A 57671-nucleotide genomic window follows, 5' to 3' on the forward strand; every position below is an offset into this window, starting at 1 on the left:
GCGGTGGCGGGGCCTGCTCGGGGCGTCCGGGGTGTCTCAACGACCCGGGTCCGCCGGGCATTCCACCGGCCGGTCGGGCCACCATTCCACCGGGCTGGTCGGGCCAGGCCGGTCGGACCACCCGGGGCGTGGGGGGAACGCCTTCGGCGGGTCGGTCGGGCCGCCGGGGGGCGCGGGGAACGCCTCGGCGGGTCGGTCGGGCCGCCGGGGGGCGCGGGGAACGCCTCGGCGGGCCGGTCGGGCCACCGAGGGGCGCGGGGGGAGCGCCGTGGGTATGCCATGTTCAACGACCCGGGCCGGCCCCCGATTCCGCCGTCCGGGTGGCGTCGGCCACGGGACACTGCCGGCCCCGGAGCGACATCTGCGCATGAACCGGACACCGCGAAACGGACACCAGGCGCATTTGTCGCCTGGTCCGCGACCTGCGCGGCTACGGAGACTCCGAGCTGCGACGACACCGTTCGCCGTCGGTCGACCCGTGAGCATGGTGCGGCGAGCGACCTTCCGGCGGTGAGCTGACATGGAAAGCCAGTGGCTCGGCGCCGATCCGGGACGGACGGGACATCTGCTGATTCATCTACGACATCAGCTCGGAAAAGACGCAGGCGGTGCCACGGTCATGCGGCGGCACCCGGCGGCGAGATGCCCCACACCGAAAAGGACAAATCCCCTATGACACCAGCTCGAGCACTCTGGTGATCAGGACGCCATGGACGTTACCCGGCCGTTGTAGGGTCCATGGCGTCCTGATCACCGTTGCGTGGGCCGTGCGGCGTTCGGCGGTGGCGTCAGTGGCAAGGCGGACCGGGAGGAAGCCACCCGGGCCGCCCGCCGGTGCGTGCCCCGGTGGGAGTCGGGCGGACGGGCGCGGTGACATGCTCGTGCCAGTGGGGGGCCGTGCCCCGGTGGGAGTCGGGCGGACGGGACGCGGAGGCACGTTCGCGCCAATGGGGTCCTTGCCTGCGGGAGTCAGGCGGACGGGGCGGGTGCGGGGGCCTCCTCGGGGCCGGGCTGGCTGGGGATCGTCGCCTGGGATCCGGCGGGAGCCGGCCGTCCCGTTGGCCAGGGGATCTCCGGCGAGCGGTGGAAGGCGATGCCGGCGGTGGCCCAGCGCGGGCCGTGCCCGGCCAGCCGGTCGCGGAACCCGGCCCAGTCGTGCGTCGCGCGGGGTGACCAGCCCAGCTCCGCGATCGCGGGCAGGCGCGGGAAGAGCATGAACTCGACCTCGACCAGAGAGGTGATCGACTCGGTCCAGAGCGGCGCCTCCACCCCGAGCACCGCGTCGGCTGGCACGCCGGCCACGTGGGCGCCGGGGTCCCAGTCGTACGCGCGCCGCACGTCGATCATGCCGGCCCAGTCGTGCCCGACGGGGGTTTCCGGCGTGTACTTCATGTCGAGGTAGGCGTGGTCGGCGGGGGAGAGGACGAGGCGCGCTCCCCGCTGGACGGCGTCCGCCGTGACCGGGTCCTCGCCCTTGGTGCCCCACCACTGGAGCACCCGCCCCTCGGCGTGGGCGGCGGGAGCGATCTGGTGCCAGCCCACCACCGTCCTGCCGGTGCCGGCGACGATTCGCTGGGCCCGTTCGACGAAGGCCGCGTACGCGTCGGGGCGTACCTTGAACGCCTCGTCGCCCCCGATGTGCAGCCACGGCCCGGGGGTGAGTGCCGCGATCTCGCCCAGCACGTCGGCGACGAACTCGTACGTCCGCTCGCTGGTCGGGTCGACGTAGCTGAAGCCGACCTCGGTGCCGGTGTACGGCGGCGGCGCGACGCGGTCCGGGGCCAGTTCGCCGTACGCGGTCAGCGCCGCGTGGGTGTGCCCCGGCAGGTCGATCTCCGGCACCACGGTGAGGTGTCGCTCGGCGGCGTAGGCCACGATCCGTCGGTAGTCGTCGCGGGTGTAGTGCCCGCCCGGCCCGGCGCCCACCTCGTTCGCCCCGCCGACCTCGGCCAGCCGGGGCCAGGAGTCGACGGCGATCCGCCAGCCCTGGTCGTCGGTGAGGTGCAGGTGCAGGTGGTTGAGCTTGTACCGGGCCAGGTGGTCGATCACCCGCAGCACGTCCGGTACGCCGAAGAAGTGCCGGGCCACGTCGAGCATCGCTCCCCGGTAGGAGAACCGGGGCCGGTCGGTGATCGACCCGCCGGGCAGCGTCCAGCGCTCGGCGACCGGCGTCGGGCTCTCGATGGCCGCGGGCAGGAGTTGCCGCACCGTCTGCGCGCCGAAGAAGAGCCCGGCCGGGGTGGTGGCCTCGATCCGTACGCCGTCGGCCGTCACGTCCAGCCGGTAGCCCTCGGGCCCGAGGTCGTCGGAGTCGACCAGTGCCAGGGTGATGCCGCCGGCCGGCTCCTGCGGGGCGGCGTCGGTCACCGGCAGCGCGTAGCCGGTGGCCGGTCGGAGCAGGGCGGCGAGCTGCCCGGCGACGGTGCGGGCGGCGTCGTCGGCGGTCACCCGGATCACGGCGTCGGGGGCGAGCACGAAGTCGGCGCCCGGGACCGGCGTGACCCGCTCCGGGGCGGGCACGACGTCGCCCAGCCGGATCCGGGTCGGCGGGGACGACGGATCGTCGGCAGGCCGGGGTGGCGAAGCGGGCAACCCGGCGGCGGTACGGGTTGCCGGGGACGACAGGTCGTCGGCGGTCGGGGTCGCCGGGGCGAGCAGGTCGTCGGCGACCCGGGTGGCCGCCCGGGCCAGTTCGGCGGCGGCCGGTTCGTGGCCGGGCAGGTCGGGGTGCCCGGCAACCTGCTCGTCCGTCCCGGCGCGGGACGGGTCGAGCGGCTCCGGGGCGGCGGTGGGGACGGATGACACGGCGTCGGCTCCGAGGGGTGTATTTGCGACGGTTATGGCAAAGGTGAGGTTCACCGAAAAGCGTGTGGTCAAGAGTACGAGGTGGGGCCGGAAATGCGTGATCGTGCGTGTGGAAGCGTTCCCAGAAACCGGTACGAACACGGATAGTCGTGATGGCTGTGCCTATTGTCACCGAATGGTCCCAGGCCACGCTATGTTCGCTTAGCCTTCGCCCACCGACCGGCTTGGCATCGGGATTGCCGGTGGTCCACCCCGGGGTACTGGGAGCAACTGAACCTTCGTTAAGTGTCGGACCGGCGCGCGTGGGAGGCTCTGGTGGCAGCGCAAGAGACGGTGGAACACAAGTACGTCTACGACTTCGCCGAGGGCAACAAGGACCTCAAGGACCTGCTCGGCGGCAAGGGGGCCAACCTGGCCGAGATGACCAATCTCGGCCTGCCGGTCCCACCGGGCTTCACGATCACCACGGAGGCCTGCAAGGCGTACCTCGCCACCGGTGAGGAGCCCGACGGCTTGGCCGACCAGATCGCCGCGCACCTCGCTTCGCTGGAGCGGGCGAGGGGCAAGCGCCTCGGTGACCCGGAGGACCCACTACTGGTCTCCGTCCGCTCGGGCGCCAAGTTCTCCATGCCCGGCATGATGGAGACCGTCCTCAACGTCGGCCTCAACGACCGCAGCGTCGTCGGGCTGAGCGCGCAGGCGCGCGCCGGAGGCAACCAGGCCGGCGCGGACCGGTTCGCCTGGGACTCCTACCGCCGCCTGATCCAGATGTTCGGCAAGACGGTGTGCGAGGTGCCGGGCGAGGAGTTCGAGCACGCGCTCGACGACGCCAAGCAGGCCAAGGGCACCCGCAACGACCTCGACCTCGACGCCGACGACCTGCGGGGGCTGGTCGACGCGTACAAGAAGATCTTCTTCAAGCACACCGGCCGGGAGTTCCCGCAGGAGCCGCGCGAGCAGCTCGACCTGGCCATCCGCGCGGTCTTTGAGTCGTGGAACGCCGAGCGCGCGGTGCTCTACCGCCGCCAGGAGCGGATCCCGGCCGACCTCGGCACCGCGGTCAACGTGGTGGCGATGGTCTTCGGCAACCTCGGCCCGGACTCCGGCACCGGCGTCGCGTTCACCCGCGACCCCGCCAGCGGCGCCCAGGGCATCTACGGCGACTACCTGGCCAACGCGCAGGGCGAGGACGTGGTCGCGGGCATCCGCAACACCGTGCCGTTGCAGGATCTGGAGCGCCTGGACAAGAAGTCGTACGACGAACTGCTCGGCATCATGGCCCGGCTGGAGGGCCACTACAAGGACCTCTGCGACATCGAGTTCACCATCGAGCGCGGCAAGCTCTGGATGCTCCAGACCCGGGTCGGCAAGCGCACCGCCGCCGCGGCGTTCGTCATCGCCGGGCAGCTCGTCGACGAGGGCCTGATCGACCTCGACGAGGCGCTGCACCGGGTCAACGGCGCGCAGCTGGCCCAGCTGATGTTCCCGAGGTTCCGGCTCGACCACGAGTTCCAGCCGGTGGCGAAGGGCATCGGGGCGTCGCCGGGCGCGGCGTCGGGCAAGGTGGTCTTCACCTCCGCCCGCGCCGTCGAGCTGGCCGCCGAGGGGGAGTCGGTGATCCTGGTCCGCCGGGAGACCAACCCCGACGACCTCAACGGCATGATCGCCGCCCAGGGCATCCTCACGTCGCGCGGCGGCAAGACCAGCCACGCCGCCGTGGTGGCGCGGGGGATGGGCAAGACCTGCGTGTCCGGCGCCGACGAGATCGACGTCAACGTCCCGCAGCGCAGGTTCGTGGTCGACGGGCAGACCGTCAACGAGGGCGACATCGTCTCCATCGACGGCACCACCGGCAAGGTCTACCTCGGCGAGGTGCCCGTCATGCCGTCGGAGGTGGTGCAGTACTTCGAGGGCAGCCTCGACCCCGAACACGTCGACGACGCGCTGGTCCGGGCCGTACACCGGATCATGTCGCACGCCGACGCCCGGCGGCGGCTGGCCGTGCGCACGAACGCCGACACCGGCGCGGACGCCGCCCGGGCCCGGCGCTTCGGCGCGGAGGGCATCGGCCTCTGCCGCACCGAGCACATGTTCCTCGGTGACCGGCGTGAGCTGGTCGAGCGGCTGATCCTGGCCCGCGACAACGCCGAGCGGGAGGCCGCGCTGGCCGCGCTGCTGCCGTTGCAGCGCGCCGACTTCGAGGAGATCTTCCGCGAGATGGACGGGATGCCCGTCACCGTCCGGCTGATCGACCCGCCGCTGCACGAGTTCCTGCCCCCGCTGGAGCAGCTCGCGGTCAACGTGGCGGTCGCCCAGGAACGCGGCGAGGACGTCGCCCAGGAGGAGGCGCTGCTCGCCGCCGTCCGGCGGATGCACGAGGAGAACCCGATGCTGGGCCTGCGCGGGGTCCGCCTCGGCCTGGTCATTCCCGGCCTGTTCGCCATGCAGGTCCGGGCGATCGCGGAGGCCGCAGTCGTCGTCACCCGCAGCGGCGCGGTGGCCAGGCCGGAGATCATGGTCCCGCTGGTCGGCGCGGTGCAGGAGTTGGAGACGGTCCGCGCCGAGGCCGAGAAGATCATCGCCGAGGTGGTCGGGGACAGCGGCGTCGAGGTGCTGATCGGCACGATGATCGAGGTGCCGCGGGCGGCGCTGACCGCCGGCCAGATCGCCGAGGCGGCACAGTTCTTCTCCTTCGGCACCAACGACCTGACCCAGATGGGCTGGGGTTTCTCCCGCGACGACGTCGAGGGCGCGTTCTTCTGGCGTTATCTGGAGCTGGGCATCTTCGGCATCTCGCCGTTCGAGTCGATCGACCGCGACGGCGTGGGCCGGCTGGTGCGGATCGCCGCGGAGGAGGGCCGGGCGGCCCGACCGGAGCTGAAGCTCGGTGTCTGCGGCGAGCACGGGGGCGACCCGGAGTCCGTGCACTTCTTCCACGAGGTCGGCCTGGACTACGTGTCCTGCTCGCCCTTCCGGGTGCCCGTCGCCCGGCTGGAGGCTGGCCGCGCGGCGGTGGAGACGGACGGCTCCGACAGCCGCTGACGCCGGAGGTGACGACAGGCTGGCGGCGGACCCGGGGGAGCAGGTCCGCCGCCGCTGCCGTGCGGGCGGCCAGTGCCGGCACGACCGCACCGTGGGTCGGGAGTCGGGTCGCGCCAGCCGGCGCGAACGACTCCGAGGACTGCTCAGATCGACGGGCGGCGCCAGGTGTGGGGGGTGACGCGCCGGGGGAGCCTGCCGCCCGAGGTGCGGGCCATGAGCGCGGCGTGCGCCTCGGGCACCGGCGTCGCGCCGATCCGGCGGCGGGTGTCCAGCACCGAGCCGGTGCGGCGGGCCACCACCCGCGCGTCGGCGTGCAGCTCCTCCAGGTCGGCGCTGGCGTCGGCGACCAGGGTCAGCAGGGCGTTGCGCCCGGCGGGGTAGGTGACGACGGCGCCGGTGGAGGTGCGGACCACCGATTCCCGGAACTCGCCGTGCCGCACCGTGTCGGCCACCCGGTGGCCGAGGCCGAAGCTGGCCGCCGCGAGCGCCGCCAGGTGGGTGGCGTCCGTCGCCGGCAGGTCACTGGAGATCAGCAGGCCGTCGGTGCCGGCCAGCACCATGCCCGCCACCTCGGGGCGACGCCGGCGTAGCCCCTGCAATTCCGTTCCCATCATCGTGTCCGCGTTCACGGGTGTCTCTCCCACCGTCGGGCCCTCAGTCTGGTCACGTTCCGCGCAGGGAACGCTACCTCCGGCCATGTCGAACCGCGATCCCGTAACCGTCGGCAATCGGTCGACAACTCTCGACTGTTCGGAGGTTGCGTAGCCGTCAGGCAAGCGCCTGCGGCGCGCCGTCCGCGGCGCGCGGGCGTAACCTGATCGGCATGAGCAGCGCCTGGGAGAGCCTGACCGTCGACGCCCGGGACCCCGCCCGGCTCGCCCGCTGGTGGGCCGAGGCACTGGGCTACCAGGTGGTGAACGAGCAACCGACCGAGGTGGAGATCCGACGGTCCGCCGACCGCCTGCCGGGCATCGTCTTCGTGCCGGTCGCCGACGACAAGACGGCCAAGAACCGGCTGCACATCGACCTGCGCCCCGACGACCAGGAGGCCGAGGTCGAGCGGCTGGTCGACATGGGGGCCCGGCACGTCGACGTCGGGCAGGGCGACCTCGGGTGGATCGTGCTGGCCGATCCGGAGGGCAACGAGTTCTGCGTGCTGCGGCGGCGTGAGGATTGAGCGTCCGCCCCGGGACGGATGATCCGGACGTCGCCCGCCGGGTCGGCGAACCGCCGAAGGACACCGGGTACGGGCGGTCGGCGTACGAGCGGGACCGCGCCCGGGTGCTGCACTCGGCGGCGTTCCGGCGGCTCGCCGCGAAGACGCAGGTGCACACGGCCGGCACCGACGACTTCCTGCGTACCCGGCTGACCCACTCGCTGGAGGTCGCGCAGATCGCCCGCGAGATGGGGGCCCGGCTGGGCTGCGACCCCGACGTGGTGGACACGGCCGGGCTCGCCCACGACCTCGGGCACCCGCCGTTCGGGCACAACGGCGAGGACGCGCTGGACGACCTCGCGGCCGGGTGCGGCGGCTTCGAGGGCAACGCGCAGACGCTGCGGGTGCTGACCCGGCTGGAGGCCAAGGTGGTCGCCCCGGACGGCACGTCCGCCGGCCTCAACCTGACCCGTGCCTCGCTCGACGCGGTCAGCAAGTACCCGTGGCCCCGCCGTCCGGGGCAGCGCAAGTTCGGGGTGTACGACGACGACCTCCCACTCTTCGCCTGGCTGCGCGCCGGCGGCCCGGGCGACGACCGGCGCTGCCTGGAGGCGCAGGTGATGGACTGGGCCGACGACGTCGCGTACTCGGTGCACGACGTCGAGGACGGCATCCACGGCGGGTACGTGACCCTGCGCCCGCTGTTGCGCGATCCGCAGGAGCGGGCCGCGCTCTGCGCCGACGTCGCCGCCACCTACTCCGGGGAGTCCCCGGCCGACCTCGGCGACGTGCTGCTGGAACTCCTCGACGACCCGGTGCTCGCACCGCTGGCCGGGTACGACGGCAGCCACCGCGCGCAGGCCGCGCTGAAGGCGACCACCAGCGTGCTGACCGGTCGCTTCGTCTCGACCGTGGTGGCCGCCACGCAGGAGCGGTACGGCCCGGGCCCGCACCGCCGGTACGCCGCCGACCTGGTGGTGCCCCGACGGATCCGGGCGCGGTGCGCGCTGCTCAAGGGCATCGCCCTGCGGTACGTGATGCGTCGCCCCGGTGCGGAGGACCGCTACCGGCGACAGCGGGAGGTCCTGGCCGATCTGGTGCACGCCCTGGCCGACCGGGCGCCGGGCGGGCTGGACCCGGTCTTCGCCCCGGTCTGGTCGGCCGCGCCGGACGACGCGGCCCGGCTCCGGGTGGTGATCGACCAGGTCGCCTCGCTGACCGACCCGGCCGCCGTGGCCTGGCACGCGCGGGTGGTTCGCGGCGCCGGGCGCGGGTGAGGACCGGTGGACGGGCGGGGTCTGGGCGACCGCGCCAACTTAGGCTAACCTAACCGGCATGACGGAGCGCCCCAAGAAGGTCACGACCGCCCGGGTACTGCGCACCAGCCGGCCCACCCCCCATCTGGTCCGGCTGGTGATCGGGGGTGAGGAGCTGGCCGGTCTGCCGGTGGGCGAGTACACCGATCACTACATCAAGATCGTCTTCCCGGTGCCGGGCGTGGCGTACCCGACCCCGATGGACCTCAACGCGATCCGTCGTGACCTGCCCCGGGAGCAGTGGCCGCGGCAGCGCGCGTACACGGTGCGGGCCTGGGACGCGAGGGCCGGTGAGCTGACCGTCGACATCGTGCACCACGGCGACGAGGGGCTGGGCGGGCCGTGGGCGGCAGCGCTGCGCCCCGGCGACCCGGTGCGCTTCGTCGGCCCCGGCGGGGCGTACGCCCCCAGCCCGGACGCCGACTGGCACCTCCTGGTCGGCGACGAGAGCGCGCTGCCGGCGATCGCCGCCGCCCTGGAGCGGCTGCCCGCCGGAGCCCCGGCCACCGTGTTCGTCGAGGTCGCCGACCAGGCCGAGGAGCAGCAGCTGGCCAGCCCGGGCGCGCTGCGCCTGACCTGGCTGCACCGGGGCGACCGCCCCGTCGGGGAGGCGCTGGTCGAGGCCGTCCGCGCCCTCGACTTCCCGGCCGGTGGGGTGCACGCCTTCGTCCACGGCGAGGCCACCTTCGTCAAGGAGCTGCGCCGCCTGCTCCGGATCGAGCGCGGCGTCCCCCGCGAGCGGCTCTCCATCTCCGGCTACTGGCGCCGGGGCCAGGACGACGAGGGCTGGCGGGCCAGCAAGGCCGACTGGAACCGACAGGTGGAGGCCGAGGAGGCCGTTCCCGCCTGACCCACCGCCGCCCGGAGCGGGTCGGGCGGGACAGGTTCGCCCGATACCGCCGTGCGCCCCCCACGTGCCCAGCAGGATGGGCAGGGGGTGACCATGAGCGAGCGGGTAGGGGCCCGACCGCAGGCCGTGGGCCGGGTCGACCGGGTGGTGCTGGCGCTCAGCGTCGGCGGCGTACTGGCAGTGGTGGCGTGGGGCGTGCTGGCGCGCGGATCCCTGGCCGACTTCGGCGAGGCGGGCCTGGCCTGGGCCATCGACACCTTCGGCTGGTTCTTCGTGGTGGCCGCCGACGCGTTCCTGGTGCTCGCGGTGATCATCGCGGCGACCAGGTTCGGCCGGATCCGGCTGGGTGCCGACGACGACGAGCCGGAGTTCAACACGCTGGCGTGGGTCGCCATGATGTTCAGCGCCGGGATGGGGATCGGCCTGGTCTTCTTCGCCGTCGCCGAGCCCATCCAGCACTATGCGGCACCCCCACCGGCCACCGGCGTCGCACCGCAGACCGGCGCGGCCGGCGCGACGGCGATGCAGTACACCCTCTTCCACTGGACGCTGCATCCCTGGGGCATCTACGCGGTGGTGGCGCTCGCGCTGGCGTACTCGACCTTCCGTAAGGGCCGGGAGAACCGGATCTCCGCAGCCTTCCGGCCCCTGCTCGGCGACCGCGCCGACGGCGCGACCGGCCGGGCGATCGACCTGCTGGCCGTCTTCGCCACCGTGTTCGGCTCGGCGACCAGCCTCGGCCTCGGCGCGCTCCAGGTCGCCGCCGGCCTCGACCTGGTGGCGGGGGTCCCGGACACGACCGCGGTGGAACTGGTCGTGATCGGCGCGCTCACCCTGGCCTTCGTGGTCTCCGCCTTCTCCGGGCTGCACCGGGGCATCAAGTGGCTCTCCACCACCAACGTGCTGTTGGCGGTGCTGCTGATGCTCTTCGTCTTCGTGGTCGGGCCGACCATCTACACGCTGGAGGTGCTGCCGGCCTCGATCGGCGACTACCTGAGCAACCTGGTGTTCATGTCCACCCGTACCGGCGCCTTCTCCGATCCGTCGTGGCTCGGTGCCTGGACGATCTTCTACTGGGCGTGGTGGATCTCCTGGGCACCCTTCGTGGGCACCTTCATCGCCCGCATCTCCCGTGGCCGCACAATCCGGCAGTTCCTCGTCGGGGTGCTGCTGGTGCCGAGCGGGGCCAGCGCGGTCTGGTTCGCGGTGATGGGCGGGAGCGCGCTGCGGGCACAGGCGACCGGCTCCCGGGACCTGGTCGCCGACGTCGGGGCGGGCACCGAACAGGCCCTCTTCGGCCTGCTGGGCGGGCTGCCGTTGGCGACCCTGACCAGCGTGCTGGCGATGGTGCTGATCGCGCTGTACTTCGTCACCAGCGCCGATTCGGCGTCGCTGGTGCTCGGCTCGCTGACCTCCCGGGGCGCGCTGCGCCCGCACCGGGTCCTGGTGGTGCTCTGGGGGGTGCTGATCGGCGCGGTGGCCGCCGTGCTGCTGCTGGCCGGCGGGCTGGAGGCGCTGCAACAGGCGACCATCCTCGTCGCCCTGCCGTTCGTCGTGGTGATGCTCGGCCTGGCCGTCTCACTGCTCGGGGACATGGCCCGGGATCCGGCGGTCAACCCGCCGCCCCGGGTCCGCCGCCCCGGCCTGGCCGCCGCCGTGCGGGCCGCCCGGTCGTACGACGAGGAGGATCCGCTGCCGGTGCGGCGCTACCTGCGGCGTCCGCGCTGAACCGGCGCGGCCGGCCCGGAATCCGCCGGGTGGCCCCGGCCCGGCCGGCGCGACCACCGGGGGCGGCCCGGTCGCGGGCGCGACCGCCGAGGTGACGGCGGTGATCGCCACACGCGGCGTCCCCCGGCGGCGCGGCGTCGGTGGGGCAGGGCAGGATGTACGCCGAGGGGGTGGCGGACATGGCTGGGCGGATCCGGGACGAGGACATCGCGCTGGTCCGGGAACGCAGCTCGATCGCCGACGTCATCTCCGAGACGGTGACCCTGAAGTCGGCCGGCAGCGGCAACCTCAAGGGGCTGTGCCCGTTCCACGACGAGAAGAGCCCGTCGTTCAACGTCTCGCCCGCCCGCAACGTCTGGTACTGCTTCGGCTGCGGCGCCGGCGGCGACGCGATCAAGTTCCTGATGGACGCCGAGCACCTCAGCTTCGTCGAGTCGGTCGAGCGGCTCGCCGACCGGGCGGGCATCCAGCTGCGCTACGTCGAGGGCGAGTCCCCCGCGCCGCGCGCGCGCCCGCAGCAGGGGCAGCGGCAGCGCCTCGTCGCCGCGCACGCCGCCGCCGTCGACTTCTACCGCGCCCAGCTCACCACCGCTGGCGCGCGCCCGGCCCGGGAGTTCCTGGCCCGGCGCGGCTTCGACCGGGCCGCCGCCGAACGCTACGGCTGCGGCTTCGCCCCGGACGCCTGGGACCTGCTCACCAAGCACCTGCGCCAGCAGGGCTTCAGCCACGACGAGCTGGTCACCGGCGGGCTGTCCCGGCCGTCCCGTTCCGGCACCCTGATCGACCGGTTCCGTCGCCGGCTGATGTGGCCGATCCGCGACCTCGCCGGCGACGTGATCGGCTTCGGGGCCCGCAAGCTCTTCGACGACGACGACGGCCCGAAATACCTCAACACCCCCGAGACGCCCATCTACAAGAAGTCGCACGTCCTCTACGGCATCGACCAGGCCAAGCGCGAGATCGCCAGGCAGGGCAAGGTGGTCGTGGTCGAGGGCTACACCGACGTGATGGCCTGCCACCTGGCCGGGGTGCCGACGGCCGTGGCGACGTGCGGCACGGCGTTCGGCGCGGACCACATCGGGGTGCTGCGCCGGCTGCTGCTGGACACCGACGCCGTGGCGGGCGAGGTCATCTTCACCTTCGACGGGGACGCCGCCGGCCAGAAGGCCGCGCTGCGCGCCTTCGAGGACGACCAGCGCTTCGTCGGGCGCACGTTCATCGCGGTCAGCCCGGACAGCATGGACCCGTGCGACCTGCGCCTGGCCAAGGGCGACATGGCCGTCCGCGACCTGGTCGCCCGCCGCGAGCCGCTTGTCGACTTCGCGCTCCGCCAGGTGATCAACCGGTACGACCTCGACACCGTCGACGGCCGGGTGGAGGCGATGCGTCGGGCCGCACCACTGGTCGCCAAGCTCAAGGACCGGGAGAAGCGCCCCGAGTACGTGCGCAAGCTCGCCGGTGACCTCGGCATGGAGATCGAGCCGGTGCAGCGGGCCGTGCTGGCCGCCGCGTCGGCCACGCCCGGAAAGGATGCCGCACCGGCACGCCGCCCCGCCCCGGCCGAGCCGATCGTCGACAACCCGCAGTCGATGGTCGAGCGGGAGGCGCTGAAGCTCGCCCTCCAGGAGCCGGTACTGGCCGGGCCGATGTTCGACGCGGTCGAGGCGTCGGAATACCGGCACCCCGTACACGCGGCGGTGCGGGCGGCCGTCGCGGCCGTCGGCGGGGCCGCCACGGCGACCGGCGGCGCGGTCTGGATCGAGTCGGTCCGCGACGCCTGCGAGGACCTGGCCGCCCGGGCGCTCGTCGGCGAGCTGGCCGTGGAGCCGCTGCGCATCGACGGCGAACCCGACCCGCGCTACGTCTCGATCACCATGGCACGGTTGCAGTGGGGCTCGGTGACCAGCCGGATCAAGGACCTGAAGTCCCGGATCCAGCGGATCAACCCGGTCAACAACAAGGACGAGTACTTCGCCGCCTTCGGCGAGCTGCTCTCGCTGGAGCAGCACGCCCGGGCATTGCGCGAGCAGGCCGCGGGAGGGTTGTAGATGGGACTGTTCCGCCGCAAGCCGAAGCTGCCTCCGGCCGACCGGCCGCCGCTGGCCGCCGACGAGCGGGTGCTCGCCTGGGCCGCCGCCGGCAACGGCGAGGGTGACGGCGTGGTGGTGGCCAGCAACCTCGGCCTCTGGCTGCCCGGTCGGGCCCACCGGCTGGGCTGGCACGACATCCTCAAGGCCGTCTGGTCCGGCCGGGAACTCACGGTGACGCCGGCCGAGCGGATCGCCGAACGCGACGGCTACCTGGTGGTGGCCGACAGCCCGGCCGAGAGCTACCTGCTGCTCGAACCGGGGGAGCTGCCGCACCAGGTGCGGGAGCGGGTCACCCGGTCGGTGACGTACACGCAGCACCATCCGGTGCCCGGCGGCGCCGGCCGGGTCGCGGCGCGCCGGGTGCCGGGGGTGGACGGCCTCACGTGGACGGTCCGCCTCGACCCCGGCACCCCCGCCGACGATGCCGAGGTGCTCGCCGAGACGGACCGCCTCGTGGCCGACGCCCGCGCCGCCACCACCCCGACGGACGTCTGAGCGGTGCGGGTCACCCGCCCTGGTAGAAGCGGGCGGCCCCCGGGTGCAACGGGATCGGATCGGTCCCGGCGGCGCTCTGCCGGGTGAAGTTGCCGCCCTCCGGGTGCACGTCGACCAGGTCGGCCTGGTAGGTGAAGAGCAGCCGGGTCAGGTCGTACGCCAGTTGGTCGGGCATGTCGGCGCTGACCAGGATGACGTTCGCCACCGTGACCGTCGGCGTGCCGCTCTTCGTCTTGTAGACGTCCTTCGGCAGCTCCGCCGTGGTGTAGACCGACCCGTGCAGCGCGGTCAGCGGCTCCATCAGGTCGACGATCGGCAGCAGCGTGTACGTCCCCGGGGCGCTGGAGAGCAGGTCGGCGATGCCCGGCGTGGGCAGGCCGCCGGAGAAGAACATCGCGTCGAGCGTGCCGGCCCGCATCCGCTTCACCGTCTCCGGCAGGGACAGCGTGGCCCGGCGGACGTCCCGGTCCGGATTGAGCCCGGCGGCGGTCAGCAGACGCCCGGCGATGATGTCCGTGCCGGACTTCGGCGAACCGGTGGAGACCCGTTTCCCGCGCAGCTCCGACAGCTTGGTGATCTCCGCGTCGGCCCGGACGATCACGTGGGTGTAGTTGCTGTAGACCCGGGCCAGCGCCCGGACCGGCTGTGGCTGGCCCTCGAAGGCCCCGCGCCCCCCGACGGCGTCCGCCGCCGTGTCGGCCAGGCTGAAGGCGATCTCCATGTCGCCGCTGGCCAGCCGGTTGATGTTCTCCACCGACGCGCCGGTCGGCTCGGCCCGCGCCTCGTAGCCGGGCAGGTGGCGGGTGATCACATCCGCGTAGCCGCCGCCGAGCTGGTAGTAGACGCCGGTGGTGTTGCCGGTGGCGACGAAGATCCGGCCGTCGTGCCAGGGCTGCGGCCCGGTCTCGGCCGTGCCGCAGCCGGCGGCGGCGAGCACGGTCGCCACCAGGGCCGCCAGCAACCGGGAGGGGCGTCCGGTCACGCCCGGACCGCCGGCTCCAGTGCCTCCGCCACCCGCTGGACCAGCATGGCGGTCTCGTAGCCGATCTGGCCGAGGTCGCAGCCGGGCGCGGCGAGCACCCCGACGAGCGCGCGCTCGCCGACCGCCATCACCAGCATCACCCCGCCGTCCATGTCGACGATCTGCTGGCGTACCCGGCCGGCCGACATCAGCCGGGCGGCACCGACGGTCAGGCTGGCCAGGCCGCTGATCACGGCGGAGAGCTGGTCCACCTGGTCGGGTTCGAGGTGGGGCGAGGCCGCCAGCCGCAGCCCGTCACCGGAGACCGCGAGGGCGTGCGACACGTCCGGCACCTGTTCGGCGAAGTTGGCCAGGAGCCAGTCCAGGCCGGCGCTCACGGATGGGGTCATGGGATTCTCCTGGGGGGTGTCGTCTGGGTACGTCGCGTCGCGGCGGCCACTCCCTCGGCGAGCGAGGACAGCCGGGACCGTACGACCTCGGGGTCGAGCAGGTCGCCCGCCGGCCGCGTCCGCGGCGCCTCGTGCAGCGTGGCCGGCAACTGGCCGCCGCGGGTGCGGCGGGGCAGCCCGGCCCCGGTGACCGGCGGCGGGATCGCCGGCATCGCGGCGCCGCCGGCCGGCCCGGTCGGGCGCGCGCCGAGCACCGGGAGCGCGACCGTCGGCCCGTGGTGGGCGCCGGCCAGGTCGGGCAGGGCGGCGGGGCCGCCGGTCCCGGTCCGGGGCCGGAACCAGGCGGTCTGTGCGGCGGCGACCGGCACCTGCGTACGCACGTCGTGCACGGGCGGGCGCATCCCGTGTACGGGTGGCGCCGACGGGCGCATCTCCTGCGTGACCGGTGCCGGCGTACGCGCGTCCGGGGCGGAGCGCGGGGCGACCGCCTCGACGCGGGTCAGCGCCGACTCCGGGATGTCCACCTGCGCGACGGTGCCCGCGCCACTGTTGTGCAGCTGCACCCGGACCCCGTGCCGGGCCGCCAGGTGGGCCACCACGTGCAGGCCCATGCTGCCGGCCGAGGCGCTGGAGAGCATCGCGGGAGCGAGCAGCCGTTCGTTGATCGCGTCGAGCCGGCTCTCGCTGATGCCGATGCCCTGGTCGTGCACCCGCAGCGTGAGGCCGTCGATCGTGCGCCGGCCGTCGACGTGCACCGGGGCGTTCGGCGGGGAGTAGACGGTGGCGTTCTCCAGCAACTCGGCGAGGAGGTGGACCAGGTTGCCCACGGCGGCGCCGTGCACCGCGGCGGTCGGCACGTCGACCTCCACCCGCGGGTAGTCCTCGATCTCCGAGGCGGCGGCCCGGACCACGTCGGCGAGCAGGTGGGCGCCGTCGTGCGTACGGCCGGGCTCCCCGCCGGCGAGGACCAGCAGGTTCTCCCCGTTGCGCCGCATCCGGGCGGCGAGGTGGTCGAGCGCGAAGAGCCGGGCCAGCGCGTCCGGGTCGGTCTCCTCACGTTCGAACTCGTCGAGCAGCCGAAGCTGGCGGGTGATCAGGGTACGGATGCGCCGGGCCAGGGCCTCGGCCATCCGGGTCACGTCCATCCGGACCTCGGCCTGTTCACCGGCCAGCCGCAGGGCCGCCCGGTTGACCGTGTCGAAGGCCTGGGCGACCTGCGCGATCTCGTCCCGGCCCTGCCCGATGCCGGCCGTCAGCCGGGTGGCCGCGCCGTCGGTCGGCGCGCCGTCGCCGGCCGCGATCGCGGTGATCCGCTCAGGCAGTTCGCGGTGCGCCATGGTGAGCGCCGCGACCCGCAGCCGGCGCAGCCGACGGCTGGTACGGACGGCGAGCAGCACGGCGGCGGTCAGCGACGCCAGCGCGACGGCGGTGGTCGCGCCGCCGGTGACCAGGGCCCGCCGCTGGGCGTCCCGGGCCAGGCCGGCGGCCTGGCGGTCGAGTTCCTCGGAGAGTTCCCGGCCGAGCAGGTTGTAGCGCCGGATGGCCCCGCTCTGGGCCACGTACCAGGAGTCGCCGTCGGTCTTCAGCCCGGCGGGCTCGCTCTCCACGTTGAGCGCGCTGTCGCGCATCCGCCGGGCGGTGGAGACGTCGGTGCCGGCCACCAGCCGGGTGTACGCGTCCGCCGCCGACCGTCCGGCGATGCGGGAGAACTCGGCCTGACGCTGCTCCTGCGCGCCCCGCAGTTGACCGAGGCGGACCAGTTCCCCGTCCGCCAGCGCGCCCCGCACGAAGACGCTGCGCAGCAGGTCGCGTTCCACGGCGGCGAGGTGCTCCTGGGCGGCCACGACGGCCACCTCCCGCGCCCCGTTGGCCAGTTCCCGGTCGCGGAGCTGGGCCGGCAGCGCGTCGGCGACGGCGAGCAGCGACTCGACCAGCGACAGGTAGGTCGGGTCGGCGGTGGCGCCGGCCAGCGCGGACCCGCGGGCCGGTTCGAGCCGGCCGAGCTGCGCGTCGGCGTCGTCGAGCACCTGACGCAGGTCGGGGGCGGCCCGGCGGGCGTCCTGGCTGGAACCTCGGTACCGCTCGACGGACGCGTCGACCCGCCGTCGCTGCGCGTCGACGAGGGGCCGCCCGGCGGTGCCACCCCGCTGGCGCAGGGCCGTCGTCTCGCCGAGTTCCCGCTCCAGCTCGTGGACCAGGCGCACGGTTGCCGTCGCGGTGCCGGCCAGCACCCGGGCGCGGTCCGCGTCCTCGGAGGCGTCCAGGGCGGTGGCGGTCTGGGTCGCCCCCAGCACCACCAGGCCGACCGTGGCCACCAGGATGGGCGCGAGCAGCTGGGTGCGTACCGACCACAGGCGGTCGGTGTGGTCGGCAGGCCGGTGGTGCCGGCGTACGCGGCCGGTGGTGGGAAGCGACACTCGGGCCTTCCGGGGGGTGGGGTCGGGGGTGCCGGGTCCGGGCGGGCGGCCCGGACCCGGCACCGGGGGTCAGCTGGCGCCGAGGTCCTGCAACGCCTTGGCCGCGCCGCGGTGCAGCGGTACGGGGGCGGTCTTGCGGGCGTTGTCCAGGCTGATGCCCTTGGCGGCCGGGTTGGCCTGGGCCAGGGCGTCCTTCTTGTCGAACACGGTCCGGGTGATCGCACAGGCCACGTTCGCGTTGAGGTCCTTGCGGACCAGCAGCACGTTCGGCACCACGATGGTCGGGGCGTCCGCGGCGGTCTTGTAGACGTCCGCGCCGATGGTCCCGGACTGGTACGCCGGGTTGATCTCGGCCATCTTGGGCAGCAGCGGGGTGATGTCGATGAACTTCACCTTGTCGCCGGCGGTGGTGAAGAGGTCCGTCAGGCCGCCCGTGGGCACCCCGCCCGACCAGAACAGTCCGTCGATGCTGCCGTCCTTGACGCCCTCGACGGTCTTGGTCAGGTCGAGCCGCTGCGCCTGGACGTCCTTGGCCGGGTCGAGGCCGGCGGCCTCCAGCAGCCGGTTGGCGATGACCTCGGTGCCGGACTTCGGGGAGCCGGTGGAGATCTTCTTGCCCTTCATGTCGGCGACCGAGTTGATCCCCGAGTCGGCCCGGACGACGACCTGCGTGTAGTTGTCGTAGATCCGGGCGAGCGCCTCGACGGGCTGCGGAGCCGTGAAGGAGCCCTTGCCCTGCACCGCGTTGACCGCCGTGTCGAAGAGCGAGAAGGCGACGTCGTACTGGCCGCCGACGAGTTGCTCGATGTTCTGCACGGAGGCGCCGGTCTCGGCGGCGGTGCCGGTCAGCTTGCCCTCGGTCGCCCCGGAGAGCTGGCTGGCCAGGGCGTTGCCGACCACGTAGTAGACGCCGGTGGCGTTGCCGGTGGCGATGCCGACGCGGGTGCTGTCGGTGACCTTGCAGGTGATCTCACTGGCGGCGTCGTCCTTGGTCGCGCCGTCCTGGCGGCCTCCGCAACCGGCGGTGCCCGTTGCGACGAGGGCCAGCGCGCCAACCCCCGCTGCGATCCGCACGTTGATCCGTCTCACTGTTCTTCCTCCCCATGGTTCACCGTTTGTCCTGCTGACGGACCACCGGTCCGGCCGGCGGCTCCGCGTCTGACGAGCACACCCGCCACCATGACGGCAGCCAGGACGGCGCCGATCGTGACGGGCACGGGTTCGAGCCAGAGCAGCGTCAGCCCGGCGAGCGCGCCGAGGATCCGCTCCGGGGTGCCGGCCGGGCCGACGCCGGGCAGCCAGCCGCCCGCCGCCACCGCGAGCACGGCGACGCTGAGGGCGGCGATCGCCGCGGCGACGACGATCCGCTGCGCGCCGCCGATGCCGAGCAGCCCGAGGCCGGTCGGCGTGACCACGAAGGCGAGCGGGATGAGGTAGGCCGGCAGGGCGTACCGCAGGGTCTGCCACATGGTCGGCACCAGCCGGCCGCCGGTCACCGCGGCGGCGGCCACCGCGGCGAGCGCGGTCGGTGGGGACGCCTCGGACAGGACCGCGAAGTAGAAGACGAACATCGCCGCGGCGGGCGCGCTGACGCCCAGGTCCAGCAGGGCCGGGCCGATGATCACCCAGCCGATCACGAACGAGGCGGTGACCGGCACGGCCAGCCCGAGCAGGGTGAGGGCGACGGCGGCGAGCAGCGCGGTGAGCGCCAGCACCACGGCCGGCTCGGAGCTGACGGCCTGTGCCCCGCTGACCAGCAGCGCCGCCGCCTGGGGGCCGAGGCCGGTCTTGGTGGTGGTGGCGGTGATGATGCCCGCGGCGGCGCAGACCGCGCTCACCGCGAGCACCCCGCGCACCCCGGCGCTCAGCGCGGCGAGCAGGCGGGCCGGGGTGAGCCGGTGCCGACGGTCGAGGAAGGACAGCACGGCTGCCAGGATGGTGGCCAGCACCACGGCCTTCGTCGCGGAGAAGCCGACGGCGAGCAGCCCGACGATCGCGAAGAGCGAGAGGAAGTGGTAGCCGAACCGGGCCAGCAGTCGCCCGGCGGAGGCTGTGTCGATGACCACCGGCCGCACGCCCGAGCGTCGGGCGTCGATCTCCACCGCGAGCAGGATGCCGAGGTAGTAGAGCACCGTCGGGACGGTGGCCCAGCCGAGCACCTGGAGGTACGACACGCCGAGGTACTCGGCGATGATGAAGGCCGCCGCGCCGAGGGTGGGCGGGGAGAGGATCGCCCCGACGCCTGCGGCGGCGAGCATGCCGCCCGCCCGCTCCGGCGGGTAGCCGGCCCGCTTGAGGACGGGCCAGGTGACCGCGCCGATGCTGACCGTGGTCGCCGCGCCGGACCCGGAGACGGTGCCGAGCAGGAACCCGGAGGCGACGGCTGTGCGACCGGCGGCCGTGCGCGAGCGCCGGAAGGCGGCGGCGGACAGCTCCACGAAGAACCGCCCGGCCCCGGAGAGGTCCAGCACCGCACCGTAGATGGTGAACAGCACGATGTACGTCGCCGCGACGTCGAGCGGGGTGCCGTAGAAGCCGCTGTCGGAGTTGTAGAGACCGTCGACGATCTGCCCGAAGTCGAGGCCCGCGTGGGCCACCGGCCAGGACTGGGGCAGCAGCCCGCCGTAGTAGCCGTAGCCGAGGAAGACCACGCAGACCGCCGGCAGGATCCACCCGGTGGTGCGCCGGCACGCCTCCAGCAGCAGGAGCAGCAGGACGGTGCCCATCGCCACGTCCATGCCGACGAGCAGGCCCTGCCGGTCGAGGAAGGCGTCGTACCCGCCGCCGCCGTCGCCCAGGCCGATGGGCAGCACCGGGTAGAGGCAGCTGACCAGCGCGGCGGCGGCCAGGATCCAGTCCGGCGGGGTGGGGCCCCGGCGCCTGGGGCGGTCCGCGGCCGGGGCGTCGGTCGGCCCGTCGGCGCCCGTGCGGCGCAGTCGCCGGGGCAGCCGCAGATCCGCCGGGTACGCCAGGAAGACCATCGGCAGGATGCCGGCCAGGAAGATGATGAGGTAGAACTTGCTCCCCTGCGGCAGCGGATCGAACACCTGCCAGAGGGCGAGCAGCGCGATCGCCAGCGTCGTCCCGGTGACCAGCACGCCGATCGGCCCGGAGAGTTCCCGCCCGGGTTTTTCGTCCTCGAACTGCGCGGCGAGTTCGCGCGGATCGGGCGCTGCGCCGTCGGGGTCCGTCCGATCGTCCGCCTCGGGCGGCAGCGGAACCGGACCGTCGTCCAGGGTGGACCGTGGGTCCACGGTGGGCGGCTGCGGGGCGGGCTCGCCGGAAGAACGCACTGGTGGCACGAGGGGGCACGATACGCGAATAACAAACCCGGCGGAATATTGCTGATCGTGATTGCGGTCCGTAATTGAATGGCTTCTCGACTACACAGAGAGAGCATAATTTAATTCGGATTTGCAGCAAGGTGTACGCCGCAATTGGTGAGAATGTGGCAAGTCGCGAGTGGGTTGTATCCGATCCGTCCACTCTGGTCCGGTAGTCGTAGCGACCCGTGTCCCCTCCGGGCTGTCGTCGCAGCGCCGGTGCCTGCGGACAGGGATATGACGCAGCGTAGTTTTCGTCGCTCTCCGTTGCCGGATATGGCCTGACCAGGACGGCTTCGCTCTCTTCCGTCAGACCCCATTTCTGCCGTCCGGTCCCACCCCTACCGCCGGGCGACAGGCCCGGCTGGATGCGGTGGGGGTGTCGGAGCCGGGGGCTATGGTCGAGCGGTGACCACGGCTCCACCACTCATCCAGGCCCGGGCGCTGGTGAAGCGGTTCGGCGACTTCACCGCCGTCGACGGCATCGACGTCGAGGTGCGTTCGGGCGAGGCGTTCGGCTTCCTCGGGCCCAACGGCGCGGGCAAGTCGTCCACCATGCGGATGGTCGGGTGCACCTCCCCGCCGAGCGGCGGCGAGCTGCGCATCCTCGGCATGGATCCGGTCCGCGACGGGCCGGCGATCCGGGCCCGCCTCGGCGTCTGCCCCCAGCTCGACACCCTCGATCCCGACCTGACCGTCCGGGAGAACCTGACCACCTACGCGCGCTACTTCGGCATCTCCCGCCGGGTGGCCCGGGAGCGGGCCGCCGAGCTGCTCGACTTCGTCCAGCTCACCGAGCGCGCCGACAGCAAGGTCGAGCCGCTCTCCGGCGGCATGAAGCGGCGGCTGACCATCGCCCGCGCGCTGGTCAACGAACCCGAGATCGTGCTGCTCGACGAGCCGACGACGGGCCTCGACCCGCAGGCCCGGCACCTGGTGTGGGAGCGGCTGTTCCGGCTCAAGCAGCAGGGCGTGACGCTGGTCCTCACCACGCACTACATGGACGAGGCGGAGCAGCTCTGCGACCGTCTGGTCGTGATGGACGGCGGGCGGATCGTCGCCGAGGGCTCGCCCCGCGCGCTGATCGACCGGCACTCCACCCGGGAGGTGGTGGAGCTGCGCTTCGCCGCCGAGTCGCAGGAGGCGTTCGCCGGCAAGCTCGACGGGCTGGGGGATCGGGTCGAGGTGCTGCCAGACCGGATCCTGCTCTACGTGCCCGACGGCGACGCGGCGGTCGCCGAGGTCGGCGAGCGGGGGCTGCAACCGGCCAACGTGCTGGTCCGGCGCAGCAGTCTGGAGGACGTCTTCCTTCACCTCACCGGCCGCACCCTGGTCGACTGACCGGGCGGGTGCGCCCGGCGGCGTCACCGGGCGGCGGGTGGTGACCGGCGGACGCGGCGGCGAGGGCCGCTACGTAGCATCGGCGGGCCGGCGGCATCCGCCCGCCCGGTGACGCACACGGGGGTGTCATGTCGAGGATCGAGTTCCAGTCCCGCCGCCAGGCCGGGCTCGCCGCGCTCTACCTGGGCGTCTTCGCGACGATCTGGTTCAGCGTGCCGGCCGCCGGGCAGCCGCTGCGCGCCCTCCTGGTGGTCGCGAGTGGTGCGGCACTGGTCACGGCGGTGATCGGCGCCGTCGTCGTGGCCCGGAGCCGGGAGGCCGGAAACGTCGCCCGGGACCGGGCCGCCGACCGGCGTTACCTCCTGATCATCATCGCCGAGTTCGCCGCCGCCGGGCTCGGCGCCGTCGTGCTCGCCCTCGCCGGATGGTCGGAGTTCGTCCCCGTGCTGGTCTGTGCCGTCGTGGGGCTCCACTTCTTCCCCCTCGTCCCGCTGCTGCGCGACCCGCTGCTGTGGCTGCTCGGGGCGGCGATGTGCGTCGTCGCCCTGGCCGGGCTGGTCACCGCGCTCGCCTCGGCGGTGCCGGCGGGGCTCGTCGTCGGCACCGGCGCAGGGCTGCTGCTGCTCGCTTACTCGGTGCTGGCACTGCTCCGGCAGCGCGACGGTTCGTCGTAGGGTGGCGAGGGCCTGTCGTACCCGCGAGGTAGGAAGACTGTGGTGGACGCCGGGCGAGGCGGGGGTGGTCGGGTGAGGGCGGCGGATTCGGCGCGGGAACGGGCACGGCCGTCGTTGCCGCGGGTGCCGGCGGCGGCGGTGCTGGCGCATCATCTCGTCGCCTACCGGCGCACCTGGCGGGCCGGGCTCTTCTCGTCGTTCCTGCTGCCGGTGCTGACCGTGCTCGGGTTCGGGGTCGGCGTCGGCGCCTACATCGACCAGGGCGTCGACGGGGTGCGTTACCTCGACTGGATCGTGCCCGGCCTGATCGCGTCCACGGCGTTGCAGGTGGCCGTCAGCGAGTCGGCGTGGCCGGTGTTCGGCAACTTCCAGTGGGTCAGGACCTACTTCGCGCAGAGCGCGGCGCCGTTGCGGGTGGGCGACATCCTCGGCGGGCACCTGGCCTTCGTGGTGTTCCGCGTGCTCACCACCGTCGCGGCGTTCCTGCTGGTGACCGCCCTGTTCGGGGCACTGCGTCCGCCGTGGGCCGTCGCCGTGCTGCCGGTGACGGCACTGCTCGGGCTGGCCGTCGCCGCGCCGGTCTTCGCGTACGCGTCGGTGGTCTCCGTCGACAGTTGGCTGGCGATGCTGCACCGCTTCGCGGTGATCCCGATGACGCTGTTCGCCGGGGTGTTCTTCCCCGTCGAGTCGTTGCCCCTGGCGCTGCGCTGGCTGGCGTACGCCACCCCGCTGTGGCACGGCGTCGACCTGTGCCGGGCGGCGACACTCGGCGTCGCTCCGCAGTGGCCGGTCGTCGGCCACCTGCTCTACCTCGCGGCCTGGGCGGTCGTCGGCTGGCTGCTGGCCCGTCGCGCGTTCCGCCGCAGGCTGGCCGTCTAGGAGGATCGTCGTGGTCGGTCTCGTCCTGCCCCGACTGGTCGCCGTCTCCGCCGCGTCCCGCCGGTCGGTCTCCGTGGCCGAGCGCAACGTCGCGGCCCTGAAGGCCGTCTACTGGCTGCTGCTCGTCTCCGGCTTCGTGGAGCCGCTGCTCTACCTGCTCTCCATCGGCGTCGGGGTGGGCACGCTGGTCGGCGACCTCACGCTGGCCAACGGCGAGGTCGTCGCCTACGCGGCGTTCGTCGCGCCGGCCATGCTCGCGTCGTCGGCGATGTCCGGTGCGCTGTCGGAGACGACCTTCAACTTCTTCGGGAAGATGAAGCAGATGAAGCTGTACGACGGGGTGATCGCCACCCCGGTACGGCCGTTCGAGATCGCGCTGGGAGAGCTGATCTGGGCGATGGTCCGCGGCAGCGCCTACTCGGCCGCCTTCCTCGTGGTGATGGTGGTGATGGACCTGACCACGGTGGCGCGGGCGCTGGTCGCCTTCCCGGCGGCGGTGCTGGTCGGCTTCGCCTTCGGTGCGTTGGGCATGGCGATCACCACCTTCATGCGCAGCTGGCACGATTTCGACCTGATGGGGGCGGCCCAGTTCACCCTCTTCCTCTTCTCCGGCACGTTCGTCCCCGCCGAGTCCTACCCGTCCGTCCTGCGCTGGGCGGTGGAGGTGACCCCGCTCTACCGCGCGGTGCACCTGATCCGGGGCGTCTCGGTGGGCGGGGCCGGCTGGGAGTGGACGCTCGACGTGCTCTACCTGCTCGCGACGGTGACCGTGGGACTGTGGGTCGCCTCGCGCCGGATGGGCAGGTTGCTCTACGCGTAGGTGGTTAACCTCGGCCGCCGCCGGGGCATGTCGAGGGGACTGACGCCTACCACGAGGAGGGGCGATGGCCTCCGACGAGTCTTCCGCCCGCAGCGGGCGCGACCGCGACGATTCCGGGGCGGTTGCCGCCGGCCGGGTGGGCGAGAACCGGTCCGGTCGCGCCGACCGGGGGACCGAGCCCGACAGCGGCGAACGGCATCCGGGACGCCGCCCGGTCGGGCCCGACGAGGGCCCCGACAGCCCGACCGACCTGCCGGGCACCGGCTGGAAGGCGGCGCTGCGTCGCACGATGCGGGAGTTCCAGGACGACAGCCTGACCGACTGGGCGGCGGCGCTGACGTACTACGGGGTGCTCTCCATCTTCCCCGGCCTGCTGGTGCTGATCTCGATCCTCGGCCTGCTCGGCCCGGGCGCGACGCAGGGCGTCAAGGACACCGTCAACCAGGCCGTCCCGCAGGGGGAGATCCGGCAGATCGTGGAGGGGGCGATCGACCAGGCGCAGCAGAGCGGCGGTTTCGCCGGTTTTGCCGCCATCCTCGGTCTGCTGGCCGCCTTCTGGTCGGCGTCGGGCTACATCGGGGCGTTCATGCGCGCCTCCAACACCATCTACGACGTGCCCGAAGGGCGCCCGATCTGGAAGACACTGCCGATCCGCGTCGGGGTGACCGCGGTGATCGGCGTGATGCTGCTGGCCAGCGCGGTGATCGTGGTCTTCACCGGCGGCCTCGCCGAACAGGTCGGAGAGGCGATCGGGCTGGGTTCCACGGCGGTGACCGTGTGGAACATCGCCAAGTGGCCGGTGCTGCTGCTCCTGGTCAGCCTGATGTTCGCCATCCTCTACTGGGCGTCGCCGAACGCGCGGCACGGCGGCTTCCGCTGGGTCAGCCCCGGCGGCGTACTGGCCGTGGTCATCTGGCTGGTGATCTCGGGCCTGTTCGCGTTCTACGTCAGCAACTTCGGCTCGTACAACAAGACGTACGGGGCGCTCGCCGGCGTGATCATCTTCCTGATCTGGCTGTGGCTGAGCAACATCGCGATCCTCCTCGGCGCGGAGTTCGACGCCGAGTTGGAGCGCAGCCGCGCCATCGAGGCGGGTCACTCCCCGGACGAGGAGCCGTACGTCGAACTGCGCGACGACCGCAAACTCAAAAAGAAGCGCAACGCCCCTACCCCCCGCTGACCCCCCCACCCACCCGCGCCCACCCACCCCTCGCTCGCCCGCCCCGCCCGCCCCTCCCCACCTCTCTTCCGCGATCTTGCACTTGTGGCCCCCTGGTTGCCCGGTATGCGCCCTGCGTCCGGGCACAAAGTGCAAGATCGCGGGGGGAGAGGGAGGGGTGGGGGAGGGCGGGGGCGGGGAGGGGTGGGGAGGAGGGGTGGGGGGCTTTTTCTTGGGGTGGTGGGGGCTTTTGTTTTGTGGGACGAAAGTTTGGTTTGGATTGGCTGAAGCTCTGGACATGTGATGCGGAACACTCCTACTGTGTCGGCACGACACCTCGGCATTGCGTCGATGTGTACGAGCCCGCGAAGAGGTGATTCCGGTGTGCACGGTCGACCCCCTGCACGTACGGCTGCTGCGGCTGCTCCGCGACGAGGGCGCGGTGTCCCGGGCGGAGTTGGGCGACCGGCTCCAGATGCCGCGCCCCCGGTTGCTGGCGGAGCTGGAGCGGCTCGTCGGCCTCGGCTACGTCGCCGAGGCGGGGCTGGCCGCCTCCCGGGGTGGCCGCCGTTCCACCCTGGTCGAGCTGAGCCCGCGCCTGCGCTTCGCCGCGGTCGACCTCGGCGCCAGCTCCATCGACGTCGAGGTGGTCAACGGCCGGCTGGAGCCGGTCGCCGCGTACGCCGAGCCGGCCGACATCCGCACCGGCCCGAAGGTGATCCTCCAGCGGGTCAACGAGCTGCTGCACAAGGCCAGGGTGGACGGCGCCTACGAGCGGCTCGACGCCGTCGGCATCGGGGTGCCCGGCCCGGTCAGCTTCCGCGACGGCGTACCGGTCTCGCCGCCGATCATGCCGGGCTGGGACCGGTTCCCGGTGCGCGAGCTGCTCACCCGCGAGCACGGCTGCCCGGCGGTGGTCGACAACGACGTCAACATCATGGCGATCGGGGAGCGGCACGGCGGGGTGGCCCACTCCGTGGACAACTTCCTCTTCGTGAAGATCGGCACCGGAATAGGGTGCGGGATCTACCTCAGCGGTGAGGTCTACCGGGGCACCGACGGCTGCGCCGGGGACGTCGGCCACATCCAGGTCGACGCGCACGGTCCGGTGTGCTCCTGCGGCAACGTCGGCTGCCTGGAGGCCCTGTTCAGCGGGGCCGCGCTGGCCAAGGACGCGACCGCCGCGGCGCGCGCCGGCACCTCGCCCGCGCTGGCCGAGCGGCTCGCCACGCGGGGCGCGGTGACCGCCCGGGACGTGGCCGAAGGCGCCGGGGAGGGGGACGTCGCCTGCATCCAGCTGATCCGCGACGGGGGTCGGCGGGTTGGTGGGGTCCTGGCCGGGCTGGTCAGCTTCACCAACCCGTCGATGATCGTGATCGGCGGCGGGCTCGCCCAGCTCGGGCACATCCTGCTGGCCGAGATCCGCAGCGTGGTCTACCGCCGGTCGCTGCCGCTGGCCACCGGCAACCTTCCGGTCGTCCTGTCCGAGCTGGGGCCCCGTGCCGGCGTCGCCGGAGCCGCCGTGCTGGCCAGCGACGTGGCCTTCGCGGAGGCGTCATGAGCGGGCAGACTGCCGGCGCCGGCGAGCGTCCGGCCGTCCCGCTGGTCGGGGCGCCCGCCGGCGCCGTCGCGGGCGAGGTGGTGCTGCGCCTCACCGACGTGGTCAAGACCTTTCCGGGCGTACGCGCACTCGACGGGGTGCAGTTGGAGGTGCGCGCCGGCGAGGTGCACTGCCTGCTCGGGCAGAACGGCGCCGGCAAGTCCACCCTGATCAAGGTGCTGGCCGGGGTGCACCGGCCCGACTCGGGGCGCGTCGAGTGGCGGGGCGAGCCGGTCACCTTCGCCAACCCGCAGGCCGCCATGCGCGCCGGCATCGCCACCATCTACCAGGAACTCGACCTGGTCGAGGATCTCTCGGTCGCGGAGAACGCCTTCCTCGGCCACGAGCCGCGCCGGCTCGGCTTCGTGCGGCGCGGCGCCATGGCGGGGCGTACCCGGCAGATCCTCGGGCGGCTCGGCCACGCCGAGATCCCGCCGGGGCGGATGGTGCGCGCGCTGCCCGCCGCAGGCAAGCAGATCGTCAGCATGGCCCGCGCGCTCTCCCACGAGGCCCGGCTGATCATCATGGACGAGCCGAGCGCCGTGCTGGCCCACGACGAGGTGGGCAACCTGTTCCGGATCATCCGCGAGCTGACCGCGCAGGGCATCGCCGTCATCTACATCTCGCACCGGCTGGAGGAGATCCGCGAGATCGGCGACCGGGTCACCGTACTCAAGGACGGCCGGACCACGGCGGCGAACCTGCCGGCCCGCGACACCCCGACCCGCGACCTGGTCAGCCGGATGACGGGCCGCACCATCGAGTACGTCTTCCCGGACCGCCCGGACGGCGTGGCCGACGGCCCGGAACTGCTCACGGTCGAGGGGCTGACCCGGGCCGGTGAGTTCGCCGACGTTTCGCTCAGGGTGCGGGCCGGCGAGATCGTCGGCATCGCCGGGCTGGTCGGCTCGGGCCGCTCCGAGCTGCTGGAGACCATCTACGGCGCGCGCCGGGCCGAGGCCGGCACGGTGCGGATGGCCGGCCGGACACTTCGGGCCGGCAGCGTCGGCGCGGCGGTACGGGCCGGGATGGGCATGGCCCCCGAGGAGCGCAAGAGCCAGGCGCTGCTGCTCGGCGAGCCGATCTACCGCAACGTCACCCTGGCCACCTTCGCCCGCTACGCCCGCGCCGGGTTCACCGACGCCGGGCGGGAGCGGGCCGAGGCGGACCGGATCGCCGAGAGCCTGGAGCTGCGCCCCCGCGACGTCCGCCGGCCGGTGCGTACCCTCTCCGGCGGCAACCAGCAGAAGGTCGTGGTCGGCCGCTGGCTGCTCGGCGACACCCGGCTGCTGCTGCTCGACGAGCCGACCCGGGGCGTCGACGTCGGCGCCCGGGCGGAGCTCTACCAGGTGATCCGGGGGCTGGCCGCGCGCGGCGTCGGGGTGCTGCTGGTCTCCAGCGAGGTCCCCGAGGTGCTGGGCCTGGCCGACCGGGTGCTGGTGATGCGGGAGGGGCGGGCCGTCCGCGAGGCCCCGGCCGGCGAACTCGACGAGAACACCGTGCTCGACCTCGTCATGGCGGGGTCCCTGATGGAAGGCACACCGGCATGACCGAGGGACCCACTCCCACCGCGGCGGCGCAGCTGCCGGCGCAGTCGCCGCCGGTGGATCCGGCGCAGCCGGGGGCGGCCGTCGACAAGGTGCCGGCCCCGGGCCGGATCTCCTGGTGGCGGGGGGACGGTGGCGAGGGCGCCCGCCGCAACCTCGCCCTCGTCGGCGTACTGGCCGTGCTCGTCGTGATCGGCGCCCTCACCCGCTCCGACCTGTACTCCAACCCGGACTGGGTGTGGGGCAACGTGCTGAGCATCCTCAAACTGGCCGCCGTCGTCGGCGTCGTCACCGTCGGCATGACCTTCGTGATCATCGGGGGCGGAATCGACCTCTCCGTCGGCGCGATCGTCGCGTTGGCCGGCGTCTGGTGCACCACGGTCGCCACCCAGAGTTACGGCGCCGGCGGCATGATCTTCAGCGCGCTCACCGTCGGGTTGGCGGTCGGCGTGGTCAACGGGCTGCTCATCTCGTACGGCCGGCTGGTGCCGTTCATCGCCACCCTCGCCATGCTGGTGGCCGCCCGGGGGCTGGCCGCCGAGATCTCCGACAAGCAGACCCAGGTGTCGGGCAACACCTTCATCAACGGTCTCGCCAGCAACGAGCTGTTCGGCATCCCGCTGCTGGTCTACATCCTCGCCGCCGTGGTCGCCGCCGGCTGGGTGCTGCTCAACCGCACCACCTTCGGCCGGCGTACGGTCGCCGTCGGCGGCAACCCGGAGGCCGCCCGGCTCGCCGGCATCAACGTCAGGCGGCACACCGTCCTGCTCTACGCGCTCTCCGGCCTCTGCTGCGGCATCGCCGCCATCATGCTCACCGCCCAGGCCAACTCGGCGCAGGCGGCGATGGCGAACCTCTACGAGCTGGACGCGATCGCCGCCGCGATCATCGGCGGCACGCTGCTCAGCGGCGGGCGGGGCACCATCATCGGCTCCCTGCTCGGGGTGGTCATCTTCGCCACCATCACCAACCTCTTCGCCATCAACGGCCTCTCCACCGAGGCCCAGAACATGGTCAAGGGCGGCATCATCGTCGCCGCCGTCCTGGTCCAGCAGGTCCAGTTCCGCAGCCTCACCCAGTTCCTGGGCCGCAACCGGCTCACCACCACCTGACCATCCGCACCCGTACCCCACCCGATCTGATCCGCACCCCCCACCCCACCGCACCGCAGCCGATCCGCACCGATCCGCACCACAGCAGACCCGCGCGGCATCCGGGCCACCCGAGCGACGGTGGCCGGGCCCCGCACGCCCTCTTCCGTCCCGCACCGCGAGATTCCTCCACCACCGTCAACCCAGGAGGTCGTCATGACCCAGCACAGTCGCGACATGTCGCGCCGTCGACTGATCTTCGGCGGGGCCGCCGTCGGCGCCGGCGTGCTGCTCGCCGGCTGCACCAGCAACGAGACCCAGCCGACCGAGGCGCAGACCAAGGCGGCAGCCGCGCCGGGCGGCAACAACGAGCCCGGCAAGCGGGTCGTCATCGGCTTCTCCGCGCCGGCCGCCGACCACGGCTGGATCGCCGCCATCACCAACAACGCCAAGGCGCAGGCCGGGGCGTACTCCGACGTGGAGTTCAAATCGGTCGAGGCCGGCGCCGACGCGGCGGCCCAACGCGCGGCGCTGGCCACGCTGATCTCGCAGAAGCCGGACGTGATCGTGCTGCTGCCGCACGACGGCAAGGAACTCAACGCGTTCGGACTGGAGGCGATGAAGGCCGGCATCCCGGTGGTCAACCTGGACCGGGCCTTTCCCGACGCGCGGGCCTACCGGCTCCAGATCAAGGGCGACAACCACGGCATGGGCGTGGCCGCCGCCACCTACATGATCGAGCAGTTCAAGGCCAAGGGGGTCAGCAACCCGGTGATCGGCGAGATCGCCGGCATGGACGAGTTGGAGCTGACCCAGGAGCGGTCGAAGGGCTTCGTCGACACCCTCGCCGCGAGTGGCTTCAAGGTAGCCAACCGCCGGGCGGCCCGGTTCACGGCCGACTCCGGGCAGCAGGAGGCCGCGCAGCTGCTCCAGGCCCTGCCGAAGATCGACGCGATCTGGAACCACGACGACGACCAGGGCATCGGCGTGCTGGCCGCGATCAACCAGAGCGGCCGCAAGGAGTTCTTCATGGTCGGCGGCGCCGGCTCGAAGAAGGCGATGGAGGACATCCAGGCCGACAACACGGTGCTCAAGGCAACCGTGACCTACAGCCCGTCGATGGCCTCCTCGGCCATCTCCCTGGCCCGGTTGATCGGCCAGGGCAGGGGCATGTCCGACCTGGTGGAACTCCAGGTGCCCAAGGAGATCATCCTCGCCTCCGAGACGATCACCAAGGAGAACGCGGGCAACTACCTCAAGCTCGGGTTCTGACACACGGGGGGAGACCCACCTTGTCCACGACAGACAGGCAACTGCGGGTCGGCATGGTCGGCTACGCGTTCATGGGCGCCGCGCACTCGCAGGCGTGGCGCACCGTGAACCGGGTGTACGACCTGCCGGCGCGGGCCCGGATGGCGCTGATCTGCGGCCGGGACGGCGGGAAGGTGGCTGACGCCGCCGACCGGCTCGGCTGGGAGGCGTACACGACGGACTGGCGCGACCTGATCGCCCGGGACGACATCGACGTGGTCGACGTCTGCACACCGGGGGACAGCCACGCCGAGATCGCCCTCGCCGCGTTGGCCGCCGGCAAGCACGTACTGTGCGAGAAGCCGCTGGCCAACACGGTCGCGGAGGCCCGGGCGATGGCCGCCGCGGCTTCCACCGCGCAGGCTGCCGGGGTGCGGTCGATGTGCGGGTTCAACTACCGGCGGGTGCCGGCGGTCGCGATGATGCGCCAGCTCGTCGCCGACGGCCGGCTCGGGGTGATCCGGCACGTCCGGGCGACGTACCTGCAGGACTGGATCGTGGATCCGGAGTTTCCCCTGGTCTGGCGGTTGCAGCGGGACAGGGCTGGCTCGGGTGCGCTCGGCGACATCGGTGCGCACATCATCGACCTGACCCAGTACGTCACCGGTCGGCGGATCACCGGGGTCAGCGCCGTCACGGAGACCTTCGTCAGGGAGCGGCCGTTGCCGGCCGGGTCGAGCGGGCTGGCGGCCACTGTGGACGGGAGTGCGGCTGACGGCGCCGACGGCCACCATCCGGCCACCGGCACGGTGACCGTCGACGACGCGGCGGTCTTCGTGGCCCGGCTCGACGGCGGTGTGCTGGCCACGTACGAGGCGAGCCGGTTCGCCACCGGACGCAAGAACGCCCTCCGCGTGGAGATCAACGGCTCGCTGGGCACGGTGGTCTTCGACCTGGAGCGCCTCAACGAGCTGGAGTTCTACGACGCGACGCGCCCCACCGCCGAGCAGGGCTTCAGCCGCATCCTGGTGACCGAGGGCGAGCACCCGTACATGTCCGCCTGGTGGCCGCCCGGCCACCTCATCGGTTACGAGCACTCGTTCACCCACCAGATGCGGGACTTCGTCGAGGCGGTCGCCACCGGCATGGACCCGGCTCCCTCCTTCGCCGACGGGTTGCAGGTCCAGTTGGTGCTGGACGCGGTGACCCGATCGGCGGAACTCGGCTCCTCGTGGACCGAGGTGGAGCCGGCCCTGGCCACGGTCGCCGCCTGAGCCACCTCCGGCACCGACCGGCGAGGGACCGGCCGCGGTTGCGCCCCGCGGCCGGCACGAGGTCGGGACCGGAGGACGTGCGGCCGGGCCGCTGTGGCCCGGTGACGTACGAACAGGACGGTCGTCCGGCGCGACCGGACCGGGATTCCCCGGCCGCACCGGACGACCGCCACACGGCTCGATGCCTGTCCGCACCCCCCGTCCCCCGCGTGCCTCGTCCCCGCGTGCCCGCGTGCCTCGTCCCCGCGTGCCCGCGTGCCTCGTCCCCGCGTGCCCGCGTGCCTCATCCCCGCGATCTTGCACTTGATGCCCTGGCAATTCGGGCAAAAGCCGTGAGCCTGGGGCCGAAACTGCAAGATCGCGGGCGCGGGCGCGGGCCTGGCGGGTGGGGCGAGGGCAGGGTGGGGCGGGGTGGGGTGGATGTCGGGTGGGGCTTTCGTGGGGAGGGTGGCGGTTCTAGAGTGGGGGCGGCGACCGTGGCGGTCTGCCGGTGACCTGGCGGGAGGCGCAGCCCGACGGGTTCAGGGGTGCGTACGCGTGCCCGCCGGTGTTCCGCCGTGGCTCGTCGCGTACCGGCCCGGCCGGTCACCCTCGCCCCGGTCACGCATCCACGGAATCCCCATCAGCACAGGGGAGAAGCATCATGGCGCGACCCATCACGCTCTTCACCGGCCAGTGGGCCGATCTTCCGTTCGACGAGGTCTGCCGGCTCGCCTCCGGGTGGGGCTACGACGGGCTGGAGATCGCCTGCTGGGGCGACCACTTCGAGGTCGACAGGGCGCTCGCGGACGACTCGTACGTCGACCGGAAGCGGGAGACCCTCGCGAAGCACAACCTGGAGGTCTTCGCGATCTCCAACCACCTGGTCGGCCAGGCCGTGTGCGACCATCCGATCGACGAGCGGCACGAGGGCATCCTGCCTGCCCGGATCTGGGGCGACGGCGAGCCCGAGGGGGTACGCCGCCGGGCGGCCGAGGAGATCAAGGACACCGCCCGGGCGGCGGCGAAGCTCGGGGTGGACACCGTCGTCGGCTTCACCGGTTCGTCGATCTGGCACACGCTGGCGATGTTCCCGCCGGTGCCGCCGTCGATGATCGAGCGGGGCTACCAGGACTTCGCCGACCGGTGGAACCCGATCCTCGACGTGTTCGACGAGGTGGGGGTGCGCTTCGCCCACGAGGTGCATCCGAGTGAGATCGCGTACGACTACTGGACGACGAAGCGGGCGCTGGAGGCGGTCGGGCACCGGCCCGCGTTCGGGCTCAACTGGGACCCGTCGCACTTCGTCTGGCAGGAGTTGGATCCGGTGAACTTCATCTTCGACTTCGCCGACCGGATCTACCACGTCGACTGCAAGGACGCGAAGGTGCGTACCGGCGACGGGCGGCGGGGCCGGCTCGCCTCGCACCTGCCGTGGGCGGACATGCGGCGCGGCTGGGACTTCGTCTCCACCGGCCACGGCGACGTGCCGTGGGAGGACTGCTTCCGGGCGTTGAACGCGATCGGCTACGCCGGCCCGATCTCGATCGAGTGGGAGGACGCCGGGATGGATCGGCTGGTCGGTGCACCGGAGGCGTTGCAGTTCGTCCGCCGGCTCGCCTTCGACGCCCCGGCCGCGGCCTTCGACGCCGCGTTCGCCAGCAGGGACTGACCACTCGGCCGCAGCCCTCGACGCCGCGTTCGTCCGGAAGGAGCGACCGCTACGGCCCGCGCGCACCGGGCCGCGGTCGTCGGCACCGTACGCCGATCGCACGGGAGCGGCGGCCCTGTCGAGAGGGGCCACGCACACGAGCGGGCCGGTAGCCCGAAGGCGACCGGCCCGCTCGAAGGTGTGCTCAGAGAGTGCTGCCGTTGGTGCCCGAGCTGGACGGCTTGCTGCGGGGCGTGGTGGTGGCCGACGTCGACCCGGGGGCCGAGGTCGTGCTCGACGACCCGGTGGTGCTCTTCGCGCCGACCGCGGCCGGCGTGCCGGCGAACGCGTCGTCAGCGGCGGTCAGATCCTGCTTGTGGCCGTTGCTGCTCAGCTTCTCGCCCAGCTTCGACTGGCCGAGCTTGTCCTTGCCCTCGCTGTAGAGGCGGGTCGCCTGGGCCTGCGCGACACCGGCCGCCTCCTGGACGGTCGGGTGGTCGAGCACCTTGCGGCCCCGGATCACCAGCTCCTCGTACTTTTCCCGACCGGCACGGGCGCCCAGGACGAATCCCGCAGCCAGCCCGCCAAGGAACATCATCTTTCCGCGCATGGCGGCTCCTTCCGTACCTGACGCGCCGTCGTCCGGCGGGCCGTCCCGCCGGAGGCGACCAAATCGCGCCTGCCTTCTCTGTCCGCAGCTAACTACCCATCCTGCTCTGCGCTCATGCCTCCTTGTGCCGTGATGACGATTTGTCTGATTTGTTGTCGTGTTGATCTAGCGCCGGTTCCGAGGGTAACCCCCTGGACCAACACCCCCCGGAATCCTGTACTCTTGTCCCCGTCGCACGGCGCAGAAGGAACAGCGCCGGAAGACGCAACGGTCCCCCGTAGCTCAATTGGCAGAGCAGCCGGCTGTTAACCGGCAGGTTTTTGGTTCGAGTCCAAACGGGGGAGCTTCCACACCGAATGCCCGTCGGCCACGCCGGCGGGCATTCGCCGTTCCTGCCGCCGGTGCCGCGCCCGCGCTGCCTCCCGGCCGTGCCGCCCTGACCGCAGCGCCGCTGGTGGGACGCCCGGTTTCCGCCACCCTGGGCGCGATCGCCCGGCAGGATGGTCGATGTCGAGCGAAACTCCCACTGCGTCGCCGGCTCGCTGCCGGTGCCCGCGCTGTCGTACGACATCGGGCCGAAGAGCTGGTGGCCGGGCCGCTTGACCCGGACGAACGGGGAGCGGGAGGCGCGAAATGCTCGCTGAGACCGACGTGGTCGTGGTCGGCGGCGGCCTGGCCGGGCTCGCCGCGGCCCGGCGGCTGCACCGCGCGGGCGTGCCGTGGCGGCTGCTGGAGGCCGGCGGCCGGCTCGGTGGCCGGGTCGCCACCGACGCGGTCGACGGCTACCTGCTGGACCGGGGCTTTCAGGTGCTCAACACCGCGTACCCCCGGCTCGGCACCCTGCTCGACGTCGACCGGCTGCGCCTCGGCTACTTCACCTCCGGCGTGCTGGTGCGCCGGGACGACCGGCTGACCCGCCTGGTCAACCCGCTGCGCGAACCCACCGGCGTGCCCGGCACCGCGCTGGCCGGCGTCGGCTCGCTGCTCGACCGGCTGCGGCTCGCCGCCCTCGCCGCGGGCTGCGCCACCCTCCCGGCGGGACGCCTGCTCGCCGCGCCGGAGACCACCACCGAGGCCGCGCTGCGCCGCGCCGGCCTCTCCGACGCGATCATCGAGGAACTGCTGCGGCCGTTCCTGTCCGGCGTCTTCCTCGACCGGGAACTGGCGACCTCCAGCCACGTGCTGGCGATGGTGCTGCGCTCCTTCGCCCGGGGCCGGATCGGACTGCCCGCCGAGGGGATGGCCGCGCTGCCCCGCGCCGTCGCCGACCCGCTCCCGGTGGACCTGATCGAACTGGACACCCCGGTCTCCGAGGTGGCGCCAGGCCGGGTCCGCACCCAGGCCGGCGACATCCGCTGCCGCGCCGTCGTGGTCGCCGTGGACCCGCCGGCGGCGGCCACGCTGCTGCCGAGTCTCCCGGCGGTACGCATGCACAGCTACACGACGTACTACCACAGCACAGCGGAGGCGCCGCTGGACGAGCCGATCCTGCTCGTCGACGGCGACCGGCGCGAGCTCGTCGCCAACACGGTGGTGACCAGCCAGGCCGCGCCGACGTACGCGCCGGCCGGGCGGCACCTGGTCGCCACCTCGGTGGTCGGCCCGTCGGCCCCGCCCGAGCCGACCGTACGGGCGGAACTCGCCCGTCTCTACGGCCGGTCCACGGCCGACTGGACCCACCTGACCACGGTCTCCGTTCCCGACGCGCTGCCTGCCGCGCCCCCGCCGCAGGGGCGGTTGCGCAAGCCGGTGGCGCTGGGAAAGGGCCTGTTCGTGGCCGGGGACCACCGGGACAGCCCCTCCGTCCAGGGGGCGCTCGCCAGCGGCTGGCGTGCCGCCGGGGCCGTCCTGACGGAGCTGCGTACAGGCTGAACGGAGGGCTCTGGCAGCCGGTGAAGATCACCTATGATCCTCGCCATGCCCGACCCCCTCCCGGCGCCCGACTTCGACCCCGCCGCCGCCTTTCCCGAGGTCACGCGCCTGCGCGCGGCGCTGGCCGGCGGCGACTGGCCCGGTGTCCGTCGGCTCCTGGAACCGCTCGACTGGGACGGGCACACCCTGCTCGTCCGCGTCGGCGGGGAGGTCGAGGGCATCGAGCCGTTCCTCCGCGCGGTGCTCGCACGGCAGCCCGACGACACCCTGGCCGCGACCCTGCTCGCCTCGCACCTGATCGAAGTCGGCTGGGGAATCCGCTCCGACGCCCGGGCCGCGCACGTCAGCCGGGAGCAGTTCGACCAGTTCCACGCCCACCTGCGGCAGGCGGAGCAGCTGCTGATCGACATCTGCGCGCGTGACCCCGGCAACGTGGCGGCCTGGCAACTGCGGCTGCCCACCGCGATGGGCCTGCAACTCGGCCAGGCCGAGGCCCGCCGCCGCTACGACCGGCTGGTCGCGCACGCGCCGCACCATCTGTCGGCGCAGACCTCGCTGCTCCAGCAGTACTGCCCGAAGTGGAGCGGCAGCTGGGAGAAGGCGTTCGCCTTCGCCCACGAGTGCACGCTGGCCGCCCCCGAGGGCGCGCCCAACGGGGTACTGGTCGCCGAGGCACACCTGGAACGCTGGGCCGACTTCGACACCTCGGCGCAGCGGGCCCGGTACATGCGGGACCCGCAGGTCGCCAAGGAGGTCCGGGAGGCGGCGGAGCGCTCCGTACTGCACCCGGCCTTCCAGCACCGGCCCGGCTGGGTGTCCGTCCGCTCCGTCTTCGCGCTGATGCTGAGCCGGCTGGAGATGTGGGACGCCGCCCGCGCCCAGTTCGAGGCGCTCGGCAACCTCGGCAGCGAATATCCCTGGTCCTACCTCGGCGGCGCCAAGGGATACGTCAGGTACCGCGCCGAGGCGTACGCGAAGGGTCGTTCACGATGATCCAGGAACTGGACGTGGACGGGGTGCCCACGCTGCTCGCCCCCACCGGCGGGCCGATGCGCGCCGGGCTGACCTTCCGGGTCGGCACCGCCGATGAGACGCTCGCCCGCAGCGGCATCACCCACCTGCTGGAACACCTCGCGCTGGCCCCCCTCGGTCTGGCCGACTACCACGTCAACGGGGCCACCGCGCCAGCGTTCACCACGTTCCACATGCAGGGCTCCGCGCAGGACATCGCCACCTTCCTCACCTCGGTCTGCGCCAACCTGACCGAACTGCCGACCGGCCGGCTGGAGGTGGAGAAGGAGATCCTGCGTACGGAGCACAGCAGCCGGGGCACGGCCGCCTCCGACGACATCCCGCTGTGGCGGCACGGCGCCCGCGACTTCGGCATCACCAGCTACCCCGAGTGGGGGCTGGGCCCGCTCACCGGTGACGACCTGCGGCAGTGGGCCGCCCGCTGGTTCACCCGGGAGAACGCGGTGCTCTGGATCGCCGGGAAGGCCGTGCCCGCCGGGCTGCGGCTGGCACTGCCCTCGGGCGTACGGCAGCCGGTGCCGGCCGCGTCGTCGGCGCTGCCGCAGACCCCCGCGTACTTCGTCGGCGGCTCGCGGGCGGTGGTGCTGGACGCCGTCGTGCGGCGCCGGACCGCCGCGAGCGTCTTCGCCGGGGTGCTGGAGCGCGAGCTGTACCGGGCGCTGCGCCAGGACGGCGGGCTCTCCTACCAGACCACGGCGGGCTACGAGCCGCGTGGCGACGGCAACGCGACGCTGCGGGCGCTGGCCGACGCGCTGCCGGAGAAGCAGGACGCCGTGCTCGGCGGCTTCGTCGACACGCTCGCCAAGCTGCGGGTCGGCCGGATCGAACAGGCCGACCTCGACGCCGTCGTGGCGAAACGGGAGGACTTCCTCGGCACCGCCGAGGTGGACGCGGCACGGCTGCCGTCGTACGCCTTCAACGTGCTCACCGGAGAGCGCAACCTCACCGTCGACGAGCACCGGGCCGAGCTGAAGGCCGTCGACACCGACGACGTGCACGAGGTCGCCCGTGAGGCGCTGGCCGGCGCACTGTTGATGGTGCCCGAGGGACACCGGGCCGACTGGGCCGGCTTCGCCGAGGCGCCCACCCGCTCGGCCGACACGGTGACCGGCACCGCCTACCGGGAGAAGGAGGGCGACGGCGAACTGCACGTCGGCGTGGACGGGGTGAGCTGGCTCGGCCACGGCGGGCCGCTCACCGTGAAGTACGCCGAGTGCGCCCTCATGCTCACCTGGCCCGACGGCGCCCGGCAGCTCATCGGCGCCGACGCCATCTCGATGCGGATCGAACCGACCATGTTCGACCTGCACCCCGGCGCGATCCGGGTGATCGACTCCCAGGTGCCGGACGACCGGCAGGTGGCCATGCCGGCCCGCGACCCGGAACGCATCCCGCAGCCACGGGCCGCGGCCGGGACCGAGCGGCGGGAGCCGGTGAAGCGCTCCTGGTGGGAGATTCCGCTGATGGTCGTCAGCGGCCTCGTCGCGCTGGTGATCGGCGGAGGGACCTTCCTGCTGACCCTCGGCATGTTCGTCACCGAGACCGCGGAGAGCGACGAGGGCTGGCTGTGGGGCGTCATCGTCGTGGGATGGCTGCTCGCTGTTATTCTCGCGTTGCCCATCGTGCTGCTACGCCGACGACGCCGATGAGCGACGATGCCGTTTTGGTGCTGGCCGGTGATCCGCCGGGCGGGATAGGATCCGGCGCGGTGTTTTGGGGCGGTAGCTCAGCCGGTTAGAGCAGGGGACTCATAATCCCTCGGTCGCGGGTTCGAGTCCCGCCCGCCCCACCTTACTTCACCAGCAGAAACGGCCCTCCGGATACCGATCGGAGGGCCGTTTGCTCCACGTAGGGGGACATCGCGGGATAGCCCTTAGTCGATGCGCCGAAGCGGAGTACGGGAGCCTCCTGCGGCACTGTGTCGGGTCAGTGACCAGCGGGTCCTTGCCGCTGGGCTGTACCGTGCCCGGAGCACTCGCTACAGGAGGTCTCGATGAGGGCACGTCACATCTGGTTGGTCGCCGCGCTGGCCGTCGCGCTGGCCGGCTGCGGCGAGGAGCCGTCGGTGCCGGACATGAAGACGGGCTCTCAGCGGGTGGTCGACGCCATCGCGGCGAAGTGGCCGGCGCCGAATCCCCGCGACACGTCGGACGGTTGCAAGGCGAAGGACGGGGACACCGGGGCGGGCTGCGCCTCGCAGGTCACCACCGACGCGGTCACCGTCACCGAGTACGCCGACCAGGCCACCGCCACGAAGGCTGCCGGCGCCCTCGCCGAGGTGGGTGACGCCCGGGCGGTTGGCCGTTACGTGCTGTCCTGGGCGGCCGGTGAACAAGACCTGACCAGCGACGACGCACGCGCCGACATGGTCCGCATCGCTCAGTCCTGAGCGGGCTCGTCGTCCTGCGGCAGCTCCAGCCCGACGAGGGGCGGCCCGGCGCCGCTGAGCGCCGCCGACGGTCGCCGCCGAACGAGACGCCGGCTACGAGCGGGACCCTTTCACCCTCCGGGGCGCTTGGGTCTGGGCGGCGGTGGGGTCAGAAGCGACGCGTCGATCGCCTGCAACAGGGCCGTCGCGGATCCGGTGAGGCGCCGGCCAGACGGCCAGACGGCCCGTAGCGTCCGACTCAGCGGCAGGTCGTCCACCGGTACGGTCACCAGTTGGCCGGAGGTCAACTCCATCTCGACGGCGTACCTGCTGAGCACTGCGGGCGCGGTGCCGGTCATGGCGGCCCCCTTGACGGCGGCGTTGGATCCGAGAGCCAGGTGGGGCGGCAGCGGGTCCAGGTCGCGTAGGGCCAACTCCAGTGTTTCGCGGGTGCCGGAACCGGCCTCCCGGACCACCAGCCGGGTGTGCGCAAGCTCGGTTGGCCGCAGTGGGCGGTTGAGTCGAGCCCACAGATGCTGCGGCGCCACCACGACGACGAGGTGGTCATGCCCGACGATGCGGTGGTCGAGTCCGTCCGGCACCGTCGGGCCTTCGACGAACCCGATGTCCACGTTTTCATCGGACAGCAGCATCCGGGCGACCTCGGCGGAGTTGACGACGGTCAGACCGACCCGTACGTCGGGCTCCCGCTGACCGAGGCTGTGCAGCCAACGGGGCAGCAACGCCTCGGCGACGGTCATGCTGGCAGCGATGCGAAGCTGGGCCGCCCGCGCCTGCCGCATCGCGGTGAGGCTGCTCTGGAACTCGTCGGCGGCCGCCAGCAGCCGTAGCGACCAGGTGACCACGACCTTGCCGTCGTCCGTGAGCAGTGAACCACGCGGGGTCCGGGTGAGCAGCGGAAGTCGGACCTGGCGTTCCAGGGCAGCGAGCCGCTTGGTGGCCGACGGCTGGGCCATTCCCATCGCACGGGCGGCCTGGCCGACGCTGCCCAGCTCTGCCACCGAGACCAGGAGTCGGAGCGACAGCAGATCAGGAAGTTGGCTCATAGCCACAGGCTATGACGTGCACCGTGGTCGAGGACTACTGGCCACGGCATGCCGGCTTCAGGCTGTTCTCATGGCAACCAAGAATCCGACCAGGTCGGACGACGACCGTACCCGAGCGCGGCGAAGCTCCGACCGGCTCGCCGCTGTGCTGCCGGGCCTGCTCGTCGCTGGCGTGGCTGCCGCCATCGGGTTCGCTGTGAACCGCCAGATCGGGGCGGCCAGCCCCCTGGTGGTGACGATCGTGCTCGGCGTGTTGCTGAGTGCGCTGGGCGGATACCGGCCGCAGTTCCGGGACGGCCTGCGGCTCGCCGCGTCGACGTTGCTGCGTATCGGAATCGTGCTGCTCGGCCTGCAACTGGTCGTCTCCGACATCTACCGGCTCGGGGCCGGACCAATCGTCGTGGTGCTCGTGAGCGTCGCCACCGCGTTCGTCGTCACCCGCTGGGTCGGGCGGCGGCTGGGCATGACCCCGGCCCGCTCACTGCTCGTCGCGACGGGGGTGGCGATCTGCGGGGCGTCGGCGGTGGCCGCGATGAACCAGGTTGCCGACGGGGAGGACGACGACGCCGTTACGGCGGTCGCCGTGGTCACCGTGCTCGGCACGCTGTCGCTGGCGGTCCTTCCCGCGTTGGGTCTGCTGCTCGGTCTCGACGATGCCATGTTCGGCATGTGGATCGGGGCGAGCGTGCACGAGGTTGGTCAGGTGGTGGCCATCGGGGGAGCGGTCGGCGCCGCCGCGTTGTCCACCGCGGTGGTGGTGAAGCTGTTCCGGGTGGTACTCCTCGCGCCGCTGGTCGCCGCGGTCGCGATCGGTCGCCGTTCGGCGGCGCAGAAGGTCGACGGCGCCAAGCTTCCGCCGATCCTTCCGTGGTTCGTGGCCGGGTTTCTCGCGATGGTGGCGCTGCGTACCACCGGTTGGATGCCGGGCGGAGTGCTCACCGCCGCATCCACGACGAGCACGCTTCTGCTGGCCATGGCCATGTTCGCGCTCGGCGCCGCGGTCGACCCGCGGGCCGTCGCCCGCGGTGGCCGCTCCGCGGTGAGTGCCGGCGCCATCGGTACGGTCGTCCTGGCGGCCACATCACTGGCCGGCTTGGCCCTGGTGGGCTGACCGTGGAATCTCTCGTCGTCCGGCGGACGCGTCGCGGCCCCGCGGGTGCTCCTGGATCACGGAGTCCGGGAAACAAGTCCACCGTCGACGAGCAGGCTCTGGCCCGTGAGGTAGCTGGCGGCATCGGAGGCCAGGAACGCCACCAGCGCGCCCAACTCTTCCGGGTGCCCGTATCGGCCGGCGGGGATACGGGCTTGCGCCTGCTGCCGGAACTGCTCGTACTCGACGCCGGCGGCCCTTGCCCGCCGTTCGTCAAGATCGCGGACGCGGTCGGTGGTGAATCGACCGGGAGCGATCAGATTGATGGTCACTCCGTGTTCCGCCACCTCTCTGGCGACACTTGAGACAAGCCCGGCCAGTGCGGGACGAAAGGCATTGGACAGGGTGAGTTCCTCGAGGGGCGCGAACACGCTCGATGAGCCGATCACGACCACACGTCCGTACCCGGAACGGACCATCGCGGGTAGCGTGGCGCTCAACGCGCGGACCGTCGACATCAGCGTCAGCTGGTAGGCGTCGTTCCACTGCTCCTCGCCGAGGCCGAGGAAGCGGCCTGCTGGCGGGCCGCCCGCGTTCGTGACCAGGACGTCCACGCCGCCGAGTCTCTGCTCTGCGCTGCGGATGACTCGGTCCACGCCGGCTGGGGTGGCGACGTCGGCCTGGACGGCGTCCACGACGCCGCCGTAGTCGCGCAGTTCGCCGGCCACCTCTGCCAGGAGGTCCGGCGTCCTGCCGCACACCGTGATGTCGTGGCCGGAGCCGGCGAGCGCATGGGCGGCGGCCCGCCCCAGGCCTCGGCTGGCGGCCATGACGACGGCTCGACGGCGCCGTGCTTCTTTCCCGGTGCCTGTCCACTCACGGGTGTGCACGAGTTGCCTCCTGTTGTGATCTGTCGCGGGATGCGCGGGCGGCGCCTGTGGGCTCGCCCGCCGGGAATCTCGGCGTCCTTGTCGCACCGCCCGGGGCTCAGGATTCCGGCAGTCCTCCTGGGCCAGATCCAGGTAGCCGGGTGGGTTCGCCTGTGATGCCCGGACGGCCATCTCAATGCTGTCGAGCAGCCATCCGTCGCCCTGACTCCCTCCGGTCTCTCTCGAACTGTGAGAGTCAGTTTTATGTAGCGAGAGGCATTGTCCTGGCGGGTGCCGCGAAGCACAAGACCTGGCGCCGCGTGAGCCGGTGAGACGTTCGTCGACGAACAGGTGCAGGTCGGACGGCATTTGCGGGCCGAATCAGCTCTTGCCACGTGACCTGCGCCTCGCTAGCATCCTCTCATGGAGCGATCTACTCTCTCGCAGAATGAGAGACAAGACCTGAACCTCGCCGACCGGCTGCTGACGATCGTCGAGGCCGTCGCGAACAGCGAACAGCCACTGGGGGTCATGGCGATCGCCGCTGCCACCGGGATCGACAAGAGCGCCGTGTCGCGCCTGCTCAAGACCCTCGCCGCCCGCCGCTGGGTTGACAAGGGCCCCGAGGGGTACGTGGCGGGCGCCGCGCTCATCCAGCTCGCCTCCAAGGCGGGTGTCGACGACATCATCGGCCGACTCGCCTCCCGCGAACTGAACGTGCTGCTCCAGGCCACCGAAGAGACCGTCAGCTTCCACCGCGTCGTCGGTTCCCAGCGCATCTGCATCATGGGCATCGAGAGCCCGCACATCATGCGCGGGCGCATCCCGCTCGGCGAGGCGATCCCGCTCACGCACGGGACGTCCGGCAAGACGATCCTGGCGTGGGTCGACGAGTCGCTGCGGACCCGCCTGCTGGCCGAGCTCACCCCCCAGGTCCGCGACAGCATCACCGGCCAACTCGCGTTCATCGAGGCAAACGGCTACCTGAGCACCGAGCACGACCCGAACCAGGGGGTCGGCGCTCTCGCGGTCCCCGTGTTCGGCCCGTACGGCATCGTTGGCTCCCTCGGCATCATCGGGCCCGCCGAGCGGTGGAATGCCGACCAGCGCCGCAGGCACGCGCAGGTCGGCCTCAAGTGCGCGGCCCGCATGGCCGCCGAGCTCGGTTACACCGGGAACCGATACGAGCGCTGGGCCGTCGCCGAACTCGAGCAGACACAGGCCGGGGCATGAGCGGCACAGTCGAGCAGCCCCTGCTCATCACGATGCTCATGATCCCCGGGCACACCCCCGACGCTGCCGATCAGGTCGTCCTCGGCCACGCCGACGCCTACATCCTCGATCTCGAGGACACCGTGCCGCCGGAGGCGAAGCACGACGCCGTCCGCGCCACCGGCGATCTTCTCGCCGGTGATCAGGGCGGGCGGGTGGTCTACGTGCGCGTGCATCCCGTCGACGCCGGCCGCCTGGAGACGGAACTCGACGCGATCGTCGGCCCCTCCCTGACCGGGATCAACCTGCCGAAGGTCGAATCCGCCGCCGAGATCGTCGCACTCGACAGCCGCCTGGCCGCGCTCGAGGAGGCCCGCGGCCTGCCGATCGGGCATACCGAGGTCATGGCCACGATCGAGACCGCGCGCGGCGTGCTGCACATGAACGAGATCGCTGCCGCCTCCCCACGCCTTCGATGCCTGTGCGTGGGGGTTGGCGACCTGACGAGGGACCTCGGCCTTGGGCCGCAGGGCGCCGACCTGTCCCCGGCGATCGTCGCAGCCCAGATCAAGGCCGTCTTCGCCTCTGCCGCGGCCGGCCTTCAGCCACCACACGACTCCACCCATGCCATCGAGGACGACGTGCCGACGCTGCGCCACCGCGCCCAGGCCACCCGCGCCCTCGGATTCAGGGGCAAACACGCCCTGCACGCTTCCCACCTGCCCGTCATCACCGAGATCTACACGACTTCCTGATACCGAAACCTCGGTCATCGTCGAATGAAGGGCCGACACCATGAGTTTGCCGGACCGCGACTATGTCGGTTACGGCCGCCATCAGCCCCTGGGCACCTGGCCCGGCGGGGCACGGGTGGCACTGAACATCGCCGTCAACATCGAAGAGGGCAGCGAACGCTCCTGGTGGGCCGGGGACCGCCAGAACGAGGGGCTCAGCGAGGTGCCTCGCGCGATCGACCCCCGCTATCGCGACCTCGGGGTCGAATCCGTCTACGAGTACGGCAGCCGTGCAGGCGTCCACCGCCTCCTGCGCATGTTCGACCGGCTCGGCGTCCGGATGACGGCGTTCGCGGCCGCCGTTGCGCTCGAGCGCACCCCCGAGGTGGCGCAGTGGCTCAACGAGTCCGACCACGAATTGTGCTCGCACGGATACCGGTGGGCTGAGGCGTGGCACCTGAAGGAGGCCGACGAACGCGCGCTCATCGCGAAGGCCGTCGAGACCTTCGAACGAGTGATGGGGCGACGCCCCGTCGGCTGGTACAGCCGGTGGATGCCGTCGTTGAACACCCGCCGCCTGCTCGTGGAGGAGGGCGGTTTCACGTACGACTCCGATGCCTACAACGACGACATCCCCTACTACGTGAAGGTCAACGAGAGCGCGCACCTGGTGGTGCCGTACACGATGGCCTACAACGACACCCATTTCGCCTACGGCCAGATGACCAGCCCCAGTGATTTCGAGGAGTACTGCACGAAGGCGCTGGACTATCTGCTGGCCGAAGACGACGGTGTGCCCCGGATGATGTCCGTGGGCGTACACCCCAGACTCGCTGGCCAGGCCGCCCGTGCCAGCGCGTTGGAGAGTTTCATCGCCACCGCGCAGGGCCGCGCCGATGTCTGGATCGCCACCAGGGAACAGATCGCACAGTGGTGGCGCGAGCAGTTCCCACCGATTGTCACCGCGACCGGGTTCACCTCCGGTGAATTCCAGGGCGGCTGACCGGCGGCGCCGAAGATCCATGCCCGTACGGCAGACAATTCTGTGTCGTCATGTTTCAAGGAGTGACAATGGCGTCTCTGACCATGCTGATCAACCATGACATTCTCAGCCTGAATCCCAACAGTCGGCTCGCGGATGGTTCCACGCCGTGGAGTGTGCTCGCCAATATCGCCCCCGGGTTGCTGCGCATGGACGAGGACGGCACGCTGCTGCCCAGCCTCGCCACCGAGTGGAGCCACGACGAGGACTTCCGCACGTTCCGGTTCAGGCTACGCGACGGGGTGCGCCTGCACTCCGGCCGCGCCCTCACCCCCGAGCTCGTGATCTGGAACTTCGAGCGCTTCTTCTCCGGCCGCTTCGACACCCACTTCGACCGCGACTACCAGGGACTAAAGGCCATTCGGGCCGACGGTGACCACGGTGTCGTCTTCGAGTTCGACCACTCGTTCCCGGACTTCCTGTACTACCTGGCCTGGCGTACGTGCATCGTCGATGACGTCGTCGACCAGCCCTGCGGGGCCGGCCCCTTCAAGCTGGCCGAGTGGAAGCGCGGAGAGTACGTCCGCCTCGAGGCGTTTGAGGACTACTACGTACCCGGCCAACCCGCCGTCGACGAGGTCAGGGTGATCTGGGCCGCCAGCGCCGAAGCCAAGTTGGCCGCGATCCGTGGCGGCAGCGTCGACGTCATCGAGAACGTGCCGATGCTCGCCGCCGCCTCGCTGGCCGAGGAGGGTCACCTGGAGTACCGCACCGTCGCCTCCACCCGCCGCGCCGCCCTCGTCCTGAACACCCGGACGGGCCCGCTCGCGGATCTGCGCGTGCGCAGAGCAGTCGCGCACGCCCTCGACCGCGCTGAACTCACCCGCATGATCTTCGGTGACAACGCGACCCCGCTCACCCGATCGGTGCTCTCCAGCACGCCGAACCCGGCGATCACCCCCTACACCTACGACGTCGAGGCCGCCAGGACGCTCCTGAAGGAGGCCGGTGTCGGCGAGGGCCTGGTGCTACGCGGCGTGTCCACGAAGGTCGCGCCGCTGCCGAAGGTCGCAGCCCACGTGACCCAGGCACTCGCCGAACTGGGGATCACCCTCGACGTCCGGTTCTACGACGACCCGCCGTGGTGGCCCTTCGTCTACCTCGACACCGAATGGGATCTCGCCTTCCAGGGCATGGGGGTGCGGCCCAGCCTGAACGTGGCACTCGGACGCGACCACCGTTCCGACGGACCGTTCAACGCGTCCGGCTTCGCCGACGCCAACCTCGACGCCCTGATCGACCAGGCGGCCCGGCTCCCCGAGGGGCCGGCGCGCGCCGACGCGCAGTCCAAAGCGGAAATCGCGCTGCACGAGAACGTCCCGGTCATCCCGCTGTACAGCGCGCAGGCCTGCTACGGGTGGAAGCCGGGCGTACGGGGTGTGACCACGAACGCGCTGGGCTACCTCGACCTGAGCGCCGTCACCGCGGCCGGTGAGAGCCCCGATCACGGCACCGCCGGTGCCCCTTCCGGCGTCAGCGCCGACGTCACCGAAAGGCAGCGAACATGAGCCCACGACATGAGCGTCTCCTCGACGCCCCTCCGGCGGCCGTCGCAACCGGATCGGGGCAGGCTGCCCTCGCGGTGCGAAACGCCTCCATCGCCTACGGGCCCAAGAGCCCCGTGATCGTCGACAACGTCTCCTTCGACGTCAACCAGGGTGAAGCCTTCATCCTGATCGGTCGCTCCGGGTGCGGGAAGTCCACACTGCTGCGCTCCCTGGCCGGGTTCCAGGAACTGCGCAGCGGGGAGATCCTGCTGGACGGGAAGAAGACGACAGCCCCTGGACCCGACCGAATGATGGTGTTCCAGAACTTCGACCAGTTGCTCCCCTGGCGTACGGCGTTGCAGAACGTGGAGTTCGCCGTCAAGAAGTCCGGTTCGAAGGGCGCCGCGAGCCCCCGCCAACGCGCCCTCGACGCGCTGGAGATGGTCCACTTGTCGGCCGCGGCCGACAAGTTCCCGTCCCAGTTGTCCGGTGGCATGCAGCAGCGCGTCGCGATCGCCCGTGCGCTCGCGGTGCGCCCCCGGATCGTGCTCATGGACGAACCATTCGGCGCCCTCGACGCCATGACCCGCGCTTCCCTGCAGGCCGAGCTTCTGCGCCTGCAGAAGGAGATGAACATGACCCTCGTGTTCGTCACCCACTCGATCGAGGAGGCCGTCTACCTCGGTGGCCGGATCGGATTGATGACGCCGCGGGGCACGTTCGAGGGTATCTACACCAACGCCTTTCAGGGGCAGCTGGACAGCCCCGAGTGCGCCGAGTTCGCCGGTGAACTGCGCACGAAGCTGGAGATGAGCGCTGCATGAACAAGCCGATCCAGAAAATGGCCGTCCGCATCACGGTGGTGGCCGTGGTGATCCTGGCGTGGGAGCTCGTCCCACGAATGGCGCAGCTCAGTCCGGTCGTGCTCCCGCCGTTCTCCAGCGCCGTCGAGGTGCTGTGGGAGCGGGCGCTGGACGGGTCCCTGTGGCAGGGACTGCTCGCGTCGCTGTCGCTGCTCGTCCGAGGTGTCGGTCTGGGCATCCTGATCGCGATCGTGATGACTGCCGGGTGCTTCATCATCCCCGGCGGGCGTGAGGTCCTACAGACCCTCGTGGGCCTGTTCAACCCCCTGCCGGCGATCGCCATCCTGCCGTTGGCGCTGCTGTGGTTCGGATTCAGCGACCGCTCGATGATCCTGGTGATCGTGTTCTCGGTGGTGTGGGCCATGTCGCTCAACGCCTACGCCGGGTTCTCCACCATCAGGCCGGTACTCGTGGACGTGGGACGCAACCTCGGGCTGCGCGGGCCACGCCTGATCGCGAGCATCTACTTCCCGGCCGCCCTGCCGCACCTGCTGTCCGGTCTGCGGATCGGATGGGCGTTCGCCTGGCGCACCGCCGTCGCCGCGGAACTCGTCTACGGCGCCGCGGGCGGTAAGGGGGGCATCGGATGGCAGATCTATCTGGACCGCTCGGAATTCAACACCGGTGGAGTGTTCGCCGGACTGCTGACAATCGTTCTCGTGGGTCTGCTGGTGGAGTACGGAATTCTCAACACTATCGAATCGCGAACCGTCAAGCGGTGGGGAATGGTGAGTTGACATGAGCACGCATCGAATTGCAGGCTCGCTGCGTCGTCGGCGCAGGACGACAGGCCTTCGTGCTGCGGCCGCCGCTACCGTGATCGCGCTGGTCGCGGCGTGCGGTTCGACGTCGGAGGGCACCACCGGCGCCGACGGCGAAACCAACACCGTCCGGGTGGTCACGAACTTCGGAACGATCTACTACGGCCTGCTGCTCGGCCTGGACCTCCTGGCAGAGGAACGCCCCGACCTGAAGATCGAGCACGTCCAGCTCTCGGCCGGCGGGGACAGCCTCACCGCTCTCGCCTCCAACCAGGCGGACGTGGTGTCGGTCGGCGTATCGCCCGTGCTCATCGCCCGTGAGAAGGGCGTGCCCGTGCGCTTCGGCGGGTCGCTCGTGACGGCAAACGTCGCGCTGGTGGCGATGGACGGAAAGTACCGCTCCCTGGCCGACTTCCAGCCGGGTGACCAGATCGCCACCCCCGGCCCCTACGCCGTCGGCTCCATCGCGTTGCTCGGGGCGGCGATGCGTGAGCTCGGCGACTGGAAGAAGGTCCAGGGCATGTTCCGCATGATGCCCCACCCGGACGCGGTGGCGGCGCTCACTCAGGGGGAGGTGCAGGCCCACATGGCCACGCCTCCATTCCTGCAACAGGGCCTGGCCAAGGGAGCCCGCGAAGTGATCGGTGGCAACGATCTCCTGGGCGCCCCCGTGCCACTGGGAGCTTTCGCGTTCAACGAGTCCTTCCACAAGGCGAACCCGAAGGTGTACGCCGCTCTCGTGGATGCGATCAAACGCGGCACTGCGATGATCAACGATGACCCGCAGGCCGCAGCCGCACGGATCGCCGGCCTCGATGCCGTAAAGACGACCAAGGACAAGGTCCTTGTCGAGCTCACCGAACAGGGCATCAAGTTCAACACCGAGTTCGCGGGCTACACCGAAACGGCGGACACCATGCTCCAGATGGGGCTCATCAAGAAGAAGCCGGCCCTCTCCGACGTGTCGTTGCCAAACGTCACGGGTTCATGACGACGGACTGACCGCGTGGCATCGTGCGGTCCCAGCGGCCCGTTCCCGCTGGGGCCGCACCCCGCCGGAACAACGGCACCAGCCGGTCTGCGTCCAGGTACGTGACGATGCCGGTGATCGCGCCCTGGAACACGTCGAGTAGCACCAGCGCGAACGGCAGGTGTTCGCCGTCCGGGCCGGGGCGCGTCTGCCAGAACGCCGGCGATCCGTTCGCCTCGGCCGGCCGCAGCCGCGCCCCCGCGCAGGACGCCCCCGGGTCCAGCAGTGCCAGGCGGATCTGGTCCCGGCCGCGGATCCACCACCCGAACGGCGGCATCGACATCGTGGCATCCTCGTGCAGCAGCGACACGAGCGTGGCGACGTCGTGGCGTTCGAACGCGGCGCAGTAACGGTCGAGCAGCTCACGCTGGGCCGGGTCGGCCGGTCGCCGCGAATCCCCAGGCGTGGGGGCGTTCGCCCGCAGCGTCGCCCGCGCCCGCTGTAGCGCGCTGTTCACCGACGCCACGGTGGTCTCGAGCAGTCGCGCGACCTCCACGGCCGTCCAGCACAGGACGTCACGCAGGATCAGCACGGCGCGTTGCCGGGGTGGCAGGTGCTGGAGTGCGGCGACGAACGCCAGCCGGATCGTCTCGCGCTGGACGGCCAACTCCTCCGGGCTGCCGGTCGCTGGCAGGACCCGGCCGTCCGGGATCGGATGGATCCACCGTTGGTCCGCGACCGGCGGCCCGATGGTGGCGCCGGCAGCGGCCGCCGGGCCGAGGTCCATGGCCAGGGTGCGTCGTTGCGCGCTGCGGAGCATGTCGAGGCAGACGTTGGTCGCGATTCGGTACAGCCAGGTGCGCAGCGACGCCCGCCGCTCGTCGTAACGGTCGTACGCCTGCCACGCCCGCACCAGGGTCTCCTGCACCGCGTCCTCGGCTTCGAACCCGGAGCCGAGCATCCGGTAGCAGTAGCCGGTGAGCTCCGTCCGGAACCGCTCCAGCCGGGCGTCCTCGCCGGTCGGCATCTCCCGCATCCTCCGACCCTACGCACCGCGACGGGCTGGTGTGCCGACCGATGAGTCCGTCGCGCCCCCTCCGTACCTCCTGGGGGACGTCGCGGTGGGCGGCGGACGGTGACCAACGAGGGGCTGACGATGGGTGAAGACGACATCCGGGCGGCGGTGGTGGCGGAGCGGAGCCATCAGGCGGACCTGCTCGCCGCCCTTCGACCAGAGCAGTGGGGCGCTCCGACGCTGTGCGCCGGCTGGCGGGTCCGTGAGGTCGTGGCCCACACGACGATGCCGTTCCGGACCTCGACCGGTCGGGCGTTGGTCGAGCTGGTGAAGGCGGGTGGACGTGTCAACCGGATGGCCGACCGGTGCGCGCGGCGCGACGCGGCCCGAATGACCGACGCGCAACTCCTGGCGGCGCTCCGCGGCAACGTCGCCCATGCCTGGAAACCACCGGGTGGCGGTACGCTCGGAGCCCTGTCCCACGATGTCATCCACGGGCTCGACATCACCGTCGGCCTGGGGCTGGGCCGGCGCGTTCCGCCCGACCGCATGGCGATGGTCCTCGCCGGGCTGACGCCGAGGAACATCGCGTTCTTCGGAACGGATCTCTCCGGGGTGATGCTGCGGGCAACCGATCTGGAGTGGAGTCACGGCACCGGAACGCCGGTGCGGGGGCTCGCACAGGACCTGCTGCTGGTGATCTGCGGACGCCGCCTCCCACCGGGCCACCTCGACGGGGAGGCCGCCGGCCGCTTCACCCGATAGCCCTGGCCTGCTGCCCGTCGGCATCGGCCGGCCCGGCGATCGCCCGCGCCCGCCGGCTCAACGCGTCGACGCGGTCGACGAGCCCGCGTACGGCGTCCTCGTCGTCTCCGTCCACGGCCGCGACGCGGTCGAGCAACGCGACGTAGTCGGAGGTCAGGGCCTGGTACTCCCTGCCGAACGCCTTCTCGGCGCCGCTGACGCGGCCTCGGCGTCGGGTCGCCGCGTACCGCTGGTCGAGGTCGATGATCTGTTGGGCCAGCACAGCGGCGGCGGCGCTGAGCGTGCTGCGGCCGTCGGCGTTTCCGTCGCGGCGGCGGCGACGGGCGTCCGCGAGCCGGCCCGCCCGGCGGCCACCGACGTAGAGCGCTGTCGAACCGGCGACGACGGCCACCAGGGCTGCCGCCGCGAGCAGGAAGCGGGGCAGCGACGGGCTGATCGTGCGCGCGCCGTCGGGCACGGTGCCGGCCTTCACCAGCAGGTCGTAGTTGATGGTGACGACCTTCAACGCCTCCAGGGGCCGGTCGACGAAGGTGTCGATGCCCCGGCCGATGGTCATCTCCGCGACGGCGGCCCGGCCGAAGTTCTCGTCGTCGCGCCCGGGCAGCAGCGCGCACCCGTACGTGTCGTAGTCGTCCGCGTCGCGGCTCATCACCAGCACGACGTTCCCGTCGGCGGCGCGCTCGACCCGGCGGCAGCCCTGCCTGAGGTCGGCACCCGGTTCCAGCAGCAGCACGACCAGCCTGCGGTTGCCGATGATCCGTTCGGCGGCGGCCTGGTCCAGGTCGACGCCCGGTGCGGCGTACACGGACGAGGTGCGGACCTGACGGGCGGCCGGACCGTCCAGCAGCCCGCCGGTCCACAGCGCCCAGCCGGCCAGCACCAGGCAGGCCAGGACGGCGACGCCGAAGGGCGTGCCGAGGAGGTCACCGAGCCATCGGCGGACGGACTGTTTCACGACAACCTGCCCCGCAGGTAGAGGTCCGGGCGGTAACTGGCGAGCCCCAGCGTCCGGGCGCCGTCGTCCAACTCGCCGGCCGCCTCGTCCAGCAACGTACGCACGTGGCGGTCCGGCAGTTCCTCGTCCAGCGCGGCCCGGGCCGCCTGGAGCTTGACGATGCCCCGGGTCAGTGCCGGATCGCTGCGGGCGTCGGTCAGCAGGGACATCTCGACGGCGAGCGCGGTGAGACCGGCCAGCCGAGCCGGCGTGCCGCCCCGCCCGGGGTCGCCCCGCCGGATCCCCACGCCGTCCGGCCGGCGCAGCGACCGGACCGAGAGGACCAGGAACGTCGCCACGCAGCCCGCGAAGAGCCACGGCAGCGCCGGCAGCGCCACCCGGAGCGGGTCGACCGGCCGATACGGCAGCGGACGATCGAACAGCCCCGAGTAGCGGATGTCGGTGACCCGGTTCAGGTAGGCCGCGAGCACGTTGTCCTGGGGGTAGTCGTACCGGCTCAGCCGGCCGGCGAACTGACCGTAGAAACTCGCCCCGGCCAGCTCCGCGAAGTCCGCCGCCGGGCCGTGGTACTCGATCCAGAGGCCGTACATGACGACGATCGGCGTGCCCGGGAACAGGTCGGTCAGGGCCGGGCCGTACCGGGGCAGGGGCTCGCCGAATGGCTGCGCCGGAAGCGCGACGTACCGGGCGCCGTCCGGGAAGGCGTTCTTCGAGGCGTCGCCGGGGACGCCGGTCAGGGTGGCCCCGGCCGCGACGTGCAGGCCGGTGGCCCGCAGGTCGACGGCGACGGCGGCCAGCTCCCGGTCGGTCGGCTCGCGCCACCGCAGCTCGTCGTGGTCAGCCGGGGCGGGCGCGTCCCGCAGCCCGGCGATCAGCGTCACCAGCAGATCCGTCACGTCGGCCGTGGCGAACTGCGCGCGCCAGCCGGGCAGGTCGTCGGGTACGGCCTGGTAGAAGCCGCCGCTGACCTCGGTGCCGATCACCCGGATGGTGGCATTCCTCACGTCCCGTACCCGGCGGCGTTCGTCCTCGTCGAGCCCGGGCGGCGCGACCAGGATGCGGACCGGGTGGTCGCCGGCTGCCTCGCGGACCCGCTGCTCGTTCCAGCGCGCGGTCGCACCGGGCAGCCGCACCACGGGGTCGGCGGTCACCAGCGCGGTCATCTCCTCCACCGACGGCACGCTCGCGTCGCTCAGCTCACCGGACGACCCCTCCTCGATCCTCGCCGTGGCAGCCGGCGACCGGCCGTAGCTGACGTCGATGCCCTGCTGCCGCTGGGCGAGCAGGAAGACCACCAGGACGACCACGGCGATGCCGAGGAGCGCCCAGCGCAGCAGCTCGTGGCGGTGGTGCCGGCGGGCCGTCACGGGTGCGTCCGCCACAGCCGGTCAGCCTCCGTCGCGTGTTCCGCCGCCGTCCTGGCGGCGGAGACCCCGCCGCGCCCGGCGGCGATCAGTTCGGCACGGGCCAGCAGCTGCTCGGCCTCCGGCACCCGGGTCGCCGCCGCGTCCCGGCTGACGGTCGCGCTGTCGATGGCCACGCGGGCGGTGGACCAGGCGGTCTGCCGCTCCTGCACCCGTTCCCGCCGCCTGGGCAGCAGGGTCGTCGCGAGGCCCGCGCCCACCAGCAGGACGACACCGACCAGCCAGATCAGGAGGGTGTGGGACATGCGCTCCAACCATCGGACGAGGGGTACGGCCTGCTCGGCAGCTGTCAGGCGGGCGTGGGGTACGACCGAGTCTGGCTGATCGAGTCGAACCGGTGCGCGCCGGCCCCACCTGGCGCATCGTCCGGCTGTCCGCTTCGGGACTCAGTGGTGCTCGCCGCCGACGTCCTCGGCCAACCTGATCCGTGACGGCGGGTGTCCCGCATGTCGTGGAGATCGGAGGACCGATGAAGTCCCATTCCCGATGGCGGTCGACCCGGATGACGCTGGTCGCGGCCCTGGTCGCCGCGTTGGCCGTCGCTCTGCTGCCCGCCTCGCCCGCGTTCGCGCTGCCCTCCGGCAGCGGCTGGTCGGGCTCGTGGAGCTACTACCACCCGACCGCCTACCAGTACGCCGGCACCCTGCCCGGCGTGCGGCTGACCGGCTACGCCACCGACAATTCGGGAACCAGCAGTACGGTCGGCACGATCGAGGACACCGCCGACGACGCCCGCTGCGCCAGGGTGATGCTCTACGCCTACGGCGTCGGCTACGTCGCCGACCGGACCACCTGCGGCAGCGGCAGCTACCTGACGTACTCGACCGGCAGCTTCAGCCAGGGGCTGCTGGTGATCGTCTACCGGATGATCACGGGCACGAGTACCCACGACAAGGGCTTCGCCATGTTCGTACCGGGCTCGTCGGCCGACCCGGAGATGCGCACCGTGGGCACCGGCGCCAGTTGGTCGTACTACACCCCGACGGCGTTCCAGTACACGGTGACCCGACCCGGCGTGCGGTTGACCGGCTACGGCGCCCACCAGTACACGGACCAGCGTTCGTCGCTGAACACGGTGGAGAAGACCGCCGGCACGGTCGGCTGCGCCACGGCCAAGGTCACCGGCGGGGTGTCGACCAGCGGCGGCACCTGCGTCAACGGCGGCAGCACGTCCTTCTCCCGCTCCGATCTGACCAACATTCTGGAGGCGTCCGCCTGCTACCAGCGGGTCCCCGGCACCCGGCGCTGCCTGGCGGTGGGCATCCCCGAACCCTGGTGACCGAGCGGGACGTTGTCGCCGGTGTCGGCGATCCAGAGCGGCACGGCAGGCGTACCCGGACCGCCGTCCCGGGGACCAGCCTGATGTTCCCGGACCGACCCGCCGTCCCCGGTCGACCCGGGGACGGCGGGGTCGTCAACGGCGGCTCTTCGGCAGGTCGAACTGGTCGGCGGCCCTGCAGTCGCGCTGTCCGCCGACCGCGTTCGGCCCGACCCGGTCGAGCGCCGCGCGCGCCCGGACCCGGCCGAGGTTCCAGGCGTACCAGGGGTCCGGCTCGTCGAGGTCGTCCGCGATCCAGCTCAGCGTGCAGCGGCGTGCCGGGTCGGGCAGGCGGGTCAGGGCCGGCGTGGCGTCCGCCGAGAGCGCCCGCAGGTACCAGGCGTCGATCTTTCCCGTCTGCTCGTACCGGGCGATGTTGCGGCGGGCAGCGTAGTCCTCCGGGTTGAGTACTGCCAGGCTCAGCAGCATCACGACGGCGAGCGCCACGGTCGTGCCGGGGATCCAGGCCCCGCGCCAGCGGAGCCCGGCCACCAGGATCATCAGGAACACGGTGCCGAGCAGCAGCTCGAACGCCATCACGAAGAGCCGCTCGCCGGTGAAGCTGTAGACCTTCTGGTACGTGTACATCCGGGACAGCGCCGACACCACGATGACGAAGCTGAGCGCGCTGAGCAGGCCCAGCAGGATCCGCAGCAGGTGACGCTCGACCGCCCGGTCCCGCCGTGCCCAGCGGGCCACCCCGCCGAGCACCGCCAGCGTCAGCATGGTGACGACGACGAGCTGCCAGAACCCGCTGCGCGCGTACTCGGCGTAGCTGAGGCCGGCGGTGCGCAGCACGTGCCGTTGCCCGCCGAACAGGACGGTGAACTGCACCGCCACGAAGCCGCCGAACAGCAGCGTCAGGGCGCTGATGGCCGGAGCCCACTCCACGACGCCGAGGCGGCGCGTCGCGGGCTGGTCCACGGTCGACAGGTCGGGAGGCGCGGCCAACGTGTGGATGGCGGCGACGGCGCTCAGCCCGCCGACGGCGGCGAGGAAGGCCCAGCGGAACGCCGTGCCGACGTTGACCTCGGGAATCAGCTCGCCGAGGACCACGGAGAAGGCGCCGTCGGCGGAGGACAGGAGCGCGCCGAAGACGATCAGCGCGGCCAGGGTTGCCGCCGTCGACCCGACGACGCGGCGGGCCAGACCCGGGTTCGTCGGTGCGTGCAGGTGACCGCGCACCCACGGCAGCCCCCGGAACGCCGCGAACGGTGCCGCCACCAGGCTGAACAGGATCGAGCGGACGAGCCGGCCGCCCACGATCGCGAGGGCCGCGCAGCCGAGCGCGCCGAGCACGCAGAACGTCACCAGCCACCAGGCGTTGCGGAAGGTCAGGACCGACAGCAGCGCCAGCGCCGCCGTCGCCCAGCCGGCGCGGATCCACCGGTCGGCGCGCGGCAGTTCCGCGCCTGTCCGCCGGACCGCGAGGACGACCGCGACGGTCAGGGCGAGCCAGCCGAGGAACCAGCCGATGCCGGTGCGGGTGAGCGGTACGAGGAACGCCAGCCCCAGCGCCCCGGCGAGGACGGCGGCCGGCACGGCCCGGTCCCGGGCGGGCGCCGGTCCCGGCCAGCGCGTGTCGAGGAAGGACGGCCGGGGCGGAAGTGGCTGGTAGCCGCGGTACGGCATCGGCGCGCCAGCCGTCCCCCCGTATCCGTGGGGCGCCAACACCGGCATGGTGATCGGCGGTGCGGCGGCGGGCCTCTGCGCGGTGGCCGGCGGGGCCGTGGCGGCGACCGGCGGCGTGGCGACCGTCGATCCGGCGCTGGGCGCGGTGGGCGCCGAAGGGACGGAGCCGGTCGGTGCCGCAGCGGTGGCGGCGGTCGGCGGCTTGCCGGCGTCAGGCGCCGGGGCCTCGGCTGGCGATGGGGCCTCGTCCGGAGTGACTGCGGCGGTCGGCGTCGAGCTGCCCTGCCCCGGTCCGACGAGGGGCGGCGATGCGGCCGGCGCGGCCTCGGCCGGCGTGGCGGCGGGAGTGACCGGTGCCGGCGTCGGGGCCGGCGGGGCCTCGGCCGGCGTCGCCGCGGCGGTGACCGGCAGCATGGGGATGAACACGGCGTACCCGCGCGTCCCGGCCGGAATGTTGACGGGGATCGCCCAGGCGGGCGCGCCCTCGGCTCCGGGCCACACCATCGGGGGCGGTGCGCCCTCGGTGGGTGGCATGACGAGCAGGTGCGGCGTCGCGTTCCCGGGGTCGGCGTCGTCGGCGCCTCCGGGCGTGTCGCCGGTGCTCCGGGGCCCTGGAACCGGTGGTGGCTGGGTCACCGAACCCTCCTAGATCGAATGATCGGCACACTGTACGGCCGCCTCCTTCCCCGCCGCCGCCCCGATGCGGTCGTACGACAGACACAGACG

The 57671-nt window shown here is 72.3% G+C and carries 47 protein-coding genes and 2 tRNA genes; 34 read left to right on the forward strand and 15 right to left on the reverse strand.

Translation table 11 applies throughout. The features are described 5' to 3' along the window. Nucleotides 1-969: 969 nt before the first annotated feature. Nucleotides 970-2805, reverse strand: a complete 1836-nt coding sequence (locus AB0D32_RS27735; RefSeq protein WP_357096398.1) for a family 20 glycosylhydrolase — start codon at nt 2803-2805, stop codon at nt 970-972. A gap of 315 nt (nt 2806-3120) precedes the next feature. Between AB0D32_RS27735 and ppdK the strand changes: the two genes are divergently transcribed. After that, complete coding sequence (gene ppdK / locus AB0D32_RS27740; protein WP_357096402.1) at nt 3121-5847, forward strand: pyruvate, phosphate dikinase; 2727 nt, start codon at nt 3121-3123, stop codon at nt 5845-5847. Nucleotides 5848-5990: 143 nt separating this feature from the next. On the opposite strand, the gene AB0D32_RS27745 is transcribed toward ppdK, so the two are convergent. Then, nucleotides 5991-6476, reverse strand: a complete 486-nt coding sequence (locus AB0D32_RS27745) for a roadblock/LC7 domain-containing protein (RefSeq protein WP_357096405.1) — start codon at nt 6474-6476, stop codon at nt 5991-5993. 194 nt (nt 6477-6670) lie between these two features. On the opposite strand from AB0D32_RS27745, the gene AB0D32_RS27750 reads away from it, so the two are divergent. The 6 genes from AB0D32_RS27750 to AB0D32_RS27775 all read left to right on the forward strand — a co-directional run bounded on the left by AB0D32_RS27750 (nt 6671) and on the right by AB0D32_RS27775 (nt 13482). After that, nucleotides 6671-7024, forward strand: a complete 354-nt coding sequence (locus AB0D32_RS27750) for a VOC family protein (protein WP_357096408.1) — start codon at nt 6671-6673, stop codon at nt 7022-7024. Beyond that, nucleotides 7021-8280 (forward strand): deoxyguanosinetriphosphate triphosphohydrolase, encoded by a 1260-nt coding sequence (locus tag AB0D32_RS27755; protein ID WP_357096411.1) that lies wholly within the window; start codon nt 7021-7023, stop codon nt 8278-8280. Before AB0D32_RS27750 ends, AB0D32_RS27755 begins: the two co-directional genes overlap by 4 nt. A 58-nt stretch (nt 8281-8338) precedes the next feature. Continuing rightward, nucleotides 8339-9169: a siderophore-interacting protein gene (locus AB0D32_RS27760; RefSeq protein ID WP_357096414.1), complete on the forward strand. Its 831-nt coding sequence runs from the start codon at nt 8339-8341 to the stop codon at nt 9167-9169. A 93-nt stretch (nt 9170-9262) separates the two neighbouring features. Next, nucleotides 9263-10897, forward strand: coding sequence for a BCCT family transporter (locus AB0D32_RS27765; RefSeq protein ID WP_357096417.1), 1635 nt, complete (start codon nt 9263-9265; stop codon nt 10895-10897). A gap of 155 nt (nt 10898-11052) precedes the next feature. Then, nucleotides 11053-12945: a DNA primase gene (dnaG, locus tag AB0D32_RS27770; protein WP_357096578.1), complete on the forward strand. Its 1893-nt coding sequence runs from the start codon at nt 11053-11055 to the stop codon at nt 12943-12945. Beyond that, nucleotides 12946-13482, forward strand: a complete 537-nt coding sequence (locus AB0D32_RS27775) for a hypothetical protein (protein WP_357096420.1) — start codon at nt 12946-12948, stop codon at nt 13480-13482. It abuts the gene before it with no gap. 10 nt (nt 13483-13492) lie between these two features. Here the strand turns inward: AB0D32_RS27775 and AB0D32_RS27780 are convergent, their stop codons facing one another. From AB0D32_RS27780 to AB0D32_RS27800, 5 genes are all read right to left on the reverse strand, one after another. Continuing rightward, nucleotides 13493-14464, reverse strand: a complete 972-nt coding sequence (locus AB0D32_RS27780) for a TAXI family TRAP transporter solute-binding subunit (RefSeq protein WP_357096422.1) — start codon at nt 14462-14464, stop codon at nt 13493-13495. Then, a complete protein-coding gene (locus tag AB0D32_RS27785) occupies nt 14461-14853 on the reverse strand; it encodes a roadblock/LC7 domain-containing protein (protein WP_357096426.1) in 393 nt (130 codons plus the stop codon). Before AB0D32_RS27785 ends, AB0D32_RS27780 begins: the two co-directional genes overlap by 4 nt. Then, nucleotides 14850-17270, reverse strand: a complete 2421-nt coding sequence (locus tag AB0D32_RS27790; RefSeq protein WP_357096429.1) for a nitrate- and nitrite sensing domain-containing protein — start codon at nt 17268-17270, stop codon at nt 14850-14852. The genes AB0D32_RS27785 and AB0D32_RS27790 overlap by 4 nt, the downstream gene beginning before the upstream one ends. Nucleotides 17271-17339: 69 nt before the next feature. Next, on the reverse strand, nt 17340-18359 hold the full coding sequence (locus AB0D32_RS27795; protein WP_357096432.1) for a TAXI family TRAP transporter solute-binding subunit: 1020 nt from the start codon (nt 18357-18359) through the stop codon (nt 17340-17342). Next, nucleotides 18356-20485 (reverse strand): TRAP transporter fused permease subunit, encoded by a 2130-nt coding sequence (locus AB0D32_RS27800; RefSeq protein WP_357096581.1) that lies wholly within the window; start codon nt 20483-20485, stop codon nt 18356-18358. The genes AB0D32_RS27795 and AB0D32_RS27800 overlap by 4 nt, the downstream gene beginning before the upstream one ends. A gap of 516 nt (nt 20486-21001) precedes the next feature. On the opposite strand from AB0D32_RS27800, the gene AB0D32_RS27805 reads away from it, so the two are divergent. The 11 genes from AB0D32_RS27805 to AB0D32_RS27855 all read left to right on the forward strand — a co-directional run bounded on the left by AB0D32_RS27805 (nt 21002) and on the right by AB0D32_RS27855 (nt 33880). Beyond that, nucleotides 21002-21934 (forward strand): ABC transporter ATP-binding protein, encoded by a 933-nt coding sequence (locus tag AB0D32_RS27805; protein ID WP_357096435.1) that lies wholly within the window; start codon nt 21002-21004, stop codon nt 21932-21934. Between the two features lie 128 nt (nt 21935-22062). Beyond that, a complete protein-coding gene (locus AB0D32_RS27810; protein ID WP_357096438.1) occupies nt 22063-22608 on the forward strand; it encodes a hypothetical protein in 546 nt (181 codons plus the stop codon). A gap of 72 nt (nt 22609-22680) precedes the next feature. Then, on the forward strand, nt 22681-23487 hold the full coding sequence (locus AB0D32_RS27815) for an ABC transporter permease (protein WP_357096441.1): 807 nt from the start codon (nt 22681-22683) through the stop codon (nt 23485-23487). 10 nt (nt 23488-23497) lie between these two features. After that, nucleotides 23498-24307 (forward strand): ABC transporter permease, encoded by an 810-nt coding sequence (locus AB0D32_RS27820; protein ID WP_357096444.1) that lies wholly within the window; start codon nt 23498-23500, stop codon nt 24305-24307. A 64-nt stretch (nt 24308-24371) separates the two neighbouring features. Further along, on the forward strand, nt 24372-25487 hold the full coding sequence (locus AB0D32_RS27825; protein WP_357096447.1) for a YihY/virulence factor BrkB family protein: 1116 nt from the start codon (nt 24372-24374) through the stop codon (nt 25485-25487). Between the two features lie 361 nt (nt 25488-25848). Next, on the forward strand, nt 25849-27027 hold the full coding sequence (locus tag AB0D32_RS27830; protein ID WP_357096450.1) for an ROK family protein: 1179 nt from the start codon (nt 25849-25851) through the stop codon (nt 27025-27027). Continuing rightward, entirely contained in the window at nt 27024-28616 is a 1593-nt protein-coding gene (locus tag AB0D32_RS27835; protein ID WP_357096453.1) for a sugar ABC transporter ATP-binding protein, read from the forward strand. Before AB0D32_RS27830 ends, AB0D32_RS27835 begins: the two co-directional genes overlap by 4 nt. Next, entirely contained in the window at nt 28613-29725 is a 1113-nt protein-coding gene (locus AB0D32_RS27840) for an ABC transporter permease (protein WP_357096456.1), read from the forward strand. The genes AB0D32_RS27835 and AB0D32_RS27840 overlap by 4 nt, the downstream gene beginning before the upstream one ends. Before the next feature lie 195 nt (nt 29726-29920). Beyond that, nucleotides 29921-30976: a substrate-binding domain-containing protein gene (locus AB0D32_RS27845; protein WP_357096458.1), complete on the forward strand. Its 1056-nt coding sequence runs from the start codon at nt 29921-29923 to the stop codon at nt 30974-30976. 20 nt (nt 30977-30996) lie between these two features. Beyond that, nucleotides 30997-32229 (forward strand): Gfo/Idh/MocA family oxidoreductase, encoded by a 1233-nt coding sequence (locus AB0D32_RS27850; protein ID WP_357096461.1) that lies wholly within the window; start codon nt 30997-30999, stop codon nt 32227-32229. Between the two features lie 643 nt (nt 32230-32872). Beyond that, entirely contained in the window at nt 32873-33880 is a 1008-nt protein-coding gene (locus AB0D32_RS27855) for a sugar phosphate isomerase/epimerase family protein (RefSeq protein WP_357096464.1), read from the forward strand. Nucleotides 33881-34064: 184 nt separating this feature from the next. Here AB0D32_RS27855 and AB0D32_RS27860 read toward each other — a convergent pair whose 3' ends face one another. Further along, nucleotides 34065-34469, reverse strand: coding sequence for a hypothetical protein (locus AB0D32_RS27860; protein WP_357096467.1), 405 nt, complete (start codon nt 34467-34469; stop codon nt 34065-34067). Nucleotides 34470-34740: 271 nt separating this feature from the next. On the opposite strand from AB0D32_RS27860, the gene AB0D32_RS27865 reads away from it, so the two are divergent. From AB0D32_RS27865 to AB0D32_RS27890, 6 genes are all read left to right on the forward strand, one after another. Next, nucleotides 34741-34813 (forward strand) — tRNA-Asn (locus AB0D32_RS27865). Between the two features lie 289 nt (nt 34814-35102). Beyond that, on the forward strand, nt 35103-36341 hold the full coding sequence (locus tag AB0D32_RS27870) for an NAD(P)/FAD-dependent oxidoreductase (protein ID WP_357096469.1): 1239 nt from the start codon (nt 35103-35105) through the stop codon (nt 36339-36341). A 45-nt stretch (nt 36342-36386) separates the two neighbouring features. Next, entirely contained in the window at nt 36387-37334 is a 948-nt protein-coding gene (locus tag AB0D32_RS27875) for a hypothetical protein (RefSeq protein WP_357096472.1), read from the forward strand. Next, nucleotides 37331-39022, forward strand: coding sequence for an insulinase family protein (locus AB0D32_RS27880; protein ID WP_357096475.1), 1692 nt, complete (start codon nt 37331-37333; stop codon nt 39020-39022). The genes AB0D32_RS27875 and AB0D32_RS27880 overlap by 4 nt, the downstream gene beginning before the upstream one ends. Before the next feature lie 66 nt (nt 39023-39088). Next, a tRNA-Ile gene (locus AB0D32_RS27885) sits at nt 39089-39162 on the forward strand. Between the two features lie 204 nt (nt 39163-39366). Then, nucleotides 39367-39762: a hypothetical protein gene (locus AB0D32_RS27890; RefSeq protein ID WP_357096478.1), complete on the forward strand. Its 396-nt coding sequence runs from the start codon at nt 39367-39369 to the stop codon at nt 39760-39762. A 110-nt stretch (nt 39763-39872) separates the two neighbouring features. Here AB0D32_RS27890 and AB0D32_RS27895 read toward each other — a convergent pair whose 3' ends face one another. Then, nucleotides 39873-40808 carry a LysR family transcriptional regulator gene (locus AB0D32_RS27895; RefSeq protein WP_357096481.1) on the reverse strand — a complete coding sequence of 312 codons (936 nt, stop codon included), beginning with the start codon at nt 40806-40808 and terminating at the stop codon, nt 39873-39875. Between the two features lie 70 nt (nt 40809-40878). On the opposite strand from AB0D32_RS27895, the gene AB0D32_RS27900 reads away from it, so the two are divergent. After that, complete coding sequence (locus AB0D32_RS27900) at nt 40879-41919, forward strand: putative sulfate exporter family transporter (protein WP_357096484.1); 1041 nt, start codon at nt 40879-40881, stop codon at nt 41917-41919. 56 nt (nt 41920-41975) lie between these two features. Here the strand turns inward: AB0D32_RS27900 and AB0D32_RS27905 are convergent, their stop codons facing one another. Next, nucleotides 41976-42788, reverse strand: coding sequence for an SDR family oxidoreductase (locus AB0D32_RS27905; RefSeq protein WP_357096487.1), 813 nt, complete (start codon nt 42786-42788; stop codon nt 41976-41978). Between the two features lie 402 nt (nt 42789-43190). On the opposite strand from AB0D32_RS27905, the gene AB0D32_RS27910 reads away from it, so the two are divergent. From AB0D32_RS27910 to AB0D32_RS27940, 7 genes are all read left to right on the forward strand, one after another. Beyond that, nucleotides 43191-44000: a helix-turn-helix domain-containing protein gene (locus tag AB0D32_RS27910; protein WP_357096490.1), complete on the forward strand. Its 810-nt coding sequence runs from the start codon at nt 43191-43193 to the stop codon at nt 43998-44000. After that, complete coding sequence (locus AB0D32_RS27915; protein ID WP_357096493.1) at nt 43997-44734, forward strand: aldolase/citrate lyase family protein; 738 nt, start codon at nt 43997-43999, stop codon at nt 44732-44734. The genes AB0D32_RS27910 and AB0D32_RS27915 overlap by 4 nt, the downstream gene beginning before the upstream one ends. A gap of 40 nt (nt 44735-44774) precedes the next feature. Continuing rightward, nucleotides 44775-45716 (forward strand): polysaccharide deacetylase family protein, encoded by a 942-nt coding sequence (locus AB0D32_RS27920; RefSeq protein ID WP_357096496.1) that lies wholly within the window; start codon nt 44775-44777, stop codon nt 45714-45716. A gap of 68 nt (nt 45717-45784) precedes the next feature. After that, nucleotides 45785-47263: an ABC transporter substrate-binding protein gene (locus AB0D32_RS27925; RefSeq protein ID WP_357096499.1), complete on the forward strand. Its 1479-nt coding sequence runs from the start codon at nt 45785-45787 to the stop codon at nt 47261-47263. Between the two features lie 113 nt (nt 47264-47376). Beyond that, the gene (locus AB0D32_RS27930) at nt 47377-48066 is read left to right on the forward strand and encodes an ABC transporter ATP-binding protein (RefSeq protein WP_357096502.1); all 690 of its coding nucleotides are present in this window, start codon (nt 47377-47379) and stop codon (nt 48064-48066) included. Then, nucleotides 48063-48842, forward strand: coding sequence for an ABC transporter permease subunit (locus tag AB0D32_RS27935; protein ID WP_357096505.1), 780 nt, complete (start codon nt 48063-48065; stop codon nt 48840-48842). The genes AB0D32_RS27930 and AB0D32_RS27935 overlap by 4 nt, the downstream gene beginning before the upstream one ends. A gap of 1 nt (nt 48843) precedes the next feature. After that, a complete protein-coding gene (locus tag AB0D32_RS27940; protein WP_357096508.1) occupies nt 48844-49857 on the forward strand; it encodes an ABC transporter substrate-binding protein in 1014 nt (337 codons plus the stop codon). Here AB0D32_RS27940 and AB0D32_RS27945 read toward each other — a convergent pair. Further along, nucleotides 49844-50872 (reverse strand): sigma-70 family RNA polymerase sigma factor, encoded by a 1029-nt coding sequence (locus AB0D32_RS27945; protein ID WP_357096510.1) that lies wholly within the window; start codon nt 50870-50872, stop codon nt 49844-49846. The two genes, AB0D32_RS27940 and AB0D32_RS27945, sit on opposite strands and share 14 nt — an antisense overlap. Before the next feature lie 120 nt (nt 50873-50992). Between AB0D32_RS27945 and AB0D32_RS27950 the strand changes: the two genes are divergently transcribed. Continuing rightward, complete coding sequence (locus AB0D32_RS27950) at nt 50993-51616, forward strand: maleylpyruvate isomerase family mycothiol-dependent enzyme (RefSeq protein ID WP_357096513.1); 624 nt, start codon at nt 50993-50995, stop codon at nt 51614-51616. Here AB0D32_RS27950 and AB0D32_RS27955 read toward each other — a convergent pair. From AB0D32_RS27955 to AB0D32_RS27965, 3 genes are read right to left on the reverse strand one after another with little or no spacing between them, the layout of a single operon-like run. After that, nucleotides 51606-52571: a hypothetical protein gene (locus AB0D32_RS27955; protein ID WP_357096516.1), complete on the reverse strand. Its 966-nt coding sequence runs from the start codon at nt 52569-52571 to the stop codon at nt 51606-51608. The two genes, AB0D32_RS27950 and AB0D32_RS27955, sit on opposite strands and share 11 nt — an antisense overlap. Then, a complete protein-coding gene (locus tag AB0D32_RS27960) occupies nt 52568-53953 on the reverse strand; it encodes a hypothetical protein (protein ID WP_357096519.1) in 1386 nt (461 codons plus the stop codon). The genes AB0D32_RS27955 and AB0D32_RS27960 overlap by 4 nt, the downstream gene beginning before the upstream one ends. Continuing rightward, the gene (locus AB0D32_RS27965; protein WP_357096522.1) at nt 53935-54240 is read right to left on the reverse strand and encodes a DUF6403 family protein; all 306 of its coding nucleotides are present in this window, start codon (nt 54238-54240) and stop codon (nt 53935-53937) included. The genes AB0D32_RS27960 and AB0D32_RS27965 overlap by 19 nt, the downstream gene beginning before the upstream one ends. A gap of 224 nt (nt 54241-54464) precedes the next feature. On the opposite strand from AB0D32_RS27965, the gene AB0D32_RS27970 reads away from it, so the two are divergent. Next, complete coding sequence (locus AB0D32_RS27970; RefSeq protein ID WP_357096525.1) at nt 54465-55274, forward strand: hypothetical protein; 810 nt, start codon at nt 54465-54467, stop codon at nt 55272-55274. Between the two features lie 135 nt (nt 55275-55409). Here AB0D32_RS27970 and AB0D32_RS27975 read toward each other — a convergent pair whose 3' ends face one another. Next, the gene (locus AB0D32_RS27975; protein WP_357096527.1) at nt 55410-57581 is read right to left on the reverse strand and encodes a DUF4173 domain-containing protein; all 2172 of its coding nucleotides are present in this window, start codon (nt 57579-57581) and stop codon (nt 55410-55412) included. Between the last annotated feature and the right edge of the window lie 90 nt (nt 57582-57671).

The sequence above is a fragment of the Micromonospora sp. NPDC048170 genome (assembly GCF_040652795.1).
GTDB lineage: Bacteria > Actinomycetota > Actinomycetes > Mycobacteriales > Micromonosporaceae > Micromonospora.

What these genes read in the sequence shown, in the direction of transcription:
- AB0D32_RS27750 (WP_357096408.1), top strand. Translation starts at nt 6,671, where the DNA reads ATGAGCAGCGCCTGGGAGAGCCTGACCGTCGACGCCCGGGACCCCGCC.
- AB0D32_RS27760 (WP_357096414.1), top strand. Translation starts at nt 8,339, where the DNA reads ATGACGGAGCGCCCCAAGAAGGTCACGACCGCCCGGGTACTGCGCACC.
- AB0D32_RS27765 (WP_357096417.1), top strand. Translation starts at nt 9,263, where the DNA reads ATGAGCGAGCGGGTAGGGGCCCGACCGCAGGCCGTGGGCCGGGTCGAC.
- dnaG (WP_357096578.1), top strand. Translation starts at nt 11,053, where the DNA reads ATGTACGCCGAGGGGGTGGCGGACATGGCTGGGCGGATCCGGGACGAG.
- AB0D32_RS27775 (WP_357096420.1), top strand. Translation starts at nt 12,946, where the DNA reads ATGGGACTGTTCCGCCGCAAGCCGAAGCTGCCTCCGGCCGACCGGCCG.
- AB0D32_RS27785 (WP_357096426.1), bottom strand. Translation starts at nt 14,853, where the DNA reads ATGACCCCATCCGTGAGCGCCGGCCTGGACTGGCTCCTGGCCAACTTC.
- AB0D32_RS27810 (WP_357096438.1), top strand. Translation starts at nt 22,063, where the DNA reads ATGTCGAGGATCGAGTTCCAGTCCCGCCGCCAGGCCGGGCTCGCCGCG.
- AB0D32_RS27825 (WP_357096447.1), top strand. Translation starts at nt 24,372, where the DNA reads ATGGCCTCCGACGAGTCTTCCGCCCGCAGCGGGCGCGACCGCGACGAT.
- AB0D32_RS27835 (WP_357096453.1), top strand. Translation starts at nt 27,024, where the DNA reads ATGAGCGGGCAGACTGCCGGCGCCGGCGAGCGTCCGGCCGTCCCGCTG.
- AB0D32_RS27840 (WP_357096456.1), top strand. Translation starts at nt 28,613, where the DNA reads ATGACCGAGGGACCCACTCCCACCGCGGCGGCGCAGCTGCCGGCGCAG.
- AB0D32_RS27845 (WP_357096458.1), top strand. Translation starts at nt 29,921, where the DNA reads ATGACCCAGCACAGTCGCGACATGTCGCGCCGTCGACTGATCTTCGGC.
- AB0D32_RS27855 (WP_357096464.1), top strand. Translation starts at nt 32,873, where the DNA reads ATGGCGCGACCCATCACGCTCTTCACCGGCCAGTGGGCCGATCTTCCG.
- AB0D32_RS27860 (WP_357096467.1), bottom strand. Translation starts at nt 34,469, where the DNA reads ATGCGCGGAAAGATGATGTTCCTTGGCGGGCTGGCTGCGGGATTCGTC.
- AB0D32_RS27870 (WP_357096469.1), top strand. Translation starts at nt 35,103, where the DNA reads ATGCTCGCTGAGACCGACGTGGTCGTGGTCGGCGGCGGCCTGGCCGGG.
- AB0D32_RS27875 (WP_357096472.1), top strand. Translation starts at nt 36,387, where the DNA reads ATGCCCGACCCCCTCCCGGCGCCCGACTTCGACCCCGCCGCCGCCTTT.
- AB0D32_RS27880 (WP_357096475.1), top strand. Translation starts at nt 37,331, where the DNA reads ATGATCCAGGAACTGGACGTGGACGGGGTGCCCACGCTGCTCGCCCCC.
- AB0D32_RS27890 (WP_357096478.1), top strand. Translation starts at nt 39,367, where the DNA reads ATGAGGGCACGTCACATCTGGTTGGTCGCCGCGCTGGCCGTCGCGCTG.
- AB0D32_RS27895 (WP_357096481.1), bottom strand. Translation starts at nt 40,808, where the DNA reads ATGAGCCAACTTCCTGATCTGCTGTCGCTCCGACTCCTGGTCTCGGTG.
- AB0D32_RS27900 (WP_357096484.1), top strand. Translation starts at nt 40,879, where the DNA reads ATGGCAACCAAGAATCCGACCAGGTCGGACGACGACCGTACCCGAGCG.
- AB0D32_RS27910 (WP_357096490.1), top strand. Translation starts at nt 43,191, where the DNA reads ATGGAGCGATCTACTCTCTCGCAGAATGAGAGACAAGACCTGAACCTC.
- AB0D32_RS27915 (WP_357096493.1), top strand. Translation starts at nt 43,997, where the DNA reads ATGAGCGGCACAGTCGAGCAGCCCCTGCTCATCACGATGCTCATGATC.
- AB0D32_RS27920 (WP_357096496.1), top strand. Translation starts at nt 44,775, where the DNA reads ATGAGTTTGCCGGACCGCGACTATGTCGGTTACGGCCGCCATCAGCCC.
- AB0D32_RS27925 (WP_357096499.1), top strand. Translation starts at nt 45,785, where the DNA reads ATGGCGTCTCTGACCATGCTGATCAACCATGACATTCTCAGCCTGAAT.
- AB0D32_RS27935 (WP_357096505.1), top strand. Translation starts at nt 48,063, where the DNA reads ATGAACAAGCCGATCCAGAAAATGGCCGTCCGCATCACGGTGGTGGCC.
- AB0D32_RS27940 (WP_357096508.1), top strand. Translation starts at nt 48,844, where the DNA reads ATGAGCACGCATCGAATTGCAGGCTCGCTGCGTCGTCGGCGCAGGACG.
- AB0D32_RS27945 (WP_357096510.1), bottom strand. Translation starts at nt 50,872, where the DNA reads ATGCGGGAGATGCCGACCGGCGAGGACGCCCGGCTGGAGCGGTTCCGG.
- AB0D32_RS27950 (WP_357096513.1), top strand. Translation starts at nt 50,993, where the DNA reads ATGGGTGAAGACGACATCCGGGCGGCGGTGGTGGCGGAGCGGAGCCAT.
- AB0D32_RS27965 (WP_357096522.1), bottom strand. Translation starts at nt 54,240, where the DNA reads ATGTCCCACACCCTCCTGATCTGGCTGGTCGGTGTCGTCCTGCTGGTG.
- AB0D32_RS27970 (WP_357096525.1), top strand. Translation starts at nt 54,465, where the DNA reads ATGAAGTCCCATTCCCGATGGCGGTCGACCCGGATGACGCTGGTCGCG.